The sequence below is a fragment of the Nocardioides mangrovi genome (assembly GCF_020073815.1).
Taxonomy (GTDB): Bacteria; Actinomycetota; Actinomycetes; order Propionibacteriales; family Nocardioidaceae; genus Nocardioides; species Nocardioides mangrovi.
This window is the reverse complement of sequence record NZ_JAIQZJ010000012.1, coordinates 1-56091: the sequence shown is the minus strand read 5'-3', so window position 1 is coordinate 56091 and position 56091 is coordinate 1. Positions and strand designations below refer to the sequence as shown.

The following is a 56091-nucleotide window of genomic DNA, read 5'->3' as shown; positions in this document are numbered from 1 at the left end:
CGCAGGTGAAGGCCTTGCGCTGCAGGTGGAGCGCGCGGGCGACGCGGACGGAGAAGCGCTGGTTCTTCGTGTCGGTGTCGACGCCGTTGAGCGGCTGGTGGAAGCTGATGATCCGATCGGGCCGGATCTTGCGCAGGAAGCGCATCATCGCCCGGGTCTCCGGCTCCGAGCCGGCGCGCGGACCGGACTCGTAGCCGCCGTCGAGGTCGGCCCAGTGGTAGGAGAAGTTGCGGTTGAGGTCGACGCCGTGGGCGTTCTTGCGGGTGTGGGCGGCGTAGCCGTCGGGGTTGTAGACCGGCACCACCCACAGGTTGATCCCGTGGATCTGCCGCCCGCTTCGCAGCGTCCGCAGGATCGTGCGCGGCGCGCCCTCGTTGCCGTGCATGGTCGCGATCAGCAGCACCTTGGGGCCACCGGTCTCACCCCGGTGCCAGGCCGTGATCGGCCGGCCCTGGACCGAGTGGCCGATGACGACCTTGTCCTTGAAGGCGCGTGGCTCCTTGCCCGCCGCGGCGGCGTACGACGGGGTCGCGACCAGCGAGCTCGTCGCCAGCGTCGCGGACAGGAGGGCGGTGGTCAGCAGGGTCCCGAGGCGCATGGCCTGTCACCCTGCCACATCCGCCGGCCGTCCTCGCGGGGGCGGGCCGCTCAGACGGCGGAGGTGAGGTAGGCCCAGGTGAAGACGATGACGCCGACCAGCATCCCGACGTGGCCGAGGAGCGAGAGGCCGGGGCCGTCGGACCAGGTGTCCTCCTGGCCGTCGGAGGCGTGCTTGCCGTGCGAGGGCAGCCAGCGCACCAGGATCAGCAGTCCGGCGACCACGGTGACCCACCAGAACGCCAGCGAGACGATCCCGAGCACGTTGCCGCCGAGCGTGCTGTCGTCGGGGGCGACGAGGAAGACCACCCACGTCACGAGCGCCACGACACCGGCGACCGTGTGCACGGTGACCAGGGACTTGGCGGTGCTGAGACGGCCCGCGCCGTCGGACGTCCCGCCCAGGCGGAGGCGGGTCAGCACCACCACCACGGCCGCGAGGCCCGTGAGGACGGAGACGATCACCGTGGTCGACACGGAGGGCAGTGTGCCCTACGTCGAGTGGTCGTCGCCACGCACCGGCTCACCCGGCGTCTCTGCGGCGGTCTCCTCCCGTTCACGCGCGAGTCGGTCGAGGAGCGCGTCGACCTCCGACATCCGGTAGCCGCGGAAGGCCAGCGAGAAGCGCACCGAGCGCAGGTCGGCGGCGCTCAGCGGACCGTCGGCGGGCACGGTCGCGTCGGGCCGGTCGTCGTACACCTCGGCCAGCGGGGTGCCCCGGCCGGCCGCCAGGACGGCGACGCCGCCGAGGATCAGCACGATGAGGACCGCGAAGAGCCACATCATCGGTGCGAGCCCTCCTCGCGTGCGGTGATCATCCGCGCGACGGCCTCCTCGACGTCGTCGGTGAGGATGAGCCGGTCGAGGTCGACCTCGCTGATCGTGCCCGCGGCGAGCTGGGTGCCGCGCATCCAGTCGAGCAGGCCCCGCCAGTACGATGCGCCGACCAGGACGATCGGGAAGTCGGTGATCTTCTCGGTCTGCACGAGTGTCAGCGCCTCGAAGAGCTCGTCGAGGGTGCCGACCCCGCCCGGGAAGACGACGAAGCCCTGGGCGTACTTCACGAACATGGTCTTGCGCGCGAAGAAGTAGCGGAAGTTGACGCCGACGTCGACCCACTCGTTGAGGCCGGACTCCCACGGCAGCTCGATGCCGAGGCCCACGCTGACGCCGCCGGCCTCGCTGGCGCCCTTGTTGGCGCTCTCCATGGCGCCGGGCCCACCACCGGTGATGACGGCGAAGCCCTCCTCGGCGAGGCGCCGGCCGACGGTCTCGGCCGCGGCGCGCCAGGGGTTGTCCGCCGCCAGGCGCGCGGACCCGAAGACCGCGATCGCGGGGCCGAGCTCCGCGAGCGCACCGAAGCCCTCGACCAGCTCGGCCTGCATCCGCAGGACCCGCCACGGGTCGGTGTGGACCCAGTTGCCCTCCCCCCGCGAGTCGAGCAGGCGCTGGTCCGTCGTACCGGGGTCGACCTGGTTGCGGCGCTGGAGGATGGGGCCCTTGAACTTCGACCTCATGCGGTGAGCCATGTCGTGAGGACCTGCTCGCAACGTTCGATGTCGACCACGGGCACGTGCTCCTCCTGCTTGTGGGCCAGCAGCGGATCGCCGGGCCCGAAGTTGACGGCGGGTACGCCGAGGGCGGTGAAGCGCGCGACGTCGGTCCACCCGAACTTGGGCGCGGCCGGGCCGCCGACGACGTCGAGGAAGGCCCGCGCGGCGGGACGGTCGAGGCCCGGCAGGGCGCCGGGCGCGGAGTCGGTGACGGTGACGTCGTACCCCGCGAAGAACTCCCGTGCGAAGGCCTCGGCCTCGGCCTCGGAGCGGTCCGGGGCGAAGCGGTAGTTGACCTCGACGACGCACTCGTCGGGGACGACGTTGCCGGCGACGCCGCCGCTGACGAAGACGGCGTTGAGGCCCTCGTGGTACTCCAGGCCGTCGATGACCGGCTTGCGCGGGACGTACTCGTCGAGGAGCCGGAGCACCGCGCCCGCCTTGTGGATGGCGTTGACGCCCTTCCAGGAGCGGGCGCTGTGGGCGCGCTCGCCGTGGGTGCGCACCTCGACGCGGAGGGTGCCCTGGCAGCCGGCCTCGACGCCGGCGTTGGAGGGCTCCATGAGGATCGCGAAGTCGGCCGCGAGCAGCTCCGGGTTGCTCTCGGCGAGCTTGCGGAGGCCGTTGTGGACCGCGGCGATCTCCTCGGCCTCGTAGAAGATGAAGGTGAGGTCGCGGTTGGGCTCGGGCACGGTCGCGGCGATCCGCAGCATCACCGCGTCGCCGCCCTTCATGTCGCACGTCCCGAGGCCGTGCAGCAGCCCACCCTCGCGCCGGGCCGGGAGGTTGTCGTTGAGCGGCACGGTGTCGAGGTGGCCGGCGATCACCACCCGCTCGGCGCGGGCGAGATCGGTGCGGGCGACGACGTTGTTGCCGATCCGGGTGACCTCGAGGTGACCCAGTGCGCGCAGCGCGTGCTCGACCGCGTCGGCGATCTCCAGCTCGGCCAGGCTGATCGACTCGATGTTGACCAGCTGCTCGGTCAGCGTCGCCGCGTCGGCCGTGAGGTCCAGCTGCTGTGCGGTCACGGCGCCTAGTCAATCAGTGGAGCCAACCAGCCGGGCCAGCTTGTCCAGCGCCATCCTCGTGCCGAGCTCGTTCTGGTCGGGCGGTACGGCGTCCGGCACGCCGTCCATCCGGATCTCGACCTCGGTGCCGCCGGGGACGTCGCGCAGCGTGGTCGTCATCGTGATCGTGCCACCGAGACCCGCGTCGTCGGCCTCGAAGGCCACCTCCTCGACCACCCGCTCCCCCGGCACCAGCGCGACGAGGACGCCGGCGTAGGTGTCGGTCGCGCCGCCCGTCTTGCCCGCCGCCGCGGGGTCGTCGTACGTCAGCGACATCCGGATCCGGCCGCCGACCCGGGCGTCGAGCTCGTGCACCTCCCCGGTCATCCCGTCGGGCACCCGCCACCGAGCGACCGCGGCCGGGTCGAGCAACGCGCCGTAGACGACCGCCCGGTCGGCGGCGACGGTGCGGCGGGCCGTGGTGGAGTACACACCCGAACTCTAGGCAGACACCTGTCCAGAAACTGCAACACGTTCTAGTCTGGCGCCCATGCGCAACGGACTCGTCCTCTTCACCTCCGACCGCGGCATCCGGCCGGCCACCCTCGGCGCGGCCGCGGAGGAGCGCGGCTTCGACACGTTCTACGTGCCCGAGCACACGCACATCCCGGTCAAGCGCACCGCCGCGCACCCCGGCACCGGCGACGAGACGCTGCCCGACGACCGCTACTTGCGCACCCTCGACCCGTGGGTCTCGCTCGCGACCGTCGCGCAGGCGACCTCGCGGATCAAGCTGTCGACCGCGGTCGCGCTGCCGGTCGAGTCCGACCCGATCACCCTGGCCAAGCAGATCGCCACCCTCGACCACCTCTCCGGCGGCCGGGTCGAGATCGGCGCCGGCTTCGGCTGGAACACCGACGAGCTCTCCGACCACCACGTCCCCGCCGCCAAGCGCCGCACCGTGCTCAAGGAGTACGTCGAGGCGATGCGCGCGCTGTGGACCCAGGAGGAGGCGTCGTACGACGGGGAGTTCGTCTCGTTCGGGCCGTCCTGGGCCTACCCGAAGCCGGCCGCGCACATCCCGCTGATCATCGGCGCCGGCGGCGGCCCGAAGACCTTCGCGTGGATCGCGGCCAACGCCGACGGCTGGATGACCACCCCGACCCAGCAGGACATCTCCGGCCAGATCGACGCGCTGAAGAAGGCGTGGGCCGACGCCGGCCGCTCGGGCGCGCCCGAGATCCGGATCCTCATCGCCTTCCGCCCGAACCCCGAGGACCTGATGGCCTGGGCCGAGCAGGGCGCCACCGAGCTGATCTGGGGCGTCCCGGACAAGTCCGAGGACGAGGTCCTCGGCTCGCTCGACCGCCTCGCCGGACGCCTGGGCCTCGGCGGCTGAGAACGCAACGGTGCCCCGGACGCAGTCGCGTCCGGGGCACCGATCAGCTGGTGTGCGTCAGATGGCGCGCACGGTCTCGGCCTGCGGGCCCTTCGGGCCCTGCGTGACCTCGAACTCGACCTTCTGGTTCTCGTCGAGCGACTTGTAGCCGTTGCCGGCGATGGCGGAGTAGTGCACGAAGACGTCCGGACCGCCGCCGTCCTGGGCGATGAAGCCGAAGCCCTTCTCCGCGTTGAACCACTTCACGGTTCCCTGTGCCATGTTCATTCCTTCGATCTCAACGGCGCGGGCACCGTGCCCGCCGCCAGCCGGAGCCATCCATGTGATGCCTGATGTCCAGCTGAACCGAAGACCAAGAACTGCAAGAGATGCGTCACCCGCGCGGGCGACCGGGAGCAGGGCTCCCTCCAACACCCCCAGCCTACCGCCTCAGGCCTTCGTCACGGTGATCGTCGGCTCACCGTCGGGTCCCTCGACCACGTCGTACGACGTCGCCAGCGTCTCCGCGGTGATCAGCTGCTCGTGGGTGCGGGCGGCCGCCTGCACGTCCGCGGAGCCGGCGATGCGCAGCGCGATCCGGTCGGAGACCTCGAGGCCGGCGTCCTTGCGAGCCTGCTGGACCGCGCGCACGAGGTCGCGGGCGACGCCCTCGGCGGCGAGCTCGGGCGTGACGTCGGTGTCGAGGACGACGAAGCCGCCGCTGCGCAGCACGCCGGTCGCCGTACCGCCGTCGGCGGAGCCGGCGACGGTCTCGAGGGTGTACTCCCCCTCGACCAGCGCGAGCCCGCCCGCGGTGACGGTGCCGTCCTCGGCCACGGACCAGTCGCCGGACTTCGAGCCCTTGATGGCGAGCTGGACGTCCTTGCCCAGGCGCGGGCCGGCCGCGCGGGCGTTGACGGTCAGCTTCTGCTCGACGCCGTACGACGCCGCCTCGTCGGACTCGACCGAGAGCAGCCGGACCTCCTTGACGTTGACCTCGTCGCGGACGATCGCCTCGAAGCCCTCGAGCGCCTTCGGGTCGGCGACGACCACGGTCAGCGAGCCGAGCGGCAGCCGGTTGCGCAGGTTGCGCGCCTTGCGCAGCGCGGACGCGGCCGAGCAGACCTCGCGGACGGTGTCCATCGCGGCGACCAGCGCGTCGTCGGCCGGCAGCTCGTCGACGAGCGGCCAGTCGGCCAGGTGCACCGACCGCTCGCCGGTGAGGCCCTTCCAGACCTCCTCGGTGGTGAGCGGCATCAGCGGCGCGGTCGCCCGGCAGACGGTCTCGAGCACCGTGTAGAGAGTGTCGAAGGCCGCCGGGTTGTCGCCCCAGAAGCGGTCGCGCGAGCGCCGGATGTACCAGTTGGTCAGCACGTCGAGGAAGGACCGGGTCGCGTCGCACGCGTCCGCCACGGCGTACGCGTCGAGCGCCTCGGTCATCTCACCCACGAAGTCGCGGCACTTGGCCAGCAGGTAGCGGTCCAGCGGGTCGCTCGACTCCGTCGACGCCTTCGCGTCGTACCCCTGCCCGCCCTTGGCGGCGTTGGCGTAGAGCTGGAAGAAGTACCAGCTGTTCCACAGCGGGATCAGCACCTGGCGCACCGAGTCGCGGATGCCCTGCTCGGTGACGATCAGGTTGCCGCCGCGCAGGATCGGCGACGACATGAGGAACCAGCGCATCGCGTCGGCGCCGTCGCGGTCGAAGACCTCGCGCACGTCGGGGTAGTTGCGCAGCGACTTCGACATCTTGTTGCCGTCGGAGCCGAGCACGATGCCGTGGCTGATGCAGTTCTCGAACGCCGGCTTGTCGAAGATGCCGGTGGCCAGGATGTGCAGCGTGTAGAACCAGCCGCGGGTCTGGCCGATGTACTCGACGATGAAGTCGGCCGGGAAGTGGTGCTCGAACCAGTCGGCGTTCTCGAAGGGCACGTGCACCTGGGCGAAGGACATCGAGCCCGAGTCGAACCACACGTCGAGGACGTCGGAGACGCGGCGCATCGTCGACTGACCGGTCGGGTCGTCGGGGTTCGGCCGGGTCAGCTCGTCGACGTACGGCCGGTGCAGGTCCGGGTTGCCGTCCTTGTCACGCGGCAGCGTGCCGAAGTCGCGCTCGAGCTCGGCGAAGGAGCCGTAGACGTCGAGACGCGGGTACGCCGGGTCGTCGCTCTTCCACACCGGCACCGGGCTGCCCCAGAAGCGGTTGCGGGTGATCGACCAGTCGCGCGCGTTGGCGAGCCACTTGCCGAACTGGCCGTCCTGGATGTGGTCGGGCACCCAGTTGATCTGCTGGTTGAGCTCGAGCATCCGCTGCTTGAAGGCGGTCACCTCGACGAACCACGACGAGACGCCCTTGTAGATGAGGGGCTCGCGGCAGCGCCAGCAGTGCGGGTAGCTGTGGTCGTAGGTCTCGCGGCGCAGCAGCACCGTGCCGGGCGTGACGGCGCCGGTGTGCGCCTTGAGGTCGTCGATGATGTGGGGGTTGGCGTCGAAGACCTGCATGCCTTCGTACTCCGCGACCGGGAACGTGAACCGGCCGTCCTTGCCGACCGGCATGACCGCCTCGATGCCCTCGCGGTCGGTGACGACCTTGTCGTCCTCACCGAAGGCGCCGGCGGTGTGCACGAGGCCCGTGCCGTCCGTGGTCGTCACGAACTCGGCGGGCACCACGCGGAAGGCCCGCTCGTGGCCGCGGTAGTAGGTGAACGGCGGGTCGTAGACGAGGCCGACGAGGTCGGCGCCCTTGCCCTTCCAGGTCACCTCCGGGTCGTCGCCCAGCTCGCGGGCGTACGACGCCAGCCGCGCCTCGGCGAGCAGGTAGCGGTGGCTCACGCCGCCGTCGTGCTCGACGTCGACGACGACGTAGTCGATGTCCTCGCCGACCATCACCGCGAGGTTGCTCGGCAGGGTCCACGGGGTGGTCGTCCAGACGAGCAGCTTGACGCCCTGGAACGGGCCATCCGTGGTGACGTCGTACCCGACCGTGACGGCGGGGTCCTGGCGGTTCTGGTAGACGTCGTCGTCCATCCGCAGCTCGTGGTTGGACAGCGGGGTCTCGTCGTTCCAGCAGTAGGGCAGGACGCGGAAGCCCTCGTAGATCAGCCCCTTGTCGTGGAGCTGCTTGAACGCCCAGATCACCGACTCCATGTAGTCGGGGTTCATGGTGCGGTAGTCGTTGTCGAAGTCGACCCAGCGCGCCTGGCGGGTGACGTACTCGCGCCACTCGCCGGTGTACTTCATCACCGACGCCCGGCAGGCCTCGTTGAACTTCTCGATGCCCAGCTCGAGGATCTCGTCGGTGGTCTTGATGCCGTTGAGGCGCATCGCCTCGAGCTCGGCCGGGAGGCCGTGGGTGTCCCAGCCGAAGCGGCGCTCGACGCGCTTGCCGCGCATCGTCTGGTAGCGCGGGATGAGGTCCTTGACGTAGCCGGTCAGCAGGTGGCCGTAGTGCGGCAGGCCGTTGGCGAAGGGCGGGCCGTCGTAGAAGACGAACTCGTTGCTGCCGTTCTCGCCCGGGTCGCGCTGGTCGACGCTCGCCTGGAAGGTGTCGTCCTGCTTCCAGAACTCCAGGATGCGCTCCTCGACCTCCGGGAAGCGGGGGCTCGAGGGCACGCTGCCCCGCGACCCACCAGCGGAGTCGTTCTTCGGGTAGCTCATCGTCGGCATCTCCTGTGGTGTCTCGGTCTTCTCACCACGAGGACGACATCTGCCGCGGTACCACCTCGCTTGCCCGCCGGACGACGGACCGCTCGTTCACGGCTGTGACGGGCCTACCCGTCCGGTTCTACTGAGACGAACCCCAAACCCGCTGATTAAGAGTCAGTCCGTTCTTCCGGAGGCTCACCGCTGATGACGGCTCAGACGCCTGTGCGGCAAGCGTACGGCGCCCGACGACCCGCCCGCCAATCGGTTCCGCTAGGACCGGCGCTCCTCCCTGAGCAGGGCCGCAGGCCGTCCCACCACTCACCTCCGCCCCACCGCTGGGGGGTGGTCGGCCAGAACCCGCCCGACGCGCCGGTCCGTCCCGGCGTGTCGGGCGGGTTTCCCCGGGCAGCCGGGGAAACCCGCCCGCTAGGACCGGCGAGCCAGAATTTCGGTGTGAGGGAGGAGTCCGGCCCGGGAGGGCGCCTCGACCCGGTGCTGATGGGTGCCGTCGCGCTCGGTGTGTACGCCGCGCACGGCTTCGACGGCCGGCTCAACCACGACCTCGGCGTCTTCACCTACGGCGGGATCCAGGTCGCCGACGGGGTGCCGCCGTACGCCGGGATCTTCAACTCGGTCGGGCCGCTCGGCGACCTGGTGCCGGGCGTCGCGATCTGGGCCGGGCGCCACATCGGCCTCGACCCGGTGCTGGCGGCGCGGCTGCTCCTGCTGGTGATCGCGGCCGCCTGCTGCGCGCTCGTCGTGGTGCTGGCCCGCACGGTGCTGACCTCGCGGGTCGCGGGGCTCGTGGCGGGCGCGGTCTTCCTGAGCTTCGAGGAGTTCCTCGCGCTCGCCTCGGACGGGCCACGCGAGAAGACGACCATGGTCCTCTTCCTGCTGCTGGCGCTGCTCGCCCTGCTGCGCCGCCGGTGGCTGCTGGCCGGCGCCGCGACGGCGCTCGCGACGCTCGCCTGGCAGCCGGTGCTGGCGGTCGCCGTCGTGGCGGCGGCGGTCGCGATCGCAACCGGGCCACGCCGCGCCCGCGCGGCCGCGGCGTACCTCCTCGGCGGCGTGATCCCGACCGCGGTGACGGCCGCGCTCTTCGCGGTGCGGGGCGACCTCGGCGACGCCGTCGACGGCTTCCTGGTCACCAACCTCGACACCAGCCAGCCGTCCGCGATCAGCGACCCCCACGGCACCTGGGCGTTCCTGTGGCGCGGCTACCACCTCTCCCTCTGGCTGGCCGCCGCCGGCCTCGTCGCGCTGCTCGTGCTCGCCGCCGTACGTCGCGACCGCGCGCTCGCCGTGCTCGGCGCAGGCGCCCTCGCCGGCACCGCGTGGACGGTGTACGCCGTCAACGGCCCGCCCGACCTCTTCGTGCTGCTGCCCTTCGCCGCCGTCGGCGCCGCCGGCGGGGTGACCGCGCTCGCGGACCGGCTGCGGCCCCGCTCCGCCCTGGCGGTGGTCGGGGCGGCCACGGCCGCGTGCGCGCTGCTCGCCGGCGCGGAGTCCGTGCACGGTCGCAACGACGGGCTCGACCCCGAGCGCGCCGACGTCGCCGACGTGCTCGCCGCGGTGCCCCCGGACGCGACGGTGCTCTCCCTGGACGCCCCCGAGGTGCTCGCCCTCGCCGACCGGCGCAACCCCTCGGCGTACCAGCTCTTCGACGCCGGCATGCGCGACTACCTCGACCACACGCTGCCCTCCGGGGTGACCGGCTACGCCGCCGACGTGGCCGCCGAGCGACCGACCCTGATCGCGGCACCCGCCACCGGGCTGCCGTCGTGGGCCCGGCCCGAGCTCGACCCGGACTACCGGTACGCCGGGCGCGGCCCCGACTGGAGCTGGTGGATCCTCCGGTCCGCCGGCCGCGCCGAGGCCCAGGCGGTCCGCGGGGCCAATCGAGTTGCACGGGACGCACCCGCCTGATCGGGTGCTCCCATGAGCGAAGCAGCCGTCCTGCAGGAGTACCTCGACCACTTCCGGGGCGTCTTCGAGCGCAAGTGCGCCGACCTGGACGCCGAGCAGATGGCGCAGCGGTCCGTGCCCCCGTCGTCGATGTCGCTGCTCGGCCTGGTCCGGCACCTGGCCGCGGTGGAGTACTCCTGGTGGCGCCGGGTGATGGAGCGCGACCTGACCCTGCCGAAGATGTGGGGCAAGGACGAGCACCGCGACGCCGACTTCGACGGCGCGGTCGCCGACGACGCGGTCGTGGCCGAGGCGTGGGCGGCCTGGCACGCCGAGGTCGAGCACGCGCGACGGTTCCAGGCCGACCACCCGATGGACCACCTCGGGCAGCACGACGACGGCGACCTCGAGATGCGCGAGGTCGTGGTCCACCTCATCGAGGAGTACGCGCGGCACTGCGGCCACGCCGACCTGCTGCGCGAGTGCATCGACGGGCGGACCGGGGACTGAGCACCCGCCCGAAGATCCCTAGACTGACCTCCCGTGACTGACATCCCGACGACTGCCCCCTCGACTGCCTGGGGCTTCGGCCTCGCCACCATCGACAGCGCCGGGACCGTCCTCGACGTGTGGTTCCCGGACCCGGCGCTGGGCGAGAAGCCGGCCGACGCCGTACCCGCTCCCGAGCTGAGCGCGCTGCAGGGCACCGACACCGACCGCCAGGTCACCCGCGACGTGCTGCTCGTCGAGGTCGCCGACCTCCAGGCCGCGCCCACCAGCACCGAGGACGTCTGGCTGCGCCTCCACCTCCTGTCCACGCGGCTGGTCGCCCCGCACTCGGTCAGCCTCGAGGGCATCTTCGGGCTGCTCACCAACGTCGTGTGGACCAGCGCCGGTCCCTGCGCGGTCGAGGGCTTCGAGCTGACCCGCGCGCGGCTGCGCGCCAACGGGCGGCACCTCACCGTCTTCGGCGTCGACAAGTTCCCGCGGATGGTCGACTACGTCATGCCCGCCGGCGTGCGGATCGCCGACGCCGACCGGGTCCGCCTCGGCGCCCACCTCGCCGCCGGCACCACGGTCATGCACGAGGGCTTCGTCAACTACAACGCCGGCACTCTCGGCAACAGCATGGTCGAGGGCCGGATCTCCGCCGGGGTCGTCGTCGGCGAGGGCTCGGACGTCGGCGGGGGCGCGTCGATCATGGGCACGCTCTCGGGTGGCGGCAAGCAGGTGATCTCGATCGGCGAGCGGTGCCTGCTCGGCGCCAACGCCGGTCTCGGCATCTCGCTCGGCGACGACTGCGTGGTCGAGGCGGGCTGCTACATCACCGCCGGCACCAAGGTCACCGTGACCGACCTGGACGGGAAGCCCACGGTGGTCAAGGCGCTCGAGCTCTCCGGCACCAGCAACGTGCTCTTCCGTCGCAACTCGGTCACGGGCGCGATCGAGGCCGTCCCGTGGAAGAGCGAGGGCGTCGAGCTCAACGCCGCGCTGCACGCCAACTGACGAGCCACTGACGGGCCGCCCGGCCCTCTCCTGTCAGCCCCCTGTGGATCTGCCCAGCAGATCCTCATGATCCGTCCGCCCCTCTCCCCCGGGACCTCCCGCGTTCCTACCGTGGTCGTGCGTCCGGCGTAACAGCACGCGCCGGTCGTGACATGTATGGGGTGGAGGACCGGCCGCCGCGGCCGGGCGTGGGGCACGAGGGGACAGCATGGAGGGGACGCAGTCGCGTCTGGAGCAGCTGACGGTCGAGGCGCGACCGTTGAGCCCCGACCCCTTGTTCGTCGCCCAGCTCGCCGCCCGCGCGGTGCGCGCGGAGCAGCGAGCCACGGCCCGACGCCGCGCCCGCCGGGTCGCGACGGTCGCCCTGACCGCCACCCTCTTCACCACCGGCGGTACGGCGATCGCGGCCGGCCTGGTGACGGGGCGGGTCCCGTCCCACCACCAGCCGGTCCGCCACGTCGACGTCATCGAGCCGACCTCGACGACATCGACGACCTCGACGACCTCGTCGACCCCGCGCGGCCACGCCGACGACTCCTCGTCCGAGCCGGCCGGCGACTCCGTCTCCGGCCGGCAGGAGTCCGGCCGGCAGGAGTCCGGCTCGATCACATCCGGCGGCCCCCGTCCCCCGACGAGGCCGTCGATGTCGTCCTCAGCCTCCGCCGGCTCGTCCGCCGGCTCGCCCGGCGCGGGAGCAGCCGACCAGGCCGACACCGCCTCCGGTGGGGGTGCGACCGGCGCGGCAGCACCGTCCGAGGGCGGGGCTCCCCCGAGCGCTCCCGACCAGCAGGACCCGGTCGACCACCCGGACCAGGCGCAGCCGGGGCGACCGGCGCCGCAGCGCGCGAGCGAACCGCGCACCGAGCCGCCGACCGAACCCCAGCCCGACGCCGGGGGCGACCATGGCTGACCGCACGGACGAGCTCCTCTCCCAGGCCCGCACGGGCGACGCTGCAGCATGGACGGCGCTCTACGAGATGCACGCCAGCCGGCTGCTGGTGTGGCTCGGCACCCGCCCCACGGGTGACGTCGCCGTCGCCGCCGAGGACATCGCCGCCGAGACGTGGCTGATCGCGGCCGACAAGCTGCCGTCGTTCCGCGGCGACAGCTCCGACTTCGGCGGCTGGCTCTTCGGCATCGCCCGCCGGATCGCCCTCAACCACGCACGCCGCGGCGACCGGCGCGCGACGGATCCCCGCGAGGACCTGGCGGCCGCCCTCGACCGGGTCGACGGGCCGGAGATCGACGTACCCGGCCTCGACTGGGTCCGCGGGATCCTCGAACTGCTCCCCCCTCGCGAGCGCCAGGTGGTCGGCTGCATCGACGTCGTCGGCCTGGACGTGGCCGCCACCGCTCGCGCGCTGGGGCTGACCCAGGTCGCCGTCCGCGTCGTGCGGCACCGCGGCCTCAAGCGGCTGCGCGAGCTCATGCCCGCGGGCGACGAGACAGAGGTCCGCAGCCTCGACGTCCTCGGCCTCGCCCTCCCCTCCTGATCCCGACACCCGCACCGACACCGACCGACACCGACCGACACCGACCGACACCGACCGACACCGACCGACACCGAAGGACGACCATGACGCACCCGACCCCCAGCGCGACCCGTCGCTCCGTGCTCCACGGAGGTGTCGCGCTCGGCCTCACCTCGATCGCGGTCGCCTCGGTGCGCGGCCTGGCGTCCGCGGCGTCCGCCGCGGTGCCCACCAGCTCGTCCAACGCCGCCTTGGCCGCGGCGAGCGGCTGCGCGACGCTGACCCTCGAGAAGACCGAGGGCCCCTACTGGGTCGACGAGAAGCTCAACCGCAGCGACGTCCGCGCCGACACCGGCACCGGCGCCGTCGAGGACGGCGTCCCGCTCACCTTCACCATGACGCTCATCGACGCCGGCGACGGCTGCACGCCGCAGGAGGGCGCCTACGTCGACATCTGGCAGTGCAACGCCCAGGGCGTCTACTCGGCGGTCTCCGCCACCGGGAACGGCGACCAGACGGCCTACGACTACCTCCGGGGCTACCAGGTCGCCGACGAGAACGGTCAGGTCACCTTCACCACCATCTGGCCCGGGTGGTACGTCGGGCGCACCGTCCACATCCACTTCCGGATCCGCAAGGCGCTCGACAGCAGCACCAGCGTCAACTTCACCTCGCAGCTGTTCTTCGAGGAGTCGCTCAACAACGCGGTGCTCGCGACCTCGGACTACACGAAGTCCGGCACCCGGACCACGAACGCCTCGGACAACATCTACGACGCCAGCCTGGTCATGCCGGTCACCGGCTCCGTCTCGGCCGGCTACACCGGCTCCTTCACGAGCTACCTCGACTTCGACGACCCGACGACCACCGCGACGCCGACGGCGACGGCGACCGCCACGGCCACAGCCACGGCGACGAGCACGCCGGACGACGTCGTCGACGCCCGCGTCGGCGCGGCCTCGGTGCGGCACCGCGGGCGTCGCCGGACGGTCTCGCTCCCGGTCGTCGCGGGCGAGCGGACGGTCGCGCGCGTCCAGGTGGTCCGTGACGACGACCTGCTCGCGCAGAAGAGGACCGGCTGGCTCGCGCCGGGCACCCACGCGGTGAAGGTGGCGGTCCCCCGACGGGTCGACGCGGGACACGCGACCGTCGTCGTGACGCTGGCCGACCGGGCCGGCAACACCAAGATCGTGCAGCGGAGGGTCTCCTTGCCGCGGGCCTGAGCTGCACCACCGCTACGCGCTCGCGCGGCGCTGCCCGTCCCCCGAGGCCGCGCGGGCGCGTAGTCATCTGCTCACCCGCCCGCTGCGGCACCCCTGGGACCGGCCCGGCACACTTGCTCGCATGAGGTTGCGCACGATCGCAGCGATCGTGTCGCTGGTGGGTGTCGGGGTCGTGGCGGTGGTCGGCTACCGCGGGGTGAGCTCGCTGCTCGACCACGTCAGCCCGCTCTTCGCGAAGGACGAGTGCACGGCCACGGTCAGCGGCCGGACCGTCACCCTGACCCCCGAGCAGGCCGAGAACGCCGCGCTCATCGCCGCGATCTCGGTCGACCGCGGGATGCCCGCTCGGGCCGCGACGATCGCGCTGGCCACGGCGTACCAGGAGTCGAAGCTCTACAACATCGACTACGGCGACCGCGACTCGCTCGGTCTCTTCCAGCAGCGGCCCTCCCAGGGCTGGGGCACCAAGGCCGAGGTGCAGAACCCGGTCTACGCCGCGAACGCGTTCTACGACGCCCTCGCCAAGGTCGACGGCTACGAGACGATGGAGGTCACCCAGGCCGCGCAGGAGGTGCAGCGCTCGGCGTACTCCGAGGCGTACGCCGACCACGAGGCCGACGCCCGGGTGCTCGCGTCCGCGCTGACCGGCAACTCACGCCACGCCTTCAGCTGCGTGGTGACCGACGAGCCGTCGGCGGCGCCGACCCGGCTGACCGACTCCGGGCTGACCCGGCGGGCCGACGTGGTGCGCCGGGAGGTCGACACGATGTTCGGCTCGCCCCCGCTGGGCGGCTTCGCCCCCGGTGGCGTCTCGACGGGGCACATGGCGGGCTCGGCGCACTACGAGGGCCGGGCGGTCGACATCTTCGTCCGGCCGGTCTCGGCCGAGAACAAGATCCGCGGCTGGGCGATCGCGCAGTACCTCGTCGCCCAGGCCGACCGGCTGGGCATCGCGCACGTCATCTTCGACGACCGGATCTGGAGCGCCGGCGACCTCTCCGACCAGGGCTGGCGCGACTACGACCCGCCCGAGAGCTCCGGCGACCGCGCCATCCTCGAGCACCGTGACCACGTGCACGTCGACGTGTATCCGTGACCCCGGATCACCACTCCTGTGGAGAAAGTCCGACGAGAGGCGTTGAACGGGCCCATCCTGGGAATCACCAGACCGAACAACCCGCCTGAACCACTCAGCCCCCACCGACCTCGTGCCGATGGAGTCTTCACCACGTATTCCATGGAGACCACGATGTGCACCCACTCACCGGCCTGCCCCGACAGCAGCTCTGACAACTGCTGCACCGCCCAGATCGTCGCCGACCACACCGAGCAGGGCTGGTGCCAGCTCTGCAACGGCGTCATCTGGTTCGACGACGGCCACTACCTGACCCCCGACGGTCACGACGAGACGATCCGCCTCTCCGCCTGACCGTCGAGTCGAGGTTTTTCGTCGGCCGAATCGCCACCTTCCGTCGACGTACGGCGCGAAAGACCTCGACTCAACCCGCTGAAACCCTCGACTCAACGGGCGAGGCGGACGACGGCGGCGTCGACCCGCTCGTCGGTGGCGGTGAAGGCCACCCGCACGTGCTGCTTGCCGGCAGCCCCGTAGAACGCGCCCGGCGCGACCAGGATGCCGCGGTCGGCCAGCCAGGACACGGTCTCCCAGCAGTCCTCATCTCGCGTCGACCAGAGATAGAGCGACGCCTCGGAGTGGTCGACCCGGAAGCCCGCCGTCTCCAGGGCCTCCCGCAGCTTGGCGCGGCGTGCGGCGTACCGGGCGTGCTGCTCCACGACGTGGGCGTCGTCCTCGAGCGCCGCCTGCATGGCGACCTGCTGCGGACCCGGCATCTGCAGCCCGAGGTTCTTGCGCACGGCGAGCAGCTCGCCGACCAGGCCGGCGTCGCCGGCGACGAACGCGCAGCGGTAGCCGGCGAGGTTGGAGCGCTTCGAGAGGGAGTGGACCGCGAGGATGCCGTCGTGCGAGCCGCCGGAGATGTCGGGGTGCAGCACCGACATCGGGGTGGCGTCCCAGGCGCACTCGAGGTAGCACTCGTCGGAGACGAGGATCGTGCCGCGCTCGCGGCACCAGTCGACGACCTTCTTCAGGTGCTCCGGCGGGAGCACCCGGCCGGTCGGGTTGGACGGCGAGTTGAGCCACAGCAGGGCCGGCGCCTCGGGTCCGAACGCCGTCAGCGAGTCCTGGGCGACCGGGGTGCAGCCCGCGAGCACCGCGCCGACCTCGTAGGTCGGGTAGGCGAGCTCGGGATAGGCGACGACGTCGCCCGCGCCGAGCCCGAGGTGGCCGGGCATCGACGCGATCAGCTCCTTGGAGCCGATCACCGGCAGCACCGCGCCGAGCGTGAGGCCGGTGACGCCGTGGCGCCGCTCGAGCCAGTCGATGCAGGCCTGGCGGGTCTCGGCGCGGCCGATCGTCAGGGGGTAGCCGGGCGAGTCGGCCGCGGCGCGCAGCGCCGCCTGCACGACCTCGGGCGTCGGGTCCACCGGCGTACCGATGGACAGGTCGACGATCCCGTCGGGGTGCGACCGGGCTCGCTCACCGTGCTCGAGCAGGTGGTCCCACGGGAAGTCGGGCAGTCGCGTGGAGACCCGACGATCGGCAGTGGCGATCAGTGGTCCTGGTTCTGCGGCGGGAGCGCGGCGATCATGGCGTGGTCGTGGTCGATCTCGCCCATCTTGGCGGCGCCACCCGGCGAGCCGAGGTCGTCGAAGAAGTGGACGTTGGCGTCGTAGTAGTCCTTGGACTCCTCCGGCACGTCGTCCTCGTAGAAGATCGCCTCGACCGGGCAGACCGGCTCACACGCACCACAGTCGACGCACTCGTCGGGGTGGATGTAGAGCATCCGCTTGCCCTCGTAGATGCAGTCGACGGGGCACTCGTCCACGCAGGCGCGGTCCTTGACGTCGACACACGGCTGGGAGATGACGTAGGTCACCGATTCCTCCTGGATCCTCGCGAGAGCAGGTGCTCGGGCACAGCCTAATATCCCCACCGTGTCATCCGGCGACCCCACCCACGATGTGACCAAGCACATGCTTGGTCCGCACGTCGTCGGGCAGCGCGTCGTCGTCCGCCGTCTGGTCCGCGGGGAGACCGGCCCGACCGGCGGTCCCGCGCTCACCGACCTGCTCGGCACCTGCCTCTCCTGGGCGGACGGCGCCTGCGTCGTGCAGCCCGAGGACGGCCCTGCGGTGAGCATCGCGCTGGCCGACATCGTCTCCGGCAAGCCGGTCCCGCCGCGCCCCTCACCGCGGCTCCGGGTCACGCCCGGCGAGGCGCAGCGCCGCGCGCTCGCACTCTTCCCCGACCTGGAGCCCGAGCCGCTCGGCGAGTGGCTGCTCCGACACTCCCCCGCCTCGACCGCGCGCCGCGCCAACTCCGTCCTGGCGTTCGGGCCGGCCGGGGTCGAGGACGCCTTCGACCGGGTCGTGGCGTGGTACGCCGCACGGACCGGCCGTCCGATCGCCGCGGTCCCGGCCGACTCCGACGAGGACGCCTACTTCCGCGGCCGCGGCTGGGTCGCGGAGAGCAACGACGCGGACACGCTCTTCCAGCTCGCCGGCGTCGCGCAGGCACGTCGGGGGCTTCGCGGAGTCGACGTGCCCGAGGACGCGGCGTACGACGAGGTCGACAGCCTCCTGACGGTGCGCCTGGGCGAGCGGGCCAGCGGGGTCGCAGCCTACGCCGACGACTGGGTCGGCTTCCGGGGCATCCACGTCGAGCCGGTCCACCGGCGCCAGGGCCTCGGGCTCGCCGTGATGGCCGCGCTGCTCGAGTGGGGCGCCGAGCGAGGCGCGACGACGGCGTACCTGCAGGTGCTCGGCGACAACGCACCGGCGATCGCGATGTACGAGCGGCTCGGGTTCGTCACCCACCACGCCTACCGGTACCTGGCCCCCGTCACGTCCGCCTGACGGCCGAAGATCCGCTCCGACCAGGCGGTGACACGGCTCCACCCGAGCCGCATCGTCACCAGCACGAGCGCGCCCGCGAGCACCATGCAGCCGATGTTGAGGCCGAGCTGGGTGGCCGAGCCGACGATCTCCCCGCGGTCCCAGACCGCGAGCCCGAGCGCGAGGTTGCCGGCCGCCGGCACCGTCGTCACGCTGATGAAGACGCCCACCATCGTCGCGGTCTTCGACAGGGCGAGCGCCAGCGCGCCAGCCGCCCCGGCGAGGAGCGCGACCAGCACGGACCACACGTCCGGGTGCCAGATGAAGCCGGTGTTGGGGCGGGACCGGGTCACGTCCTCGGTCGTGATCAGCCCCCCGACGTGTGCCGCGAGCGCGAGCACCGCGATCACGGCGACCGCGAAGGCGAACGAGTAGACGAGCAGCTGCAGGCCGCGACCGATCAGGCCGGCGCGGCCGAGCGCGATCCCGGCGCTCGCGGCCGCGACGGCACTGAACTCGGGCCCGACGACCATGGCGCCGACCACCAGCACGGCGGAGTCGGTGATGACGGCGATGGAGGCGAGCGCGACCGCGATGACCATGAAGAGCACGTAGGACACGGTCGGCACCGCACCCGCCTCGGCCTGCGCCTCGACCGCCTCCCAGATGACCGCGTCGTCCGGGTGGCCGGGCGCCGCGGCCTCGAGCTGCTTGGCTCGGCGGAAGGGCGCACCGGTCGGCGTGGTGATCACGACCCCGCCCTCGGCACAGACGCCGAGCTCCTCGAGGTCGTGCAGGAGCTCGCCGGCCTTCTCGCGCGCGACGTCGCACTCGACGAGGTCGCCGGGCGGGTCGATCACCGCGCCCTCCTGCAGCGTGATGTTGGTGATCCACTCGCGGTGCCGCAGCAGCCCCACGGTCGGCCCGGTCAGGTTCGCCGGCGACGTCAACCGGAAGTGCACGACCACGGGCGGCAGCGTACGCCGCGCCGTGGCCGCGCCTCAGCAGGCTGGTTGGAGGTCGGGGTCGGCGGGTCCCGGGTGCGCGAGGGCGTCGAGCACGAAGGCGATCGCGGTCCGGCTCATCGGGATGAGGACGTGCTCGGCGAGGTCGGCCGGGCAGTAGTCCTGCACGGTGACGTTGGTGGTCCGCGGCCCGTCGGCGAGGAAGGCGGAGGTGGAGGGCACGACGACCTCGTCGTACCGGGTGGAGACCTGCGTGTAGCTGACGGCGCCGGGCGTCTCGTCGCCCCTGTTGAGCTTCGTGAGGAAGGCCGACCCGGCCGCCTGCTGCCGGCACGCCGGGCAGACGCCGTCGAGGAGCGCGCCGGTGATCGGGTTGGACGGGTCGCCGACGATCGTGGTGCCGTGGTTGGACGGCGAGAGCCCGATCAGGTCGTCGACGTACGCCGCGCCACCGAGGAACTTGATGTAGTAGCGCGGCATCATGCCGCCCTGCGAGTGGCCGACCATCGACACCCGCGCCGCGCCGGTGGCGTCGAGGACCTTGCCGACGAAGGCCTTCAGCTGCTGGGCCGAGGTCGGGATGTCCCCGGTCCCGCGGTTGCCGTAGTCGAGCGAGAAGACGCAGTAGCCCGCGCCGACCATCGCCGAGGACAGGTCGTCGAGCAGGCTCTTCCGGTCCCCGAAGGTGCCGTGCACGATGATCACCGGCGTCGGGTGGGCCGCGCTCGGCGCGCACGACCAGTCGTTCGCCCCGGTCGGCTCGCTCCCAGGAAGTCCACTCAGGGGCGAGGTCGCCAGCGGCACCGACAGCGCCCGGGCCGGGGCAGCCAGGCCTGGCCCGGCCAGCAAGGTGAGCAGCACGGACGCGAGCAGGACACCGATGAGTCGACGCATGCCCGGCTCAACGAGCCCGGGTGACCGCCGTCACGCCCCCTTGGCACCCGATGGTGCCCGGACGTCATGCGGACGGTGCCATAGACGACACCCTCCGCATGACGTTGCTGGACGCTGGGTCGCTTCCTCCACAGGTGACGCGACCGCTCTGGCGCCGCTGAGCCCGATCGGCCACCGTCGAGCCATGCCTGCCGAGCCCTCCCTGCGGACCCGTCGCGTCCGCCGCGCGGTCGGCGCCGCCGCGCGCCAGGGCGGGGTGCTGTCACGCCGTCAGCTCTACGCGCTCGGGGTGACCCGCTGGGAGATCCGCGGGCACGTCCGCGCAGGGCGGTGGCAGCTCATCGGTGACCAGTCGGTGCATCTGGGCAACGGGGAGCTGCAGGAGCTCGGCGAGATGTGGGCCGCGGTCTTCCAGGGCGGCCCGAGTGCGTGCCTCGACGGCGCATCGGCCCTGATCGCCGCTGGGCTCGAACGCTTCGAGACAGCTCGCGTCCGGGTCTCGGTGCCTCGAGGCGCCCGGGTCCGCCGAAGCAGGAGGTTCGACATCCGCCAGACCCGGCGATGGGACCGGGGCGACATCGTCCGGTCGGGCATCCCCCGCACCCCCGTACCGACCGCCGCCGTGCGGGCCGCACTCTGGGCCCGGACCGACCGGGAGGCGACGTACGTGCTGACCCTGGTGGTCCAGCAAGGTCTGGCCCGTCCTGAGGACGTGGCATCGGCCCTGCTCCACGTGCGGCGGGACAAACGCCGTCTGCTGCTCCACGCGGTCGTGAACGACCTCCTCGACGGGGCCCGCTCCCTCGGCGAGCTCGACGTCGTCCAGGCCCTGCGACGACGTGGTCTCCCACCGCCGCAACGTCAGGTGCTCCGCAAGGACGGGAGGAACCGCTACTACCTCGACCTCTGCTGGCCGGATTTCGGCCTCGTCCTCGAGATCGACGGCATCCACCACACCTGGGCGGAGAACGTCATCGGCGACGCCTTGCGCCAGAACGCCCTCGCGCTCTCAGGGGACACCGTGCTGCGGCTGCCGCTGCTCGGCCTGCGGGTCGACCCCGACAGCTTCGTCGCGCAGGTCGAGGCCGCACTCCGAGCCGGGGGCTGGGTCCCGGCAGCCGCGTGACTCACGCCCCCTTGGGCTTCTTGCAGACCACCGTGTCGGAGGGCGTGTACGCCGTGTGGAACTTCTCCGTCCTCACGACCTCGTCGGACCCGGGCTCGTGGAAGTAGCGCCAGACGTCGACGTCGAAGCCGGAGTAGCCGGTGTTGGGGTAGCAGTCGGCGGTGGTGAGGGTGCGGGTCGCGGGCGCGCGGTAGTTGTAGCGGTCGGACGTCTTGGTCGTGATGTCCCAGGTCTTGGTGGAGTACATCGAGACCGTGACAACGCCCTGCGAGGAGGGGGTGCTCGGGGTGACGACGGCGTGGACGAGCACGCCGTGGTCGGTGTCGTTGCGGAAGCGCAGGTCGACCGACCCCCATGCGACGGTCGCCTCCCGGCCCACCGGGTAGCGGTCGATGTAGAAGGAGTGCGGCTTGTGCTCGATGTCCTCGAGGCCGGCGAAGAACATCGCGTTGAACGTCGTGGTCGCCATCTGCGAGACCCCGCCGCCGAGGTCCTCCTTGAAGATGCCGTCGCTGATGATGAAGCCCTCGGTGAAGCCGTTCTCGCGGGTGCGCTCGCCGACGATGTCGTTGAGCGAGAAGACGTCGCCGGGCTTGAGGACGGTGCCGTCGATGATCTCGGCGGCCCGGCCGATGTTGGTGTTGCGGTACTCCGCGTAGGGGTAGTACGTCGTGAACGACGAGACCTTCTCGGTGATGCCGAGCGCCTTGGCGTCGGCGGTGGTGAAGTCGGGCTCGGCCACGGTCGCCTCGACCTTCATCTCCCGCTCGCCCTCGGGACGGGTGACCAGGTCGAGGAAGGCGCTGCTGACGTCGTCGGGGTCGAACGTGACGCCGGGCTTGGCCGGCACCACCTTCGGCTTGCCGCCGACGAGCGCGACGGTGGCGTCGACGGGCGCGTCCTCCTCGCTGACGCCGGCGTCGACCAGGCGGATCAGGGCCGCGTCGTCGAGGTCGGGGACCAGCTCGCCGTCCTCGGCCCTCATGCCGAGCGCGCGGGCGAACTGGCGGGGCTGCAGCTGGACGGGCGAGTCACCGAAGACGAGCGTCACCGGTCCTGTCATGGCCGGGTTGGCGAACGAGTCGAGCGCCTCCTGCACGTCCGCCTCGTCGATCTCCGGCTCGACCGCGACGACCGGGAGCTCGATCTCGGGCTCCTGGTCCAGGTAGGCGTCCTGGAGGGCGTCGTACGCCGCCTCCGCGTCGAAGGTCTCGCCCGCGACGGGATCGACCACGACGATCTCGCCGCGCCGGAACCGAATGTCGCCGTCCGTGGCCGGGGTGCCGACCTGGTCGGCCAACGTGTCCAGCGCTCCGTCGGCGTTGATGACGGCGTCGACGTCGTCGCCGCCGGCCCAGTAGTCCCAGAGCGGTCCGGGGGCCCAGCCGCGGTCGCCGCCGCCGGCCTCCGCGACCGAGCCCGCGTAGTCCACCGAGAGGCCCACGTCCGAGGGCACGAGCTCGAACGACGAGCCGTCGTGGTCGACGGTGATCGGCCGGTCCTCGCGGTCGGCGAGGCCCTCCCGGAGCGCCTGCTCGGCGTCCGCGGGCGAGAGCCCGCCGATGTCGACGCCGGCGACGGTGGTGCCGCGCGGCACCTTGTCCCCCGCGATCGTGTGCGCCGCGGCGTACGCCGCCCCGGCGAGCAGCACCACGCCCGCGACCACCAGCAGGACGACGCCGCCGCCCGCACCCTCCCGCTTGCTCACGCGGGTCAGTCTAGGGAGTGCCGGTCCGCGGATCGCGCGGTCGCGGCCGGGGCAGCGTCCCGACCGCGACGATCGGCAGCAGCAGCGCGATGCCCAGCACGGAGTAGCCCTGCCAGTCCTGGCTGATCAGGTAGTCGCCCTCCGGCCGCGGGATCGTCAGCCAGCCGACCATGGCAACCCACCCGATCGCGAAGGCGAGCCGCGACCACCAGCCGGGCGGCAGCGCCAGGGTGGTGACGACCGTCGCCGCCGCGGCGAGCACGAAGCCCCAGACCCGGTCGTGGACGGCGACGGCGGCGATGCCGGTCACCGCGCCGACGACCAGCAGCCCCACCGCCGCGAGCAGCCTCACAGCCCCGCGAAGAGGTCGGTCTCGAGGCCGTTGTCGTCGAGGTCGCCCCGCTCGCCCTTCGCGATCCGGTAGAACTCCACGCCCCACGCCTGGCTGCCGACGTTGTTGGAGAGGGCGAAGAACGGGCCGTCGGTGGTGATCTGGGTGGCGTGGGCGCGCATGGCGTCCATCTTCTGGTCGACGAAGTCGGTGGCGTCCACGCCCGCGGCCAGGTCGGTGTCGGCGGTGACGAAGTGCGGCAGCGGCCCGTCGGGGTCCATGCCCTCGAAGGTCGTCGTGTCGCCCGCGTCGCGCAGCGCACGCAGGCCCTCGCGCATCCGGCTCTCGGACATCGCGCCCCAGTAGATCTTGGCGATCTCCCACGCCTCGCCGAGGTCGTGGCGGTAAGACGGGACCGCGGCCAGCTGCGCGGCGTACATCGCGACCCGGTGCGCCTGGATGTGGTCGGGGTGGCCGTAGCCGCCGAACTGGTCGTAGGTCACCAGCACCTGCGGCCGGACCTCGCGGATGATCGCGACGAGGTGGTCGGCCGCGTCGGTCAGGTCGGCGTTCCAGAAGGCGTTGGGGTGCTGGGCGAGCACCTCGGGGTCGCCGACCGCGTGGCCGTCCTCGTGCCAGGCCATGCCGGAGTCGCGGTAGGTGCCGAAGCCGCCGAGGAAGCGGTGGTCGGTGACGCCGAGCGTCTTCATCGCATCGGCCAGCTCGCCGCGGCGGTGCTCGCCGAGCCCGTCCTCGCGGTCGGCGGCGAGGTGCTCGAGCTCGGGCACGAGGATCTCGCCCATCTCCCCCGCCGTGCAGGTGACCAGCGTGACCCCGCGACCCTCCGCGACGTAGCGGGCCATGGTGGCGCCCTGGCCGATCGTCTCGTCGTCGGGATGGGCGTGCACGAGCAGGAGGCGCTGGTCGGCGGTCGCAGCGGTCATCAGGGGGCACCCTCGTTCGGTTTCTTGAGCCGGCGCGGCTGCGTCGGGAGCTCGATCGGGCTCGGTGGTACCCAACCAGGCGAGGGCTCCTCGTGTTCCAGCCAGCCGTCGAACTCGTCGACCAGCAGGTCGAGCACGAACTCCGGCGCGTCGGTCAGCACCGCCCAGGGGTGGTCCTCGTCGTCGTCCTCGCCGGAGAGGCGCTCGCGGACGACGCGCGCGTCGTACCCGCCGGAGACGAGGCGCGCGACCACCGCGGCCGCGTCGTCCTCGTCGAAGAAGATCCCTCGCACGCCGCTCATCCTCCCCGTCCGGTCAGGCTCGGCAGCAGGTGGGCCAGGAACGGCCGGTCCGGCTCGAGCCAGTCGACCTCGCCGAGCTGGTCGCCGGCCAGCCAGCGCACCGCGTCGTGCTCGCGGGGCTCGGGCTCGCCGGCCACCAGCTCGCACGTGCCGACCGCGAGGACGTGCCGGCCGCCGATGGCGACCTCGCCGGGCAGCCACCCGGTCACCGCGACGGTGCAGCCGAGCTCCTCGCGGATCTCGCGGACCAGCGCGACCTCCCGGGTCTCGCCCGGCTCGACCTTGCCGCCGGGGAGCTCCCAGCGTCCGGCGGCCTCCGGCGGCGCCGTACGCCGCGCCGCCAGCACCCGCCCGTCCCGGAGGATCGCTGCTCCGACGACGACGCTGACCGCTGGCACGTCGGGGAGGCTACCGTTCCGAGGGTGCAGCTCACGCGCGTCGACGACCTGGACGCCGAGGTCGACGCGCTCGCCGCCCGGCACGGCGGCCGGGCCGGCCTCACCGCCGTCCTCGGCGGGCTGGACCGCCGGCTGCGGCGCACCTGGGCGCCCTGCCTGACACCCCATCGCGCCTGGACGTGGGAGGCGGTCGACCGCGGCGACCGCCGGTGGTGGCCGCAGGGGGTCGCCGCAGCACCGGGCGGCCGCTACGTCGCGGTGTCGTGGTACTCGACGGACCACCGGTCCCGGATCTCCTTCGCCGATCTCCGGCGGCGGCGCTACCGCCACGTCGAGCTCGTGCTGCCCTCGGCCGACGGGCACGCCCCGCTGCCGGTGCACGCCGGTGGCATCGCCTGGTCCGGCTCGACCCTGCACGTCGCGGCGACCAGGGCCGGCCTCTGGGTGTGCGACACCCGCGACGTGGTCCGCACCGAGGCGGGCTACCTGCTGCCCGTGCGGCACCGCCTCGCGCCCTCCGACGACTTCCGCTTCTCGTTCCTCGGCTCCGTCGGCGACGGCCTGGTGGCCGGGGAGTACGGCGGCCGGACGCAGACGCACCGGGTGGCGCACATCGGGACCGACGCGTTCGCCGAGGTCACCGAGGTCGTCGACCTCGGGGTGGTCCGGGCGCAGGGTGTCGCGATCGCGGACGGCACCTACTACCTGACCGCCTCGCACGGCACCCGGACCCCGGGGTCGCTGTGGATGGGCCGCGCCGGCGCGCTCCGCGAGCGGAGGTACGCCGTACCGATGGGGCCGGAGGACCTGGCCCACGACCCCACGACCGACCGGCTCTGGACGGTCACCGAGCACCCGCACCGGCGCTGGATCGTGACGATCCGGCGCCGGTGGCTCTGACGCCGCTCCCGGTCAGAGCGGACCGGTCGGCGGCGGCGGCTGCGTCGGGTCGTTGGTCGGCGGGTCCGGGTTGGTCGGCGTGCTGCCGCCGCCGCTGTGGTGCGGCTTCGGGTTCGTGGTCAGCTTCATCGCCGGCGACCGGCCGCTGAGGTTGCCGCCGCCCGGCGGGTTCCAGACCCGCCAGAAGCTCTTGCCCACCCGGGTCGCCGCCGCCGACACGCGGTAGGTGCCGTCGCGGGCCGAGCGGAACTTCCGCACGGTCGTCCACTCGTGGTTGACGTACTTCTGCAGCCAGAGCGTCGTCGCCCGCCCCGGCCAGAACCGGCCGACGACGGAGAAGGAGCTGCCCTGGACCACGCTCGGGTCCGCGAAGCGGGCCCGCACGTTGGTGTGGACCAGCACCTTGATGGTCTTGGACGTCGACCCTGCGTACTTGCTGGTGCCGGGGTACGAGACGCGGTAGCTCGCCGAGTAGATCGGCTTGATCTTCACGCCCGCCTTGCCGGACTTCCCGATCTTGACCTTGCCGGCCCGGTCGTACTTCTTGTGGTGCACGGTCTTGCGCTGGAGCGCCACCCGGCCCGGCAGGGCCTGGCCGGTCATCGTGTGCAGCGACGCGGTCAGCTTCTTCGTCGCGCCGGCGATCAGGACGATCTTCTTGGTCTTGCCGCCACGGGTGAGCTTGGCGCGCGAGCCGAAGCCCTCGAAGTTGACCACGCGCGACTGGTCGCTGGTGGTGGCGACGAGGTTGTCGACGTCGAAGGCGCGACCCTCGCAGCCGAACATGAAGCCGACCCAGGCGCCACTGCCGTCACCGCCGTGCGCGGACACGAAGTCGCTGAGCACGGCGTTGGGCGCATCGGCGTCCGCGAGGCCCGACGAGTTGTAGTGGCGCCACTGGAACAGCACCGAGGAGACCTGCGCGGACACCGTGTGCCAGCCCTGGGCGGAGTCCGGCGAGAGCTGGTAGCGGCCGTTCCAGTAGCCGGTGTCGCCCGGAGGCGTGTAGAGCACGACGGCCTGGCCGGAGACCCCGGAGTCCTTGGGTCGGACGCTGATCGAGAGCTGGGAGAGGGAGTAGGGCGACGCGACGTGGGTCGTCGGGCCGATGCCGTAGGAGCTGTCGGCCGGGCTCCAGCCCACGGCGCCCTGGCCGAGGGGGGCGTCCTTGTCCCGGACGATCCGCAGCTTCGGCGCCGGGTCCGGCCGGGCATCCGGGTTGAGGCAGCCCTGGCTCACGATCTCGACCTTCGCGGCGCCGAAGTGGTTGCCGTCGACCCGCGTCGCCGCCGGCGCCGCGGACGGCAGCCCGGTCAGCACGACGGCGACGGCTGCGGCAGCAGCACCCAGCACGGTTGTACGCATCGGAGTCCCCCAAGACAAGACAGGCGAGGGAGGGTCGCGCCCTCCACGATTCATCGTAGGTGGCCGGGCGGAGTCCGGAGGAATTCCGGTGAACCTGCCCGAAATCACCGCGAGCGCCGTCGATGACGGCGCTCGTGGTGCCCATCGGGCGGGATCGGGATGCCCTAGGGTGACACAGGCGGTCCGGACCATTCTCGCGCAGCGGCAAACAGAGAATGGCCCGGACCGCGTCTGTGTGTCCCGACTTGGTACTTCAGTGGTGCACGGGGGTTGCGGGAGCGTGGCCCCCGGGGAGCCGGCTCCGGGACAGTCACTCATCTGCCCCGGAGCCAGCCCGTACGGACCTAGAAGGTCACTTGATCTTCTTGCTGGCCTTGTCGGCGGTGGTCTTGCCCGAGACGGCGGTGATCTTGACCGTGTACTTGGTCAGCTTCTTGCCGTTCTTGTCCTTGACCTTGAAGGTCGTGTCGCCCGACGCGTTGAGCGTCTTGGACGCAACCTTCTTGCCCTTGACCCAGAGGGTCGCCTTGGCGCCGGCGGCGGCGCTGACGGCGTTGGCCTTGACCTTGTCGGTCTTGCCACCCGAGCCCGAGACCTTCAGCTTCGGGTCGACGGTGCCCTGGAACTTGACGACGTCGGTCTGCTCACCCTGCGGGATGATCGTCGAGCCGTCGCTGAGCACAGCGGTGACCGTGGCCGTGCCGGCCTTGGCGCCCTGGAAGATGTAGAAGGCCTGGCCGGCGGCGTTGGTGGTGCCGCTGCCGTTGCCCTCACCGTTCTGCAGGTCGTCCGGACCGGTGCGGAAGAAGTCGACGTGCAGACCCTGGATCGGCTCGCCGTTCTGGTCGACCGCGGTGTAGGTCTCCGTCACGGTGGTGCCCACCGGCTGGGTGTCCGAACCGGTGTGGGTCAGCGTGAAGGTCGACGCCGAGTAGTCGATGTCGTACCAGCTGATGGTCTCGCTGTCACCGGTGATGTCGACCGGGTGGGTCGTGTCGATGCTGTCCGAGGCGTCGGTGTCGCCCTGGAAGCCCGCCGTCGTGGTGTCGGCGTCGAGCCACGTGGTGACCGGAGCGTTGTCCCAGGTGCCGGTGACGGTCTGGTCGGCAGCCTCGTCGGAGCTCGTGTAGAGGTTCGGCGAGTCGTCGGTGAAGTTCGACCAGGTGCCGCTGGTGGACAGGTCGGCGGCGGAGCCGGCGTCGTCCAGGTCGATGAACGCCGAGGTGAGGTTGCCGTACTGGTCGGTCGCCTGCACGTTCCACGCGAGCTGCTCGGTGGTCGGCGCCTTCGGGAGGGTGGCGTCGCTGACGGTCTGGGTGTCGTCGAGGGTGACGGTCACCTCGCCGCCGTTGAAGGGGTCCTCCGAGTAGAAGGTGACCGGCTCGGTGAAGGTCTTGCCGCCGACGGTGAAGGTGACGGTCGCGTCGACCTCGCCGTCGTCGTCGAAGCCGGAGTCCTTCTCGATCGCCACGACGGCCTCGGCGTAGCCGCTGTCGTCCGTGGTGGTGTCGTAGGTCGAACCGAGGTCCTCCCACTCGCCGTACTGAGCGCCGTCAGCGGCAGCCGGGTCGGCCTTGAGCTCGCTGAGCTGCGTCGCGTCCGGCGTGGTGAAGAAGCCGTGGTCGGTGCTGACCTTGACCGGGAGGTCGGTCAGCGGGGTGCCAGCGGCGTTCTCGACGGTGATGTCCACGTGGACCGGGCGGCCCGGGGTGGCGTCGCCGGCGAGGTCGTAGCTGTCGGTGTCCGACTCGGACGAGCTGACCACGGTGTCGGCCAGGAAGTCGACCTCGAGCGGGGAGCTGGCGTTGTCGTTGTTGGTGCCGTAGGCCGGGGTGTTGGCGTCGTTGGCCAGAACGGTGCCGCCCAGCTCCGCGGTCTGCGGGGTGGCGGTCGGGTCGACGATCGCGAGGCCGAACGAGCCGTCCGAGCCCGAGACCGCGGTGGCCGCGGTGTCGGAGACGCGGGTGGTGCCGGCCGGCTGCGCCGCCTGCGGGGCGATCGCGGCGTCACCGAGGACGTTCTTGGTCCAGGTGAGGGCCACGTTGCGGTTGGGCAGCGCGGTGTGGTCGTCGAGCTCGATGACACCCTTGACGGTGGCGGTGCTGCCGGCGGCGGCCTGGGCCACACCGCCGTCGTTCCACACCAGGTTGGCCTCACCGGTCTTGACCGTCAGCGCGGAGGCCGAGAGGTCGCCGGAACCCTGACCCGGGTTGCCGTCCTTCTCGATCCACACGTTGAGGGTGTAGGTGCCCTCGGCGGCGGAGGTGCCACCCGGCAGCGCGACCGTGTAGGTGCCGTCGCCGTTGTCGGCGGGAACCACGGTGGTCGGAGCCGCGGCGGTGCCACCGAACGGGGTGAAGGTCCACGAGCCGGAGAGGTTCTGGCCGGCGAGGGCCGCGCCGCTCTGGTCCTTGACGGTCACCGAGATGTCGCCCGCGGTGTACTCGTCGCGGTCGAACGCCGCACCGTCGTGCGAGGACGAGGTGATCGTCGTCGCGGTCGGGGAGTAGGACGTGACGGTGACGGTGCGACGGAAGTCGACCGCCGCGTCGTAGCCGTCGCTGTCGGTGGTGTTGACGTAGTAGGCGTACTGCGAGCCCTCGGCCGAGCCGGTGAGGCCGGTGAACTTGGCCTGGCCGCTCTCGTCGGTGTACTCGGCGTCGGCGATGCCGGACGCCGGGACGACCTGGGCACCCGAGACGGGCTTGCCGTTCTGGTCGAGCACGGTCACGGTGGCGGTGGAGGTGCCGGCACCCTGGACCGTCGCCGGGGACGCGGTAGCGGTCACCGAGGTGATGGTCTGCTTGTACAGCGAGACGGCCTCGGCGTCGTCGGAGCCGTTGGCGTCGGTCGACGCGGCGCCGACCACGGCCTCGTTGACGGCCGGGGTCGCGGCGCTCCACGAGTAGCCGGTGAAGTCGACCGAGCCCGTGAAGGTGCGGGTGCCGTTGGCCGGGGTGCCGAGGGTGGCGGTGTCGGTGCCGGTCGCGGTGCCGGTGGTGAGGTTGGAGACCTCGACGCCGGCGGCGCCCGCGTTGGCGGTGCCGGAGACGACACCGAGCGAGTCGGTCGCGGTCTCACCGGCGTAGGGCTGCACGAAGACACCGATGGCGGAGCCGGCCGCGTTGCCGACGTTGACCGACGGGCTGGCGACGTTGATGTGCACGGTGGCGCCATCGGCGGTACCAGCGGACGGGTTGCCGGTCGAGAGCAGGCCCACGGCCTGGATGTCGACGTCGGTGTTGTAGAGCGCCGCCGGGACGGTCCACTCGGTCGAGAAGGCGCCGTTGGACTTGGAGACCGTGGCGATCGGGGTCCAGGTGCCGCCGTTGTCGTACTCGAAGCGGACCTGCTGGATGTTGGCGCCGCCACCCGCGAGCAGGTGGACGGTGGTGTCGACGCCGTCGTTGGCGATCGACGCGTCACCGGTGTACTGCGTGTACAGCACGGTGTCGCCGGCGCCGGCGATCGTCGAAGTGATGGAGTCGGCCGAGGCCGAGGAGGCGAGGAGCGGGACGCCCGCGATCGCCAGCGCGGAGACGGCGGAAGCCGCCAGTCCCCGCTTGATGCCGCTGCTGATCATGCTGATTCCTTCCGGAGTGAGTGAACAGGGAAAGGAGATCCCTGCTCCTTACATGAGGCCCGAGAGCCTCGTGTGTATGCAGCACATGAGAGAACCCTGAGTGCCGACCGGCAGCCTAGGGACGCGACCTGGGTCACCGTCCGGTTGTTGCACTCGACTGTCAAACCTGCAATAAATGGGTGTCGGGAGCTCGGGAGGACCTACAGGACTGCCGGCGATATCGGGGGATAGATGACCGTCGCACGTACGACGCCCGACGGCGCGCGCCGTCGGGGCCGTCCGCAGCGCCTGCCCGAGGACCCGCACCCGCTCCCGTCCGGGGTGGTCGGCTGCGACCAGCGGATCGCCTGGCTGATCACCGTCTCCCGCGTGCTCGGGCCGGACCCCACGCTCGCCCGGCGCGACGGCTTCATCGGCGCGCTCAAGGACCGGGGCATCCCCGTGGACGCCTCGCGGGTCTCCCGCTGGGAGTCCGGGCTCCAGCCGCTCCCCCACCGGGTCACCGCGACGTACGAGACCGTGCTCGGCCTGCCGGAGGGCACCCTCGTCGCGGTCGCCAGCGGCCTGCGCCGCGCCTTCGGGACGGGTCCGACCCCGCGCGAGAACACCGTGCGGGAGACCGAGCTGACCGACAACCAGCTCGACCTGGTGCTCGACCTGACCGACGCGGGCAAGGCCACCGGCGCCGACTGGCTCGCGCTCGCCGACCACTTCAGCCGCTTCGACCGGATCTTCCTGCGCGAGGCGGACTGGACCCGGCTGTGCCAGCAGCTCGTCGGCGAGCTCAGCGCCGCCGTCGGACCGGGCTACGTCCGCCGCTACGAGGCCGCCGCGGCGTTCATCCGCCACCCCAAACGCGCGCCGGCACCTGATCCTGGCGATCGGCCACTTCGTCACCAACCCGGACACCCAGGTCGTGGCGCCGGTGCTCAACCTCCTCTCCGAGGTGCCGGACCCCGCCGCCGCCGCGCTCACGCTGCGGATGCTGTCGGCCGACAGCGAGAACAAGTACCTCCGCCGGGCCGCGTCGTCGGTGGCCGCGACCAAGCTCGCCCGCGGCCACTTCGACGAGGCCGCGCTGCCGCGGCTGGAGACCCACGTCGTCGGCGCGCTGCGCCGCGGCGAGTCGCTCGACGGCCGCCTCGACTCCTTCGACCTGGCCGTGCAGCTGCCGGAGCGCTCGTGGGCCCAGGTCTCCGGCGCGCTGCGCACCCGCCGCGCCCACGCGCTGGTCGAGCAGGCCCGCACCGGCAGCGAGCTGGTGAGCGCCACCCGCGCCGCGTCCGTCGTCGCCGACCTCGCCCCCTCGATCCAGGCGGACACCCCGACGCACCAGGCGCAGGAACCCGACCTGATGCTGCGCCGGCTGCTGCGTGAGGCGCTGCTGCACGCCCACAAGCCGCGCCGGCACCACGCGGCGCTGCTGATCGCGGCCTCGCCGTACGCCCCGGCGACGGCACGCCGCCTGCTGTCGGTGGCCGAGGACGACAACGACCTGCTCGCGGCCCGGGCCTGGACGGTGCTGATGCGGCTCGACACCGCACCGCACCGCGACGAGGTGGTCCGGCAGGCGATCACCGAGCCCCGCCCGTCGATCCGGTCGCGGGCCCTGGTGACCGCCGGCCTCGGCGGCGAGCTCGACGTCGCCCAGGGCGGCGAGATCGTCGCGCGGCTCGACAGCGCCCGGTCGCTGGAGCGGCACGCCACCCTCTTCGCCCTCGGCATGGCCGGCTCACCCGAGCTCGGCACGCTCACCAGCTCCGAGGACGTCGACACCCAGCGCGGCGCCCAGTGGTGGCTCACGCGGGGTGGCGCGATCCGCGACGCCGACGTGCTCTGATCTCAGCTGGTCCGGGGCTGCATCGCGAGCTGCCGGCTCTGCGCCACGAGCCGGCCGGCCGAGTCCCACACCTCGCAGTCCTCCTCGAACATGCCGCCCGCCATGTTGCGGGTCCGGTGGCGCACCTTGAGCCACCCCGGCGCCGGCCGAGCGCGCACGTGCGCGGTGAGCTCGAGCGTCGGCGCCCAGCCCATCATCCCGAGGTCGAAGGTCACCGGCGGCAGCGCGTCGAGCACCATCAGCAGCGACACCGGGTCGGGCTCACGCCCGTCGACGAGGCGGAACCACGCGGCGAGCTCACCGCGGCCGCTCGGCTGCCCGACCGCCCAGCCGACGTGGTCGGGGTGGAAGCGCATGTCGAAGCGACCCATCATCGGGGCCAGGTCGAGGATCTCCTGCGGCGCGAGCGTGTTGGCGACGCACTCGTCCGGCGGCGGGAGCACGGGCTCGGTCGCGGTGGTGCGTACGTCGTCGCCGAAGCGGGCCAGGTCGCCGTACGTCGCGAGCGCGGCGATCCGCGTCTCGCCCTCCTGCACCAGCTCGACCGACGCCGTGGCGACGCGGCCGCCCTCGCGGCGGACGTCGACGGCGACCGTGGCCGGGCCGGGTCGCGCCGCAGAGAGGTAGTAGGCCGAGACCGCGACCGGGTCGGGCTTCGCCGGGAACGTCGCGCGCAGGGCGGTGCCGATCACCGCGAGCAGGTAGCCGCCGTTGACGCCGCCACCCACGACCCAGCCTTCCGCGAGCTCGGCGGCGTACCGTCCGTCGCCCTCGGGCCGGACTGCGGTCTGGGCGTCGAACTCGTGGGGCACGCACTGACCCTAGAGTGAGGGCCATGACGGACCGGCACCCGCGGTGGGTCTACGACGAGGGCGAGGAGCCGGACCCGCGCTACACGCTGGCGAACGAGCGCACATTCCTGGCCTGGGTGCGGACGGCGCTGGCGATGCTGGCCGGCGGCGTGGCGCTGCACGCGCTCGGGCTGCCGGACACCGGCTGGGTGCGGACCACCCTCGCCGTGCTGCTCGTCCTGCTCGGCGCCGCGGTCACCCTCTTCGCCATGGTGCGCTGGGCGCGCATCGAGCGGGCGATGCGGACCGCGCAGCCGCTGCCGGGCTTCAACCTCGGCTACCTGGTCACGCTCGCGATCGTGGTCGGTGCCGCGCTGCTCGTCCTGGCCTTCCTCTGAGGACCGTCAGCCCTTCGACGTCCCCTTGCCGCCCTTGCCCGCCTTGCCGCAGGTGAAGGTCGCCGTGACCTGGGGGCCGTCGCCGGAGACGCCGGACGTCGGGGCGTCCACGGTCGCTCCGCTGCCGTCCTTCGCGACCTCGAGGCCCACCTCGGGGTCGGTCGTGGTGAAGGTGGCCCCACCGACCGTCAGGTTGGCGTTGGTCTGGATGTCGTCGTTGCCGGCGTAGACGATGAGCTGGTCCTTGCCGTCGGCCGACTGGTAAGCGGTGACGCCGGAGGCGTTGGAGACCGTGGCCTTGCCGCTCCACGAGGCCTCGGCGGCGCCGGTCACCTCGACCTCCACGCTGCACTGCTTCGTGAAGGTGCCCTCGTCGCCGCCGGCCGAGCTCGAGGCGGCGGGCGTCGACGAGTCGTCCTTGTCGTCCGAGCCGCCGCTGCAGGCCGTCACGGAGGTCAGCAGGGCGAGGGCGGTCACGGTCAGGGCGAGTCGGCTCGAACGCATGCGCCCGAGTGAAGCATGTCGGCCAACCCGTCTGGACCAGGGGGCTCGCTGGTGCTCGGACCATGAGGACGGGGTACGAGCCCTCGCCCCGAGCGCGCACCGGTCTAGATAGGTGGTCGGGACGGACCGGCTTTTCCGCAGGTTCGGCGCGCGGCGACCGAGGAGACAGGTGTGGCGGCGACCCGCTGCACCAGCAGCACTCCCCAAGAAAGCCGGGCGATCCGATGACGACCCAGGGCGCAGATGACCGCGAGCCCGACGAGCGCGCGGCACACCACCTCCCGCTCGCGGGCAGCCTGGTGCGCGAGGTGCTCCGGCGTACGCCGGCCCAGCTGGTCGAGGACGACCTGTACGCCGCGGCGCTGACCGCGCTCGTCGACGCCGACGCCGACTTCGACCCCGTGCACGACGCGCCGTACGACCGCTACGTCACAGCACGGATCCGCGCGGGCATGTTCGAGGAGCTCCGCTCCGTCGACTGGGAGGCCCACGACCTGCCGTCCGTGACCGCACGCACGACGGCCGCCCGGGACCGGCTGCACACCGTCCTCGACCGGTTCGGGGACCGCGCGCAGGCCCTCGCCGCGCTGGACGGCGAGATCCCGGGCGAGCCGGAGGCCACCTCCGTCGCCGACACCACCGACCTGCCCTACCTGCGGGCCGCGCTCGCGGAGCTGCCGCCGCACCCCGACCTGGCCGCCGTCGACGTGCACCTCCTGCGCGCCGAGAGCCTCGCCGCGCTGCGGGCCTCGCTGATGACCCGGCACGAGGACGAGACCCGCGCGCTCGCCGGCCTCGACGCGGTCGCCGCGGCGGTCCGGGCGTCCCGGGTGTCCTTCGCCAGCGGCCGGGTCGAGCTCGACGTGGTCGAGCACGCGGAGCCGGACGGCGTGAGCGCGTCGACCAACCTGACCGCCTGACCGCCCCCGCGGCGTACACATCCCCGAAACAACCGTTGCCTAGCGTGCGGCGGCATGACGACCGTCGCGCGTGAGCACGTGCTCCAGCCCGGTGCGGGGCCCGTGCGCGGCGCGGCGTACCTGCCCTCGACGCCGGACCACGTGCTCTGGGGTCGGCTGCCCTGCGCCACCGATGCTCCGGTGCTCTCCGTCGCGCCGGGGACCGAGGTCACCTTCGACACGATCAGCCACGAGGGGATCCTCGAGGACCAGGGTCGGGACCCGAAGGCGTTCTTCGGCGCGTACGACGTTCCGGGGGTGCTCGACGACGCCGTCGCCCTCGCGGCCAGCGACGACCCGCACACCTTCGGCGTCGATGGGCCGCACGTGGTCAGCCGGCCGGTGCGCGTCGAGGGCGCGCGGCCCGGCGACCTGCTGGCGATGACGGTGGTCGAGACGCTTCCCCGGGTGCCGTACGGCGTCATCTCGAACCGCCACGGCAAGGGCGCGCTGCCGGGCGAGTACCCGCTCGCGGGCGACGTCTTCAGCGCCTTCGCGAGCGTCGACGCGGCCGGCACCCACGGGCAGCTGCCGCTGGTCGAGGGCGGTGAGCGGGTGGTGGAGTTCCCGCTCGCGCCCTTCCTCGGGATCATGGGCGTCGCCGTCGCCGGGGACCAGCGCCCGCACTCGGTGCCGCCCGGGCCCCACGGCGGCAACATCGACATCAACCTCCTCACCGTCGGCGCCACGCTCTACCTCCCGGTGCAGGTCGAGGGCGCGCTCGCCTACGTCGGCGACCCGCACTTCGCGCAGGGCGACGGCGAGGTGTCGCTGACCGCGATGGAGGCGTCCCTGCGCGCGACCGTCCGGCTCGACGTGGTGCCGCACGAGGACGCCGTACGCCGCTTCGGCGAGCTGGCCGGGCCGCTGGCCGAGACCACCGACTTCCTGGTCCCGACCGGGATGGACGAGGACCTCGACGTCGCGGTCCAGAACTGCGTGCGCGCCGCGATCGCGCTGCTCGGCGCCCGCTACGGGATGGACCCGCGGCTGGCCTACGCCTACCTCTCGGCGGCGACCGACTTCGACATCTCGCAGGTCGTCGACGTGGTCAAGGGCGTGCACGCCCGCATCCGCACGTCAGACTTCCCTGCATGAGCCAGCAGCCGGTCCCGGTCCCCGACGGCCTCGTCGACGCGTTCTGGGAGTACGAGCGCGCCCTGATGGCCGACGACCTGCCGACCCTCGACCGGCTCTTCGCGCCGGGCGCCTCGACCCTGCGCGGCGACGCCAACGGGCTGCTCGTCGGGCACGACCAGATCAGCGCCTTCCGGGGCGGACGCGGCGGGGCGCCGAAGCGCCGGATCGTGCAGACGCACGTGCAGACCATCGACCGCGACCACGCCCTCGTCGTCGCGATCACCGAGCTCGAGCGCGGCGGCCGCGGTCAGCAGACCCAGCTGTGGGCGCGCACCCGCGACGGCTGGAAGGTCACCGCGGCCCACGTCGCGACCGCCGCCCCGGCCCTCGACACGCGCGTCTGGCGGCTGGTCGGCGACCCGCTCGTCGAGCCCCTCGGCCACGGCGACCTCGACGGCGAGACGGTCGCCGTCAAGGACCTGTACGCCGTGCGGGGCCAGCGGATCGGTGCCGGCAACCCGGCCTGGCTCGACGAGGCACGCGTCGAGCCCGTCCATGCCCGGGCCGTCGAGCTGCTGCTCGAGGCCGGCGCGGCGGTGCGCGGCATCGCCCGCACCGACGAGTTCGCCTACAGCCTGGCCGGCGCCAACACCCACACCGGCACCCCGCCGAACCCGAAGGCGCCGCACCGGATCTCCGGCGGCTCGACCTCCGGCTCCGCGAGCGCGGTCTCCCTGGGCCACGCGACCATCGGGCTGGGCACCGACACCGGCGGCTCGATCCGCGTGCCCGCGGCGTACCAAGGGCTCTTCGGCATCCGGACCACCCACGGCGCGGCCTCGACGTACGCCCTGCTGCCGCTCGCGCCGTCCTTCGACGCGGTCGGCTGGCTGACCCGGGACGCCGGACTGCTGCGCCGGGTCGGCGAGGTGCTGCTCCCGCCGGCACCGCGCAACCCGCGGCACGACCTCGTCGCCGTACCGGGACTCATCCGGATGGCGGAGGACGACGTCGCCGCCGTGGTCGACGGCTTCGCGGCCGACCACGGCGCGATGCGCGAGTCCTGGGACCTGGCGGACCTCTCCCTGTGGCTGCAGGCCTTCCAGACCGTGCAGGCGTGGGAGGCGTGGCGCGAGCGCGGGGGCTGGCTGACCGGCCGGCTCGACACGCTGGGCGCCGACGTCCGGGGGCGCTTCGAGGCCGCCTCGCTCATCGACGACGACCGCGCCGACGCCGCCCGCGGGGTGCTCGCCGGCGCCCGCGAGCGGATCCTCGACCTGCTCGGCGACCGGGTGCTGGTGCTCCCCTCCGCGTCCTCGGTCGCGCCGCTCCTCGGCCAGGGCCTCCAGGCCGTGCGCGACGCGACCATGGGGCTGACCTGTCTCGCGGGGATCGCCGGGCTGCCGGCCGTCTCGCTCCCCCGCAGCACGCGGCAGGGGCTGCCGACCGGCGTGTGCCTGGTGGCCGCGCCGGGTCGCGACCGCGACCTCCTCGACCTGGCCGCGGACCTGGGGTAGTCGGAGATGCCCGCGTCGCGCCGTCGGTCGATCTTCACCGCCCGCCTGGTCAACACGGCGGGCAGCGGCGGGCAGCCGCAGGTGGTCGACGACATGCGGCGCGCGATCCTCTCCGGGGACGAGCCGCCGGGGACGCTGATCCCGATCGAGGCGGTCGCGCAGTTCTTCGGGGTCAGCCAGATCCCGGTCCGCGAGGCGCTGAAGGTGCTGCTCGGCGAAGGCCTGGTCGAGCACGTGCCGCACGTGGGCTACAGCGTCGCGAAGCTGTCGTTCGTCGAGTTCCGCGAGCTCTACGACGTCCGCCAGGCGCTCGAGTCGGCGGCGCTGCGGGCCGCGGTGGTGCACGCGGCTCCCGCGGACGACGAGCTGGTCCGGGAGACCCACGAGGAGATGGCCGCGGCGATCGCAGCCGGCGACGAGCGGGCCTACCACGCCGCGTCCCGGCGCTTCCACATGGCGCTGATCGGGCCGGCGCGGATGCAGCGGCTGGTGCACATGTACGAGGGCGCGTGGAACATGACCGAGCCCGCCCGGCCGATGGCCCGCGTGGACGAGAGCGGGCGCCGTACCTTCCACGACGACCACGACCGGATGCTCGCGGCCTTCATCGCCCGCGACGCCGACGCCCTGGTGGCCGAGTCCACCCGGCACTTCGACCACCTCAAGGACGGGATCGCGGCCTTCGCCGACGACCCGGACGTCTTCCGAGCCTGAGCGGGGCGTCGTATACCGCTATATCTTTCCCGTGACCTCGGGTTCACGGCGCGGCGCGGACGGTGAAACAACCGGTTCCTAGCGTCCTCGGCGACGCGGCTGCCGCAGGCGGCCGGACCGACCGAGGAGACGGCCATGACCGACACGACCAGCAGCCACCGTCCGGAGCCGGACCTCGTCGAGGCCGCCGGCTACCCGCCGGGCCGGGGTGTCGCGAAGCGCGACTACCACCCGCGACTGACCAACGAGGACCTCGCGCCGCTCAAGGAGCAGACCTGGGGCACCTACAACATCTTCGCGTTCTGGATGTCGGACGTGCACAGCGTCGGCGGCTACCTCACCGCGGGCAGCCTCTTCGCCCTCGGCCTGACCAGCTGGCAGGTCTTCATCTGCCTCATCGTCGGCATCTGCATCGTGCAGTTCTTCTGCAACCTGGTCGCCAAGCCCAGCCAGCTCGCGGGTGTGCCCTACCCGGTGATCAGCCGCGCGTCGTTCGGCGTCCTCGGCGCCAACATCCCGGCGATCATCCGCGGCCTCATCGCCGTCGCCTGGTACGGCGTCCAGACCTTCCTCGCGGCCGAGTCGCTCAACATCGTCTTCCTCAAGATCTGGCCCGGCCTGGCGCCCTGGGCCGACGTCGACCAGCACGGCTTCCTCGGTCTGTCGGTCCTCGGCTACGTCAGCTACGCGATCCTCTGGGTCCTCCAGGGCCTGCTCTTCTGGCGCGGCATGGACACCATCCGGAAGTTCATCGACTTCGCGGGCCCCGCCGTGTACGTCGCGATGATGGCGCTCTGCATCTACCTGCTGGTGAAGGCCGACTTCGACATCGACCTCAACCTCTCCGACCACGCGCTGCACGGCTCGGCGCTGATCAGCACGATGCTCGCCTCCATCGCCGTGGTCGTGTCCTACTTCTCCGGCCCGATGCTCAACTTCGGCGACTTCTCGCGCTACAGCAGGTCCTTCGACTCGGTGAAGAAGGGCAACTTCTGGGGCCTGCCGATCAACTTCGTGGTCTTCTCGCTGCTCACCGTGCTGACCGCCGCCGCGACCGTGCCGGTGTACGGCGAGCTCATCACCGACCCGATCCAGACGGTCAACAAGATCGACAACACCTTCGCGATCATCCTCGGCGGCCTCACCTTCGTGACCGCGACCGTCGGCATCAACATCGTCGCCAACTTCATCTCGCCGGCGTTCGACTTCTCCCACGTCAACCCGCAGAAGATCAGCTGGCGCGCGGGCGGCATGATCGCCGCGGTCGGCTCGGTGCTGCTCACGCCCTGGAACTGGTACGACAACCCGGACGCGATCTTCTGGACCCTCGGCCTCCTCGGCGCCCTCATCGGCCCGCTCTTCGGCATCCTGATCGCCGACTTCTACCTGGTCCGCCACCAGAAGGTGGTCGTCGACGACCTCTTCACCATGGACGAGGACGGCACCTACTACTACCGCAAGGGCTACAACATGGCGGCGGTGCAGGCGGTCGTGGTCACCGGCGTCATCGCGCTGGCGTCGGTCATCGTGCCGAAGGAGGCCGGGATCCTCGACTGGCTGCCGAAGTACAGCTGGTTCGTCGGGTGCGGCCTCGGCTTCGGCGTCTACCTCGTGCTCGCCCGCTGGGCCGGTCTCGGCGAGCCGGCCGAGGCGGTCGCGGGCCCGGTCACCGCCGGCGACAAGGAGAGCGTCTGCTCCGAGGCCGCGATCAACCTGGTGCCGGCCGGCGTCCGCGAGGAGGCCACCGGCGGGGTCGGCGGCGCGGCCGAGCACGGCTGAGCAGGGCTGATCACCACGATGCGGATCCTGGTCGTCAACCCGAACACCACGGCGTCGATGACCGCACTGATCGGCGAGTGCGCCCGGGCCGTCGCCGGCCCGGGCGTCACCGTCGACGCGGTCCAGCCGGGCTCCGGACCCGAGTCGATCGAGAGCCACTACGACGAGGCGATGGCCGTTCCGGGGGTCCTCGACGAGATCGCGGCCGGTGAGCTCGCGGCGTACGACGGCTACGTCATCGCCTGCTTCGGCGACCCCGGCCTGCTCGCGGCCCGAGAGCTCGCCGCCGGCCCGGTGGTCGGGATCGCCGAGGCGGCGATGCGCACCGCGGCCTACCTCGGCCGCGGCTTCAGCGTCGTCACCACGCTCTCCCGCACCATCGGGCACACCTGGGACATCGCGCGGCAGTACGGCGTCGCCGACCTGTGCGCGGGTGTCCACGCCTGCGAGATCCCGGTGGTCGAGCTCGAGACCGACCCCGAGGCCTACGCCACCGTCCTCGGCGCCTGCCGCGGCGCGCTCGAGCGGGACGCCTCCGACAGCATCGTGCTGGGCTGCGCCGGCATGGCCGACCTGTGCGCGCGGCTGTCCCACGAGCTCGGCGTCCCGGTCGTCGACGGCGTCGTCGCGGCCACCCTCGAGGTCGAGAAGCTGGTCCGGCTCGGCCTGCGCACCGGCAAGCGCGGCGAGCTCGCTCCCCCACCGGCCAAGTCCTTCGCGTAGCGCGGCTCCTCCCACGGCGCCGGATTCCGACGTAACGTCGCTGAAACTGTTGTTTCGGCTTCGCTTTACATCGGATCCCTAGTGTCACGGCCCTGAGGAGGGTTGCGTTGCAGCTGGAGGAGTTCAACACCATGGCGGCCGAGGACGCCCGGAGGTTGGTGCGACCGTGCGTCGACATCGACTCCTGGGTCGACGCGGTCGTCGAGGGCCGGCCGTACGCCGACCCGGCGGCTCTCCTGGGTCGCGCGGACGAGCAGGCCCGGACGTGGACGGCGGCGGAGGTCGAGGGGGCCCTCGCCGACCATCCGCGGATCGGGGAGCGGCACGCCGGCAGCGGCACGAGCGCAGCGATGTCGGGGCGCGAGCAGGCCGGCGTCGACCCCCACGACGCCGAGGTGCAGCGCCGGCTGGCTGCCGGCAACGCGGCGTACGAGGAGCGCTTCGACCGGATCTACCTGGTCCGGGCCGCCGGCCGCAGCGCCGAGGAGATCCTCGCGCTGCTGGAGGAGCGCCTCGGCAACGACCCCGAGACCGAGATCGCCGTGACCGCGGGCCAGCTCCGCGAGATCGCGCTGCTCCGCCTGGAAGGACTCCTCGCGTGACCACCCTCTCCACCCACGTCCTCGACGCCGCCACCGGCGACCCCGCCCCGGGCCTGATGGTGGTGCTCCACGACGGCGACGGCGAGGCGATCACCGGGCGCACCGACGAGGACGGCCGGATCCGCTTCGACGTCGAGGTCGGCGCCGGCACCTACCAGCTGGTCTTCGACACGGGCTCGTGGTTCGCCGCCCACGACCGCCCCACCTTCTACCCCGAGGTCGTCGTGACCTTCGAGGTCGAGCCCGGCCGCGAACACCTCCACGTGCCGCTGCTGCTCAGCCCGTTCGCCTACACCACCTACCGGGGGTCCTGATGACGTACACACTCACCGACCTCCAGCACGGCAAGGCGGAGGTGCGGATCGTCAAGGTGGACAGGGGTTCTGACGATCACGTGCTGCACGACCTGAACGTCACGACCCAGCTGCGCGGCGACTTCGAGACCGCCTACACCGAGGGCGACAACGCCCACGTGCACGCGACCGACACCCAGAAGAACACCGTCTACGCGCTCGCCCGCGAGCACGGCGTCACCTCCCCCGAGGACTTCCTGCTCACCCTCGCCGCGCACTGGCGCACCCAGCCGTGGGTGAGCGGCACCTCGCTGAGCGCCGAGCAGTTCTCGTGGCTGCGACTGCCCACCAACGGTCACTCCTTCGTGCGCAGCGGGCAGGAGACCCGCACCGCGCTCGTCGAGACCGACGGCGACGCGACCACCGTCAGCGCCGGGCTCACCGACCTGGTCGTGCTCAAGTCCACGGGCAGCGAGTTCCACGGCTTCCCCCGCGACCGTTACACGACGCTGGCCGAGACCGACGACCGGATCCTGGCGACCAGCGTCACCGCCACGTGGCAGTACGCCGGCACACCCTCCTCGAGCGGCGGGGGGTACGACGCGGCGTACGACGCCGCCCGGGCGGCGATGCTCGATGCCTTCGCCGGGACCCACAGCCTCGCGCTCCAGCAGACCATCCACGCCATGGGCTCGGCCGCGCTCGACGCGGTCCCGGAGATCGCCCGGATCCACATCCAGTGCCCCAACAAGCACCACTTCCTCGTCGACCTCGCGCCCTTCGGGCTCGACAACCCCGGCGAGGTCTTCTTCGCCGCCGACCGGCCCTACGGCCTCATCCAGGCGACGGTCGCGCGGGAGGCCGGCTGATGCGTCTCGACGCCGTCCAGGCCGCCCGGGTCCTCGTCGACGGGACCTTCCGGCCCGCCACGCTCACCCTCCGGCACGGCCTGATCGAGGCCGTCGAGCCGCTGGAGCACGACGTCGACGGCGTGGTGCTGCGCGTGCCGGACACGGCGTACGTCGTGCCCGGGATCGTGGACACCCACGTGCACATCAACGAGCCCGGTCGCACCGAGTGGGAGGGCTTCGTCTCGGCGACCGAGGCGGCCGCGCTGGGCGGCGCGACGACGCTGGTCGACATGCCGCTCAACTCCATCCCGCCGACCACCACGCTCGCCGGCCTCGCCGCCAAGCAGGAGGCCGCCCGGGGCGAGCTCATGGTCGACGTCGGCTTCTGGGGCGGCGCCGTGCCCGGCAACGTCGCCGACCTGCGGCCGCTGTGGGAGGCCGGCGTCTTCGGCTTCAAGTGCTTCCTGTCCCCGAGCGGCGTCGACGAGTTCCCGCCGCTCGACCCCGACGGGTTCCTGACCGCCCTGAAGGAGATCGCGTCCTTCGACGGTCTGATGATCGTGCACGCCGAGGACGCCCGGATCCTCGAGGACTCCCCCGCGCCCCCGAGCCGCGCGTACGCCGACTTCCTCCTCTCGCGCCCCGACGAGGCCGAGACCGCCGCGATCCGCCAGGTGCTGGACGGCGCCCGCGAGACCGGCGCCCGGGTGCACGTGCTCCACCTGTCCAGCGCGCGCGGCCTCGACCTCCTCGCCGAGGCCAAGGAGGAGGGCCTGCGCGTCACGGTCGAGACCTGCCCCCACTACCTGTGCTTCGCGGCGGAGTCGATCCCGGACGCCGCGTCGCAGTTCAAGTGCTGCCCGCCGATCCGCGACGCCGGCAACCGCGAGGAGCTCTGGCAGGCCCTGCGCGCCGGGGTCATCGACATGGTCGTGAGCGACCACTCCCCCGCCACCGCGGAGGAGAAGGGCCGCGGCGACGGCGACCTCCAGCAGGCGTGGGGCGGCGTGTCCGGCCTCCAGGTCGGCTTCAGCGCCGTCGCCTTCGAGGCGCGCCGACGCAACATCGGGCTCGAGCACGTCTCGCGGTGGATGTCGCGCAACACCGCCGACCTGGTCGACCTCACGGCCAAGGGCCGGATCGTCCCCGGCGCCGACGCCGACCTCGCCGTCTACGACACCGGCGTCGACTTCCGGATCGAGGCGACCCGCCTCGCCCACCGCAACCCGATCTCGGCGTACGACGGCCTGCGCTACGGCGGTCGCGTCACCCGATCCGTCGTCCGCGGCAACGCGATCGACGTCGACCACCCCGACCACCGTTGGGGACGACAGCTGAGGAGGCCGGCATGAGCGGCTCCGTCCCGGGTCAGGTCAACCCCCCGTCGCGGCTGCTGATGGGGCCCGGCCCGATCACCGCCGACCCGCGGGTGCTGCGGGCGATGTCGGCGCCGCTGGTCGGCCAGTTCGACCCCTGGATGACCGCCACCATGACCGAGGTGATGGGCCTCTACCGCGAGGTCTTCAAGACCGCCAACGAGCAGACCTTCCTGGTCGACGGCACCTCACGCGCGGGCATCGAGGCCGCGCTGGTGTCGCTGATCGAGCCGGGCGACCGGGTGCTGGTCCCGGTCTTCGGGCGCTTCGGCCACCTGCTGGTCGAGATCGCCGAGCGGTGCGGTGCCGAGGTGCACACCGTCGAGGCACCGTGGGGCGAGGTCGTCGAGCCCGAGGTCGTCGAGCACGCCGTACGCCGGGTGCGGCCGAAGGTCCTCGCCGTCGTCCAGGGCGACACCTCGACGACGATGTGCCAGCCGCTCGCCGACCTCGGTGAGATCTGCCGCGCCCACGACGTCCTCTTCTACTGCGACGCGACCGCCTCGCTCGGCGGCAACGTCTTCGAGACCGACCTGTGGGGCCTCGACGTCGCGACCGCCGGACTGCAGAAGTGCCTGGCCGGCCCGTCCGGCAGCTCCCCGATCACCATCTCCGACAAGGCGGCCGCGGTGATCAACGCGCGCAAGCACGTCGAGGCCGGCATCCGAGCCGACGACGACATCGACCACGGCGCGAGGATCGCCAGCAACTACCTCGACCTCGCGCAGGTCATGGACTACTGGGGCCCGCGCCGCCTCAACCACCACACCGAGGCGACCACCATGCTCTATGGCGCCCGCGAGTGCGCCCGGCTGCTGGTCGAGGAGGGCATGGACGGCGCGGTCGCCCGCCACGAGCTGCACGGACGCGCGATGCTCGAGGGCGTCCGCGGCCTCGGGCTCGGCGTCTTCGGCGACGTCGCTCACAAGATGCACAACGTGGTCGCCGTCGAGATCCCCGAGAGCCTCGGCGCCGAGGGTGGCGACAAGGCCCGGGCCGCGATGCTCGACGACTTCGGCATCGAGATCGGCACGTCGTTCGGCCCGCTCCACGGGAAGGTCTGGCGGATCGGGACGATGGGCTTCAACGCCCGCAAGGACACCGTGCTGGTCACCCTGGCCGCGCTCGAGCAGGTGCTGCGCGGCTGCGGCGTACCCCTCACCGCCGGAGGCGGCGTCGGCGCCGCCCGGGAGGTGTACGCCTCATGACGACCGCCCGTGAGGTCCTCGACCGCTGCGCCGAGCTCGATCGCTTCACCGCCGACCCGCCGCGCCTCGAGCGCTTCTACCTGACCCCCGAGCACGCCTCGGCCAACGCCGTCACCGGTCGCTGGCTCGAGCGGGCCGGGCTCCGCACCTGGCAGGACGCGGCCGGCAACCAGTGCGGCCGGCGCGAGGGGGTCACCGACGGGCTGCCCGCCCTGCTGCTGGGCTCCCACATCGACACCGTCCCCGATGCCGGCTCCTTCGACGGGATGCTCGGCGTGGTGATGGCGATCGCCGTCGCCGAGCGGCTGCGGGACGCCGAGCTGCCCTTCGCGCTCGAGGTGATCGCCTTCAGCGACGAGGAGGGCAGCCGCTTCGGCACGGCCCTGCTCGGCAGCCAGGCCGCCGCCGGGATCTGGGACGAGGCGTGGTGGGACCTCCGCGACCGCGACGGGGTCACGCTGCACCAGGCCTTCGGCCGCTTCGGGCTCGACCCGCGCCGGGTCGGCGAGGCCGCGCGCCGGCCCGAGGAGCTGGTCGGCTACCTCGAGGCGCACATCGAGCAGGGACCGATGCTCGAGGCGCTCGGCAAGTCGCTGGGCTACGTCACCACGATCGCCGGCGCGCGCCGCTTCCGGCTCAGCGTCATCGGCGAGGCCCGGCACGCAGGCGGCACTCCCTACTCACGCCGCCGGGACGCGCTGGTCGGTGCGAGCGAGGCGATCACCGCCATCGAGCGGCTCGCGCGGGCCACCGGCGAGCAGGGCCCGATCGCGACCGTCGGCCGGATCGAGGTGCAGCCGGGCGCGGTCAACGTGATCCCCGGTCGCGCCGACTTCAGCCTCGACCTGCGTGCCGCGACCGACGCCGAGCGCGACGCGATGTGGGAGCTGATGCGCGCGGAGATCGAGACGCTCTGCGCCGCGCGGCAGCTGCGCTTCGAGGTGACCGAGGCGCACAACGCCCCCGCCGTTCCGTGCGCGACCTGGCTGCAGGAGGCGGTGCAGGCGGGCATCCGGGCGACCGGGGACGACGCCCCGACCGGGCTGTGGAGCCGGGCCGGCCACGACGCGATGGCGATCGGGCGCACCACCGACATCGGGATGCTCTTCCTGCGCTGCGACGACGGGATCAGCCACCACCCCGACGAGGGCGTCACCGAGCTCGACGTCGCCCAGGGCCTCGACGCCCTGGAGGCGGCGGTCCTCGAGGTCGCCGCGGCAGTGGGCGCGTCGCGATGAGCCAGCGGATCGACGAGCGGATCACGGAGCGGTACGCCGCGCTCTCGCCCCAGGAGCGCCGGGCCGCCGAGACGCTGCTCGAGCACCTCGACGACCTCGCGACCTACCGCTCCGCCGAGCTCGCCGACCTCGCGGGGGTCTCCAAGGCGACGATGAGCCGGCTCTTCCGCAGCCTTGGCTTCACGGACTTCGACGAGGTCCGCGACCACCTGCGCGGGCTGCGCAGCGCCGGCGAGCCGCGGCGGGTCGACGGCGCGCCGTCGCTGGTCGCCCACGAGAAGCACGAGGCCGAGTCGATCCGCCAGGCCGTCGAGTCGCCCGCGGTCGCCGAGGTCGTCCGGCTGCTCGCCGCGGCTCGGCGGGTGCTGGTCGTCGGCTGGCGCAACAGCCACCCCGTGGCGCTGCACCTGCGCCAGCAGCTCAGCCACGCGCGGGGCGACGTACGCCTCGCGCCGCTGCCGGGCCAGGTGCTCGGCGAGGAGCTCGCCGACCTCGGGACCGGCGACGTGATCGTGGTCGTCGGCTTCCGGCGACGGCCGTCCGGCTTCGCGGCGTTCCTGACCGGTGCGACGGCGACCGGAGCGACGGTCGTGCTGGTCGCCGACCCGACCGCACGGCAGCACGCGACGTACGCCGACCACTGGCTCGAGTGCCCGGTCGCGAGCACCCTCGCCTTCGACAGCTACGCGGCCGCGATGAGCCTGGTGAGCGTGCTCGCCGACGGCGTGCTCTGCGCGCTCGGCCGGCCCGCGCGCGACCGGATCTCCGAGATCACCCGCACCTACGCCCGGCTGGCCGAGGTGGAGTGATGGACCTGTCGTCGGTGACCTCGCTGCGAGCGGCGAGGTCCCGCGCCGACCTGACCCTCGGACCCGGCGAGACCGTGCTGGCCGGCGGCACCTGGCTCTTCTCCGAGCCGCAGCCGACGGTCACCGGCCTCGTCGACCTGACCGCCCTGGGCTGGCCGGCCTGGGAGGAGCTGCCGGACGCCCTGCGGATCGGCGCGACCTGCACCATCGAGCAGGTGCAGCAGGCACCGTGGGGCCCGCTCACCGGACTGGTCCGCGAGGCCGCCGACTCCTTCCTCATGTCGTGGAAGGTGCAGCACGTCGCCACCGTCGGCGGCAACCTCTGCCTGGGCCTGCCGGCCGGCGCGATGATCTCGCTGACCGCCGCCCTGGGCGCGTCGGTGGAGATCTGGACCCCGGCCGGCGAGGTCCGCCACGAGCCGGTCGCGGGCTTCGTGACCGGCGACGGCCGCACCACGCTCCGTCCCGGGGAGGTGCTCCGCGCCGTCGATGTGCCGCGCGCGGCGCTGGCCGCACCCGCGGCGTTCCGGCGTACGTCGCTCGCCCGGCTCGGCCGCGCCGGCGCGGTCGTCATCGGGTCCGGCTCGACGGTCACCGTCACCGCCTCCACCAGCCGTCCGGTCGCGCTGTCCGTCGACGACCTCGAGGCCGGGCTGGCCGCCATCGACTGCTGGTTCGACGACCCCCACGGCGCCCCCGACTGGCGCGCCCACGTCACCGGTCTGCTCGCCCGCGAGGTCGCCGCGGAGCTGGTCGCATGAGGGTCAACGGCGCGGACGTCGAGGCCACCCCCGAGCCGGGGCAGTGCCTGCGGACCTTCCTGCGCGGCACCGGCCACCTCGACGTCAAGAAGGGCTGCGACAGCGGCGACTGCGGCGCCTGCACGGTGCTCGTCGACGGCGCGCCGGTGCACTCCTGCCTCTATCCCGCGGCCCGGGGCACCGGCCGCGAGGTGACGACCGTCGCCGGTCTCGGCACGCCCGACGACCTCCACCCGGTGCAGGAGGCCTTCGTCGACGCGGCCGGCTTCCAGTGCGGGTTCTGCACCGCCGGGTACGTCGTGACCGCGGCCGCCGCGGCCGGCACCGAGATCGCTGCCGATCCCGAGCGCTGCTTCAAGGGCAACCTGTGCCGCTGCACCGGCTACCGCTCGATCAAGGACGCCCTCGCGGGCCACGGCAACACCAAAGCGGAGGGCGGCATCGGCGAGCCGGTCCGCGCACCCGCCGCGCTGCGTGTCGTCACCGGCCGGGAGCCCTACACGCTCGACCAGCCCGACATCGGCGTGCTGCACATGAAGCTCGTGCGCAGTCCCCACGCACACGCGCGGATCACCGCCATCGACGCCTCCCGCGCCCTGGCGCTGCCGGGGGTCCGGGCCGTGCTCACCCACCACGACGTGCCCGACGTCCTCTACTCCACCGCACGCCACGACGACCGCCGCGACGACCCCGACGACACGCGGATGCTCGACGACGTGGTGCGCCACCGCGGCCAGCGCGTCGCCGCGGTCGTCGCCGAGACGCTCGCGATCGCCGAACGGGCCGCGGCCCTGGTCGACGTCACCTACGACGTGCTCCCGGCGGTCTTCGACCCCGAGGCCGCCCGCGCCGCCGGCGCGCCGCTGCTGCACGGCGACAAGTCCCCCGAGGTCTCGCGGATCGGCGAGCCCGGCCGCAACGTCGTCGCCGCGTCCCACCGTGAGGTCGGCGACGTCGCCGCGGGGCTCGCCGCCGCGGCCGCGACGTACGCCGGCACCTGGACGACGGCCCGGGTCACCCACGCCGCCCTGGAGACCCATGGCGCGCGCGGCTGGCTCGACGAGGCCGGTCGGCTGGTGCTGCGGACGAGCACCCAGGTGCCCTTCCTCGTGCGCGACGAGCTCGCCCACGTGCTCGGCCTCGAGCCCGACCGGGTGCGGGTGCTCGCGGCCCGGGTCGGCGGTGGCTTCGGTGGCAAGCAGGAGATGCTGGTCGAGGACGTCGTCGCGCTCGCGGTGCTGCGCCTCGGCGAGCCGGTCCAGCTCGAGCTGACCCGCGAGGAGCAGCTGAGCGCCACGCCCTGCCGCCACCCGATGCGGGTCTCGGTCGAGGTCGGCGCGGATGCCGACGGGGTCCTGACCGCGCTCGCGGTCGACGTGCTCAGCGACACCGGCGCCTACGGCAACCACGCGGTCGGCGTCCTCTTCCATGGCTGCAGCGAGTCGGTCGCGCTCTACCGCTGCGCCAGCAAGCGCGTCGACGCGGAGGTCGTCTACACCAACAACGTGCCCTCCGGCGCGTTCCGCGGCTACGGCCTGGGCCAGGTGATCTTCGCGATCGAGTCCGCCCTCGACGAGCTCGCCCGGCGTCTCGGGATCCCGCCCGTCGAGCTGCGCCGCCGCAACGTCGTCCGCCCCGGCGACGACCTCGTCGTCGACGGCCCGCCCCACACGGATCTCGCGCTGAGCGGCTACGGCCTCGACCAGTGCCTCGACCTGGTCGAGTCGGCGCTCGCGCGCGGCGACCGTACGCCGCCCCCGGGACCCGGATGGTCCGTCGGTGAGGGCGTCGCGGCCTCGATGATCGCGACGATCCCGCCGCGGGGCCACCACGCCGAGGCCAGCGTGACGCTCGAGCCCGACGGGACCGCCACGATCGGGGTCGGCAGCGCGGAGTTCGGCAACGGGTCCGCGACGGTCCACGTGCAGCTGGTCGCGGAGGCGCTCGGGATCGCGCCGAGCGCCGTGCGGCTGCGCAGCTCCGACACCGACGCCACCGGCTACGACACCGGCGCCTACGGCTCGACCGGGTCGGTGGTCGCCGGCGGCGCGGTGGCCGAGGCCGCGGCGGCGGTCGCGGCCGCCCGCGCAGCCGGCGAGCCGCTGCCGATCACCCGCGCCGGCCGGCGCGACGGGTCGCAGCGGTCGCTGGCCTTCAACGTGCACGGCGTCCGGGTGGCCGTCGACCGCGACACGGGCGAGCTGCGGGTGCTCCAGTCCGTCCAGGCCGCCGACGCGGGCCGGGTGCTCAACCCCGAGCAGCTGCGCGGCCAGGTCGAGGGCGGGGTCGCGCAGGGCTACGGCAGCGCGCTCCTCGAGGAGCTCGTCGTCCGCGAGGGCGAGGTGCTCACGCGCACCTTCCGGCACTACCGGGTGCCGCAGATGGCGGACGTCCCGGAGACCGAGGTGCTCTTCGCCGACACCCACTGCGAGCTCGGACCGCACGGCGCGAAGTCGATGAGCGAGGCGCCGTACAACCCGGTCGCCCCGGCGCTCGCCAACGCCGTCCGGGACGCGCTCGGCGTCCGGCCGCACGCCCTCCCCATGACCCGCGACCGCCTGTGGCGTCTCGCAACGACGGTTTCGGCGCCGCCGGCGACCGCCCACGACGCGCACCCCACCGAGGAGACGAGATGACCGACGACGCCCACTGGCTCGCCCGGGCGGTGGACCTCGCCGTCGCCAACGTCCGCGACGGCGGCGGCCCCTTCGGTGCGGTCATCGTCCGCGAGGGCCGGCTGGTCGCGACCGGCCAGAACCGTGTGACCCGCGACCTCGACCCGACCGCCCACGCGGAGGTGCAGGCGATCCGGTCGGCGTGTGCCGAGCTCGGCGACTTCTCGCTCGCGGGCTGCGAGCTCTTCACCTCCTGCGAGCCCTGCCCGCTGTGCGTGTCCGCGTCCCTGTGGGCCCGTCTGGACCGGGTGGTCTATGCCGCCGACCGCGACGACGCGGCCCGGGGAGGCTTCGACGACCGCGAGTTCTACGAGCTCTTCGCCCGCGACCGGGCGACCTGGCCGACCGCCGTCGCGGCCGGGGTGCACCCGCGGGCCTTCGACCCCTTCGAGGCCTGGCTCGGCAAGGACGACCGGACGCCGTACTGAACGGGCCTGCGGACGCCGGCCGAGACCGGATCGTGACCTGAAACGAGCGTTTTAACGGCGCCGTTACGTGGCCCGCGAAATCGCGCAACGTGGCGCTCTTAGTTTTCAGGCCGTCTCGGACCCGCATCCCTGTACCTAGGAGACCTCTATGACCCTGTCGTTCCGACGGACCGCCACGATGCGCGTGGGCGCCATCCTGACGATCGCTGCCCTCGCCCTGACTGCCTGCGGCTCCGACTCGGACGGCTCCGAGGGCTCCGACTCTCCGTCCACGAGCTCCTCCGGCGGCGCGGCCGCCGGCGGCGACTACGGCGACATCAAGGTCCAGCTCTCCTGGATCAAGAACTCCGAGTTCGCCGGTGAGTTCATCGCCGACAGCAAGGGCTACTACGAGGACGCCGGCTTCTCGAGCGTCAACCTGCTCGCCGGCCCCGTCGCCCAGGAGGAGATCGTGGCGACCGGCAAGGCCGAGTTCGGCCTGAGCAACGCGGTCTCGACCGCGGCCGCCGTCGCCAACTCCGGCTTCCCGCTGAAGATCGTCGGCGCGACGTACCAGAAGAACCCGTTCAGCATCCTGTCGCTCGCGGACGGCGGCAACATCGCCACCCCGCAGGACCTCTGCGGCAAGAAGATCGGCGTCCAGGACCCGAACCTCAGCCTCTTCAACGCGTTCCTCAAGGTCAACGACATCGACCCCGACTGCCTGACGATCGTGCCGAACTCCTTCGACATCTCGCCGCTGGAGGACGGGCAGATCGACGGCCTGGTCGCCTACCTGACCAACGAGTCGCTGCTGGTGAAGGGCGACGGCTACGACACCGTCGACCTGCCGTTCGCGGACAACAACCTGCCGTTCGTGGCCGAGACCGTGATCACGACCGACGACATGATCGCCGACCACCCCGACGAGGTGAAGGCCTTCCTCAAGGCCGAGATCCAGGGCTGGACCGACGCCTGCAACGGCGACGCCGGCTACAAGGAGGGCTCGGAGCTCGCCGTGAACACCTACGGCAAGGACATCGACCCGCCGCTCGAGCTCGACAAGGAGATCGAGCAGTCGAAGCAGCAGTGCGAGGCGCTGGTGAAGAGCGATGAGACCGACGCCAACGGCCTCTTCACGATGAGCGACCAGATGATCGCCGACAACATCGCCTCCATCAAGGCGGCCGGCATCGACATCTCCGCCGAGGACCTCTTCGACAGCTCGCTCGTCAACGAGGTGTACGAGGAGAACCCGGACCTCAAGGGCTGAAGGCTCCCGCCGTTATCGTTCCGTGACCTTTCTGAGACTCACTCGTGACTGACGAATCGACGGCGACCGGAGGCAAGCACGTCCTGACGGGCGGGCTTGCCTCCGGTACCGGCATCCACATCCAGGACCTGACCAAGACCTTCGCCACCGGGCGGCGCAAGGTCACCGCGCTCCAGGACGCCACGCTGCACACCGATCGCGGCAGCTTCCTGTCGCTGCTCGGCCCTTCGGGATGCGGCAAGTCCACGATCCTGCGCATCCTCGCCGGGCTCGAGACCGCGACCAGCGGCCGCGCCCTGGTCGACGGCAAGACCCCCGCCGAGCTGCGCCGCGACCACGAGCTCGGCATCGCCTTCCAGGACTCGGCCCTGCTCCCCTGGCGCAGCGTCGAGTCCAACATCCGGCTGCCCTTCCAGGTGTCAGGCGAGAAGGCCGACGACACGCTGGTCAAGGAGCTGATCAAGCTCGTCGGGCTCGAGGGCTTCGAGAAGGCCCGGCCGGCGCAGCTCTCAGGCGGCATGCGGCAGCGGGTGTCGATCGCCCGGGCCCTCGTCGTGAAGCCCAGCGTGCTGCTGCTCGACGAGCCGTTCGGCGCCCTCGACGACATGACCCGCCAGCGCCTCAACCTCGAGCTGCTGCGGATCTGGACGGAGAAGCCGGCGACCACGCTGATGGTGACCCACGGCATCGCCGAGGCGATCTTCCTCTCCGACAAGGTGGCCGTGATGAGCCCTCGACCCGGCCGGGTCAAGGAGGTCATCGAGGTGGACCTGCCGCGGCCGCGGACCCCGGAGATGATGCGTACCCCGGAGTTCCACGCGCTGCACGACCACGCCTCCGAGCTGCTCTTCGGGGCCGGCGGCGCCGCGATGGACGAGTGATGACCGCCCGGCTCCGCCGCCTGGTCCCGGGCACCCTCGGGATCCTCGTGGTGATCGCGCTCTGGTGGGTCATCGCCGAGCTCTTCTTCACGCCCAAGCAGGTCCCACCGCCGCCGGACGTGCTCTCCGTCTTCCGCGACCGCGGCTTCGACTACTACCGCGAGATCTTCTCCGTGACGCTCAAGGAGGCCTCGATCGGCTACCTGTGGGGTGTCGGGATCGCGCTGGTGCTGGCGGTCCTGGTGCTGCTGCTGCCGTTCCTGGAGCCGGTCGTCATGCAGTTCGCGGTGATCACCTACTGCCTGCCGATCGTGGTGCTCGCGCCGATCCTGATCGTCGCCCACGAGATCCCGGTCAAGGGCGGCACCTCGGCCACGGCCATCGACCTGGCGGCGATCTCGGTGATCTTCACGACCGTCGTCGGCGCGGTCCTCGGCTTCCGCAACGTCGACCAGGCGAGCCTGGACGTCGTCGAGGTGTACGGCGGCGGTCGCGTGCAGCAGTTCCTCCGGGTGCGGCTGGTCTCGGCGCTGCCGGCGCTCTTCGCGACGCTGCAGATCGCGGCGCCCGCGGCGTACCTCGGCGCTCTGCTGGGCGAGTGGTTCGACAAGCACCTCGAGATCGGCGTCGGCCCGTCGCTCTACCTGGCGCAGAACAACCGCGAGACCGCGCTGGCCTGGTCGCTCGGGCTCGGCTGCGCGCTCGTGTCCGGTGTCGCCTACTTCGCGATCGGGTGGATCGGCAAGACGATCACGCCGTGGGCGAAGGGCACCGCGTCGTGAGCGGCCTCAAGGCGGTCGCGCGGCCGGTCTTCAACCTGGTCTTCGTGCTCGTCTGCCTGGTGATCGCCTGGCAGGTGCTGCTCAACGTGGGCGGCGTCAACGAGCTCGTCGCCCGCACGCCGGAGCAGGTCGTGGACTGGCTGTTCAGCGACGACTCGGCCGGCGCCAACCGGTCGTCGGTGCTGCACCCGCTGTGGCAGACCCTCATCGACGCCGGCATCGGCTTCGGGGCCGGGCTGCTGGCCGCGACGGCGGTTGCCACCGCGACGTACCTCTGGAAGGGCGTCGAGGCGGCCACGATGCCGGTCGCGATGATCGTGCGGACCGTGCCCCTGGTGGCGCTCGCGCCGATCATCACGCTCGTGGTCGGCAACGGCTTCTGGACCGTCGCGGCGATGAGCGGGATCGTCGTCTTCTTCCCGGCCCTGGTCACGATCTCCTTCGGCCTGCGGTCGGTGACCGAGCAGATGGTCGACGTGGTGCAGGTGTACGGCGGCTCCGAGTCCGACGTGCTGCGGCGGGTGGCCTTCCCGCACGCGCTGCCGAGCTTCTTCGCCGCGATCCGGATCTCGGTGCCGGGCGCGGTGACCGGTGCGCTGATCGCGGAGTTCTACACGACCCCCGACAGCGTCGGGAAGGCCGTCAACCAGGCCCTCGCGCTCTACCAGTACGACCTGGTGTGGGCGCTGCTGGTCGTCACGACCCTGGCCTCGATCCTGCTCTACATGGTCGCGCAGCTGCTGGAGCGGCTGGTGCTCACTCGCTACGGACACGTGACGGGCTGAGCCGCGCCGCGCGGTCGTGGGCGCCACCGACGAAGGTGGCGCCCACGATCACCAGGCCCGCGAGGAGCAGGCCCGCGCCCAGGTGCCACCGCAGCAGCAGGGCGCCGACCGCGGCCCCTGCCAGGATCAGGACGACGGCCGAGGCGCGGCGGACGCTGTGTCCGCCGCTCCCGGCGCCGCTGCCGAAGCGCGAGTCCGCCGCCAGGCCGGTGATCGTCGAGGTGACCACGACCGTGGTCACGTCCTTGACCGCGATGAAGCGCGCGGTCGCCGCCTGGGTCCCCATCGCGGCGCCCAGCAGCGTGGTGACGGTGACGCCGACGCCGCGCGGCGGGTCCTCGCCGACCACGAGGAGCACCACCGCGAGCACCAGGGTCACCGCCCCGACGGCACCGAAGAGCCAGGTGGTCAGCGGCGTCCACGCGCCACCGGCCCGCTTGAGCACCCGGCCGCCCAGCGCGGCGCCGGCCATGAACCCGATCAGCGCGAGCGCCGGGCCGAGGATCGGCAGGTCGTCGGCGCCGACCAGCGCCATACCGAGGATCACCACGTTGCCGGTCATGTTCCCGGTGAAGACCTTGTCCAGCCCGAGGTAGCCGACCGCGTCGACGATCCCGGTGGTGAAGGTCAGGGCGAGCATCAGCCACAGGTGGAGACGCTCGGCGGGCACGGCAGCAAGGCGGTCGGTCACGGGCGTCATTCTGCTGGGGCGTTGTTTCGTGGGAACACCGCGTCCCGGTGGTCGAGCCACGCCGGCGGCGAGCTGAGCTTCGGCCTGCGCGAGGCACGGACGACTCGCCGACAAGCAGCGAAGGCGAGTACGGCGCGCTTCGGGTCGGCGCCGCCTCCCGGGTTTCCGGCGGTCTCGGCACGGTGGTTGAGGTGCGAGGAGCGCCGGCGACGAGCCTCGAAACCACCACCCGAAGCGGGACCGAAAATCGGTCGGAAGGAATCTTTGAGAGTTGTCCACATCCCGGTCAAAACAACGGTTCTGAGCATCTCACTGAAGCTCCTATGGGTGTCAAGCGGCGCGGATCCAGGCGCGGTAGCGGTCGACGAGGGCGGTGTCGATGAACAGTCCTCGCTCCGTGCGGCTGATGGTGATCTGGTGAACGGCCAGGGCTTCGGCTG

Annotated in this window: 56 protein-coding genes (1 of these 56 only partly in view); 34 read left to right on the top strand and 22 right to left on the bottom strand. The window is 72.3% G+C overall.

The window, feature by feature from the left end; genetic code table 11:
* The 6 genes in view from K8U61_RS18165 to K8U61_RS18140 are tightly spaced (at most 50 nt apart) and all read right to left on the bottom strand, a layout consistent with a single transcriptional unit that may run on beyond the window.
* Window positions 1-598: the 5' portion of a M14 family zinc carboxypeptidase gene (locus tag K8U61_RS18165; protein WP_224124467.1), read on the bottom strand. Its footprint begins 161 nt before the window's first position; 598 of the gene's 759 nt are visible here — the first part of the coding sequence; the start codon lies at window positions 596-598; its stop codon lies beyond the left edge, outside the window.
* 50 nt (window positions 599-648) lie between these two features.
* The gene (locus K8U61_RS18160) at window positions 649-1074 is read right to left on the bottom strand and encodes a hypothetical protein (protein ID WP_224124466.1); all 426 of its coding nucleotides are present in this window, start codon (window positions 1072-1074) and stop codon (window positions 649-651) included.
* A 15-nt stretch (window positions 1075-1089) separates the two neighbouring features.
* Window positions 1090-1383 carry a DivIVA domain-containing protein gene (locus K8U61_RS18155; RefSeq protein WP_224124465.1) on the bottom strand — a complete coding sequence of 98 codons (294 nt, stop codon included), beginning with the start codon at window positions 1381-1383 and terminating at the stop codon, window positions 1090-1092.
* The gene (locus tag K8U61_RS18150; RefSeq protein WP_224124464.1) at window positions 1380-2114 is read right to left on the bottom strand and encodes an LOG family protein; all 735 of its coding nucleotides are present in this window, start codon (window positions 2112-2114) and stop codon (window positions 1380-1382) included. Before K8U61_RS18150 ends, K8U61_RS18155 begins: the two co-directional genes overlap by 4 nt.
* Window positions 2111-3178, bottom strand: coding sequence for a succinyl-diaminopimelate desuccinylase (gene dapE, locus K8U61_RS18145; protein WP_224124463.1), 1068 nt, complete (start codon window positions 3176-3178; stop codon window positions 2111-2113). The genes K8U61_RS18150 and dapE overlap by 4 nt, the downstream gene beginning before the upstream one ends.
* A 9-nt stretch (window positions 3179-3187) precedes the next feature.
* Window positions 3188-3649: an SRPBCC domain-containing protein gene (locus K8U61_RS18140; protein WP_224124462.1), complete on the bottom strand. Its 462-nt coding sequence runs from the start codon at window positions 3647-3649 to the stop codon at window positions 3188-3190.
* A 58-nt stretch (window positions 3650-3707) separates the two neighbouring features.
* Here K8U61_RS18140 and K8U61_RS18135 point away from each other — a divergent pair, with 58 nt between their 5' ends.
* Window positions 3708-4556, top strand: a complete 849-nt coding sequence (locus K8U61_RS18135) for an LLM class F420-dependent oxidoreductase (protein WP_224124461.1) — start codon at window positions 3708-3710, stop codon at window positions 4554-4556.
* A 57-nt stretch (window positions 4557-4613) separates the two neighbouring features.
* On the opposite strand, the gene K8U61_RS18130 is transcribed toward K8U61_RS18135, so the two are convergent.
* Entirely contained in the window at window positions 4614-4817 is a 204-nt protein-coding gene (locus tag K8U61_RS18130) for a cold-shock protein (protein WP_224124460.1), read from the bottom strand.
* A 168-nt stretch (window positions 4818-4985) separates the two neighbouring features.
* Window positions 4986-8189, bottom strand: a complete 3204-nt coding sequence (ileS, locus tag K8U61_RS18125; RefSeq protein WP_224124459.1) for an isoleucine--tRNA ligase — start codon at window positions 8187-8189, stop codon at window positions 4986-4988.
* 441 nt (window positions 8190-8630) lie between these two features.
* Between ileS and K8U61_RS18120 the strand changes: the two genes are divergently transcribed.
* The 8 genes from K8U61_RS18120 (at window position 8631) to K8U61_RS18085 (ending at window position 15712) form a co-directional block, all read left to right on the top strand.
* A complete protein-coding gene (locus K8U61_RS18120; RefSeq protein WP_224124458.1) occupies window positions 8631-10103 on the top strand; it encodes a DolP-mannose mannosyltransferase in 1473 nt (490 codons plus the stop codon).
* 12 nt (window positions 10104-10115) lie between these two features.
* The gene (locus K8U61_RS18115; protein ID WP_224124457.1) at window positions 10116-10592 is read left to right on the top strand and encodes a DinB family protein; all 477 of its coding nucleotides are present in this window, start codon (window positions 10116-10118) and stop codon (window positions 10590-10592) included.
* 33 nt (window positions 10593-10625) lie between these two features.
* Window positions 10626-11588, top strand: coding sequence for a 2,3,4,5-tetrahydropyridine-2,6-dicarboxylate N-succinyltransferase (dapD, locus tag K8U61_RS18110; protein WP_224124456.1), 963 nt, complete (start codon window positions 10626-10628; stop codon window positions 11586-11588).
* A gap of 208 nt (window positions 11589-11796) precedes the next feature.
* Complete coding sequence (locus tag K8U61_RS18105; protein ID WP_224124455.1) at window positions 11797-12498, top strand: hypothetical protein; 702 nt, start codon at window positions 11797-11799, stop codon at window positions 12496-12498.
* Window positions 12491-13081: an RNA polymerase sigma factor gene (locus K8U61_RS18100; protein ID WP_224124454.1), complete on the top strand. Its 591-nt coding sequence runs from the start codon at window positions 12491-12493 to the stop codon at window positions 13079-13081. The genes K8U61_RS18105 and K8U61_RS18100 overlap by 8 nt, the downstream gene beginning before the upstream one ends.
* 83 nt (window positions 13082-13164) lie before the next feature.
* Entirely contained in the window at window positions 13165-14283 is a 1119-nt protein-coding gene (locus K8U61_RS18095) for an intradiol ring-cleavage dioxygenase (RefSeq protein ID WP_224124453.1), read from the top strand.
* A gap of 121 nt (window positions 14284-14404) precedes the next feature.
* Complete coding sequence (locus K8U61_RS18090) at window positions 14405-15379, top strand: VldE C-terminal domain-containing protein (protein WP_224124452.1); 975 nt, start codon at window positions 14405-14407, stop codon at window positions 15377-15379.
* A gap of 141 nt (window positions 15380-15520) precedes the next feature.
* Window positions 15521-15712 carry a DUF5999 family protein gene (locus K8U61_RS18085; protein ID WP_224124451.1) on the top strand — a complete coding sequence of 64 codons (192 nt, stop codon included), beginning with the start codon at window positions 15521-15523 and terminating at the stop codon, window positions 15710-15712.
* A gap of 92 nt (window positions 15713-15804) precedes the next feature.
* Here the strand turns inward: K8U61_RS18085 and dapC are convergent, their stop codons facing one another.
* Together dapC and fdxA are read right to left on the bottom strand one after the other, a co-directional pair.
* Window positions 15805-16914: a succinyldiaminopimelate transaminase gene (gene dapC, locus K8U61_RS18080; RefSeq protein WP_224124589.1), complete on the bottom strand. Its 1110-nt coding sequence runs from the start codon at window positions 16912-16914 to the stop codon at window positions 15805-15807.
* Window positions 16914-17240, bottom strand: coding sequence for a ferredoxin (fdxA, locus tag K8U61_RS18075; RefSeq protein WP_224124450.1), 327 nt, complete (start codon window positions 17238-17240; stop codon window positions 16914-16916). The genes dapC and fdxA overlap by 1 nt, the downstream gene beginning before the upstream one ends.
* Before the next feature lie 97 nt (window positions 17241-17337).
* Here fdxA and K8U61_RS18070 point away from each other — a divergent pair, with 97 nt between their 5' ends.
* On the top strand, window positions 17338-18219 hold the full coding sequence (locus K8U61_RS18070; protein ID WP_224124449.1) for a GNAT family N-acetyltransferase: 882 nt from the start codon (window positions 17338-17340) through the stop codon (window positions 18217-18219).
* Here the strand turns inward: K8U61_RS18070 and K8U61_RS18065 are convergent.
* Together K8U61_RS18065 and K8U61_RS18060 are read right to left on the bottom strand one after the other, a co-directional pair.
* Window positions 18186-19166, bottom strand: coding sequence for a DUF389 domain-containing protein (locus K8U61_RS18065; RefSeq protein ID WP_224124448.1), 981 nt, complete (start codon window positions 19164-19166; stop codon window positions 18186-18188). The two genes, K8U61_RS18070 and K8U61_RS18065, sit on opposite strands and share 34 nt — an antisense overlap.
* Window positions 19167-19199: 33 nt before the next feature.
* The gene (locus tag K8U61_RS18060; protein ID WP_224124447.1) at window positions 19200-20057 is read right to left on the bottom strand and encodes an esterase/lipase family protein; all 858 of its coding nucleotides are present in this window, start codon (window positions 20055-20057) and stop codon (window positions 19200-19202) included.
* 184 nt (window positions 20058-20241) lie between these two features.
* On the opposite strand from K8U61_RS18060, the gene K8U61_RS18055 reads away from it, so the two are divergent.
* Complete coding sequence (locus K8U61_RS18055) at window positions 20242-21183, top strand: endonuclease domain-containing protein (RefSeq protein WP_224124446.1); 942 nt, start codon at window positions 20242-20244, stop codon at window positions 21181-21183.
* 1 nt (window position 21184) lies between these two features.
* Here the strand turns inward: K8U61_RS18055 and K8U61_RS25570 are convergent, their stop codons facing one another.
* The 5 genes from K8U61_RS25570 to K8U61_RS25265 are packed head-to-tail and all read right to left on the bottom strand — an operon-like array spanning window position 21185 to window position 24866.
* Complete coding sequence (locus tag K8U61_RS25570) at window positions 21185-22891, bottom strand: VanW family protein (protein ID WP_224124445.1); 1707 nt, start codon at window positions 22889-22891, stop codon at window positions 21185-21187.
* Window positions 22892-22901: 10 nt separating this feature from the next.
* Window positions 22902-23243 carry a DUF6113 family protein gene (locus tag K8U61_RS18045; protein WP_224124444.1) on the bottom strand — a complete coding sequence of 114 codons (342 nt, stop codon included), beginning with the start codon at window positions 23241-23243 and terminating at the stop codon, window positions 22902-22904.
* The gene (gene mshB / locus K8U61_RS18040) at window positions 23240-24166 is read right to left on the bottom strand and encodes an N-acetyl-1-D-myo-inositol-2-amino-2-deoxy-alpha-D-glucopyranoside deacetylase (RefSeq protein ID WP_224124443.1); all 927 of its coding nucleotides are present in this window, start codon (window positions 24164-24166) and stop codon (window positions 23240-23242) included. The genes K8U61_RS18045 and mshB overlap by 4 nt, the downstream gene beginning before the upstream one ends.
* The gene (locus K8U61_RS18035) at window positions 24166-24459 is read right to left on the bottom strand and encodes a hypothetical protein (RefSeq protein WP_224124442.1); all 294 of its coding nucleotides are present in this window, start codon (window positions 24457-24459) and stop codon (window positions 24166-24168) included. Before K8U61_RS18035 ends, mshB begins: the two co-directional genes overlap by 1 nt.
* Window positions 24460-24464: 5 nt before the next feature.
* Window positions 24465-24866, bottom strand: a complete 402-nt coding sequence (locus tag K8U61_RS25265) for a (deoxy)nucleoside triphosphate pyrophosphohydrolase (protein ID WP_224124441.1) — start codon at window positions 24864-24866, stop codon at window positions 24465-24467.
* 24 nt (window positions 24867-24890) lie between these two features.
* Here K8U61_RS25265 and K8U61_RS18025 point away from each other — a divergent pair, with 24 nt between their 5' ends.
* The gene (locus tag K8U61_RS18025; RefSeq protein ID WP_224124440.1) at window positions 24891-25766 is read left to right on the top strand and encodes a hypothetical protein; all 876 of its coding nucleotides are present in this window, start codon (window positions 24891-24893) and stop codon (window positions 25764-25766) included.
* Window positions 25767-25778: 12 nt separating this feature from the next.
* Here the strand turns inward: K8U61_RS18025 and K8U61_RS18020 are convergent, their stop codons facing one another.
* Both K8U61_RS18020 and K8U61_RS18015 read right to left on the bottom strand, forming a co-directional pair.
* On the bottom strand, window positions 25779-27131 hold the full coding sequence (locus K8U61_RS18020) for a hypothetical protein (RefSeq protein ID WP_224124439.1): 1353 nt from the start codon (window positions 27129-27131) through the stop codon (window positions 25779-25781).
* Between the two features lie 352 nt (window positions 27132-27483).
* On the bottom strand, window positions 27484-30714 hold the full coding sequence (locus tag K8U61_RS18015) for a beta strand repeat-containing protein (RefSeq protein ID WP_224124438.1): 3231 nt from the start codon (window positions 30712-30714) through the stop codon (window positions 27484-27486).
* A gap of 916 nt (window positions 30715-31630) precedes the next feature.
* Here K8U61_RS18015 and K8U61_RS18010 point away from each other — a divergent pair.
* The gene (locus K8U61_RS18010) at window positions 31631-32554 is read left to right on the top strand and encodes a hypothetical protein (protein ID WP_224124593.1); all 924 of its coding nucleotides are present in this window, start codon (window positions 31631-31633) and stop codon (window positions 32552-32554) included.
* A gap of 2 nt (window positions 32555-32556) precedes the next feature.
* On the opposite strand, the gene K8U61_RS18005 is transcribed toward K8U61_RS18010, so the two are convergent.
* A complete protein-coding gene (locus tag K8U61_RS18005) occupies window positions 32557-33366 on the bottom strand; it encodes a thioesterase family protein (protein WP_224124437.1) in 810 nt (269 codons plus the stop codon).
* Between the two features lie 23 nt (window positions 33367-33389).
* Between K8U61_RS18005 and K8U61_RS18000 the strand changes: the two genes are divergently transcribed.
* Window positions 33390-33743: a YidH family protein gene (locus K8U61_RS18000; RefSeq protein ID WP_224124436.1), complete on the top strand. Its 354-nt coding sequence runs from the start codon at window positions 33390-33392 to the stop codon at window positions 33741-33743.
* Between the two features lie 6 nt (window positions 33744-33749).
* On the opposite strand, the gene K8U61_RS17995 is transcribed toward K8U61_RS18000, so the two are convergent.
* Window positions 33750-34247 (bottom strand): hypothetical protein, encoded by a 498-nt coding sequence (locus tag K8U61_RS17995; RefSeq protein ID WP_224124435.1) that lies wholly within the window; start codon window positions 34245-34247, stop codon window positions 33750-33752.
* Window positions 34248-34471: 224 nt separating this feature from the next.
* Here K8U61_RS17995 and K8U61_RS17990 point away from each other — a divergent pair, with 224 nt between their 5' ends.
* The 20 genes from K8U61_RS17990 (at window position 34472) to K8U61_RS17895 (ending at window position 54960) form a co-directional block, all read left to right on the top strand.
* On the top strand, window positions 34472-35167 hold the full coding sequence (locus K8U61_RS17990) for a sigma-70 family RNA polymerase sigma factor (protein WP_224124434.1): 696 nt from the start codon (window positions 34472-34474) through the stop codon (window positions 35165-35167).
* Window positions 35168-35221: 54 nt separating this feature from the next.
* Entirely contained in the window at window positions 35222-36304 is a 1083-nt protein-coding gene (locus K8U61_RS17985) for an acetamidase/formamidase family protein (protein ID WP_224124433.1), read from the top strand.
* Window positions 36301-37803 carry an AtzH-like domain-containing protein gene (locus tag K8U61_RS17980; RefSeq protein ID WP_224124432.1) on the top strand — a complete coding sequence of 501 codons (1503 nt, stop codon included), beginning with the start codon at window positions 36301-36303 and terminating at the stop codon, window positions 37801-37803. The genes K8U61_RS17985 and K8U61_RS17980 overlap by 4 nt, the downstream gene beginning before the upstream one ends.
* A 6-nt stretch (window positions 37804-37809) precedes the next feature.
* Window positions 37810-38517, top strand: a complete 708-nt coding sequence (locus K8U61_RS17975) for a GntR family transcriptional regulator (RefSeq protein ID WP_224124431.1) — start codon at window positions 37810-37812, stop codon at window positions 38515-38517.
* 135 nt (window positions 38518-38652) lie between these two features.
* Complete coding sequence (locus tag K8U61_RS17970) at window positions 38653-40296, top strand: NCS1 family nucleobase:cation symporter-1 (RefSeq protein ID WP_224124430.1); 1644 nt, start codon at window positions 38653-38655, stop codon at window positions 40294-40296.
* Between the two features lie 18 nt (window positions 40297-40314).
* A complete protein-coding gene (locus K8U61_RS17965; protein WP_224124429.1) occupies window positions 40315-41019 on the top strand; it encodes an aspartate/glutamate racemase family protein in 705 nt (234 codons plus the stop codon).
* 107 nt (window positions 41020-41126) lie between these two features.
* Window positions 41127-41621 (top strand): 2-oxo-4-hydroxy-4-carboxy-5-ureidoimidazoline decarboxylase, encoded by a 495-nt coding sequence (gene uraD / locus K8U61_RS17960; protein ID WP_224124428.1) that lies wholly within the window; start codon window positions 41127-41129, stop codon window positions 41619-41621.
* Entirely contained in the window at window positions 41618-41935 is a 318-nt protein-coding gene (gene uraH / locus K8U61_RS17955) for a hydroxyisourate hydrolase (RefSeq protein WP_224124427.1), read from the top strand. Before uraD ends, uraH begins: the two co-directional genes overlap by 4 nt.
* Complete coding sequence (gene pucL / locus K8U61_RS17950; RefSeq protein WP_224124426.1) at window positions 41935-42783, top strand: factor-independent urate hydroxylase; 849 nt, start codon at window positions 41935-41937, stop codon at window positions 42781-42783. The genes uraH and pucL overlap by 1 nt, the downstream gene beginning before the upstream one ends.
* Complete coding sequence (gene allB, locus K8U61_RS17945; RefSeq protein ID WP_224124425.1) at window positions 42783-44117, top strand: allantoinase AllB; 1335 nt, start codon at window positions 42783-42785, stop codon at window positions 44115-44117. Before pucL ends, allB begins: the two co-directional genes overlap by 1 nt.
* Window positions 44114-45349 (top strand): pyridoxal-phosphate-dependent aminotransferase family protein, encoded by a 1236-nt coding sequence (locus K8U61_RS17940; RefSeq protein WP_224124424.1) that lies wholly within the window; start codon window positions 44114-44116, stop codon window positions 45347-45349. Before allB ends, K8U61_RS17940 begins: the two co-directional genes overlap by 4 nt.
* Window positions 45346-46587 (top strand): allantoate amidohydrolase, encoded by a 1242-nt coding sequence (locus K8U61_RS17935; RefSeq protein ID WP_224124423.1) that lies wholly within the window; start codon window positions 45346-45348, stop codon window positions 46585-46587. The genes K8U61_RS17940 and K8U61_RS17935 overlap by 4 nt, the downstream gene beginning before the upstream one ends.
* Window positions 46584-47396: a MurR/RpiR family transcriptional regulator gene (locus tag K8U61_RS17930; protein WP_224124422.1), complete on the top strand. Its 813-nt coding sequence runs from the start codon at window positions 46584-46586 to the stop codon at window positions 47394-47396. Before K8U61_RS17935 ends, K8U61_RS17930 begins: the two co-directional genes overlap by 4 nt.
* Window positions 47396-48157, top strand: a complete 762-nt coding sequence (locus K8U61_RS17925) for an FAD binding domain-containing protein (protein ID WP_224124421.1) — start codon at window positions 47396-47398, stop codon at window positions 48155-48157. Before K8U61_RS17930 ends, K8U61_RS17925 begins: the two co-directional genes overlap by 1 nt.
* On the top strand, window positions 48154-50793 hold the full coding sequence (locus tag K8U61_RS17920; RefSeq protein ID WP_224124420.1) for a molybdopterin-dependent oxidoreductase: 2640 nt from the start codon (window positions 48154-48156) through the stop codon (window positions 50791-50793). The genes K8U61_RS17925 and K8U61_RS17920 overlap by 4 nt, the downstream gene beginning before the upstream one ends.
* Entirely contained in the window at window positions 50790-51260 is a 471-nt protein-coding gene (locus tag K8U61_RS17915) for a nucleoside deaminase (RefSeq protein ID WP_224124419.1), read from the top strand. The genes K8U61_RS17920 and K8U61_RS17915 overlap by 4 nt, the downstream gene beginning before the upstream one ends.
* Window positions 51261-51408: 148 nt before the next feature.
* Complete coding sequence (locus tag K8U61_RS17910; protein WP_224124418.1) at window positions 51409-52512, top strand: ABC transporter substrate-binding protein; 1104 nt, start codon at window positions 51409-51411, stop codon at window positions 52510-52512.
* A 44-nt stretch (window positions 52513-52556) separates the two neighbouring features.
* A complete protein-coding gene (locus K8U61_RS17905; protein WP_224124417.1) occupies window positions 52557-53393 on the top strand; it encodes an ABC transporter ATP-binding protein in 837 nt (278 codons plus the stop codon).
* Window positions 53393-54175 (top strand): ABC transporter permease, encoded by a 783-nt coding sequence (locus K8U61_RS17900; RefSeq protein ID WP_224124416.1) that lies wholly within the window; start codon window positions 53393-53395, stop codon window positions 54173-54175. The genes K8U61_RS17905 and K8U61_RS17900 overlap by 1 nt, the downstream gene beginning before the upstream one ends.
* On the top strand, window positions 54151-54960 hold the full coding sequence (locus K8U61_RS17895; protein WP_224124415.1) for an ABC transporter permease: 810 nt from the start codon (window positions 54151-54153) through the stop codon (window positions 54958-54960). Before K8U61_RS17900 ends, K8U61_RS17895 begins: the two co-directional genes overlap by 25 nt.
* On the opposite strand, the gene K8U61_RS17890 is transcribed toward K8U61_RS17895, so the two are convergent.
* Complete coding sequence (locus K8U61_RS17890) at window positions 54932-55651, bottom strand: YoaK family protein (RefSeq protein ID WP_224124414.1); 720 nt, start codon at window positions 55649-55651, stop codon at window positions 54932-54934. The genes K8U61_RS17895 and K8U61_RS17890 overlap by 29 nt on opposite strands.
* Window positions 55652-56091: the final 440 nt, after the last annotated feature.

What these genes read in the sequence shown, in the direction of transcription:
- K8U61_RS18130 (WP_224124460.1), bottom strand. Translation starts at nt 4,817, where the DNA reads ATGGCACAGGGAACCGTGAAGTGGTTCAACGCGGAGAAGGGCTTCGGC.
- K8U61_RS18150 (WP_224124464.1), bottom strand. Translation starts at nt 2,114, where the DNA reads ATGAGGTCGAAGTTCAAGGGCCCCATCCTCCAGCGCCGCAACCAGGTC.
- allB (WP_224124425.1), top strand. Translation starts at nt 42,783, where the DNA reads ATGCGTCTCGACGCCGTCCAGGCCGCCCGGGTCCTCGTCGACGGGACC.
- K8U61_RS17930 (WP_224124422.1), top strand. Translation starts at nt 46,584, where the DNA reads ATGAGCCAGCGGATCGACGAGCGGATCACGGAGCGGTACGCCGCGCTC.
- K8U61_RS17900 (WP_224124416.1), top strand. Translation starts at nt 53,393, where the DNA reads ATGACCGCCCGGCTCCGCCGCCTGGTCCCGGGCACCCTCGGGATCCTC.
- K8U61_RS18105 (WP_224124455.1), top strand. Translation starts at nt 11,797, where the DNA reads ATGGAGGGGACGCAGTCGCGTCTGGAGCAGCTGACGGTCGAGGCGCGA.
- K8U61_RS17920 (WP_224124420.1), top strand. Translation starts at nt 48,154, where the DNA reads ATGAGGGTCAACGGCGCGGACGTCGAGGCCACCCCCGAGCCGGGGCAG.
- K8U61_RS18135 (WP_224124461.1), top strand. Translation starts at nt 3,708, where the DNA reads ATGCGCAACGGACTCGTCCTCTTCACCTCCGACCGCGGCATCCGGCCG.
- K8U61_RS17915 (WP_224124419.1), top strand. Translation starts at nt 50,790, where the DNA reads ATGACCGACGACGCCCACTGGCTCGCCCGGGCGGTGGACCTCGCCGTC.
- K8U61_RS17970 (WP_224124430.1), top strand. Translation starts at nt 38,653, where the DNA reads ATGACCGACACGACCAGCAGCCACCGTCCGGAGCCGGACCTCGTCGAG.
- K8U61_RS18020 (WP_224124439.1), bottom strand. Translation starts at nt 27,131, where the DNA reads ATGCGTACAACCGTGCTGGGTGCTGCTGCCGCAGCCGTCGCCGTCGTG.
- K8U61_RS17935 (WP_224124423.1), top strand. Translation starts at nt 45,346, where the DNA reads ATGACGACCGCCCGTGAGGTCCTCGACCGCTGCGCCGAGCTCGATCGC.
- K8U61_RS18090 (WP_224124452.1), top strand. Translation starts at nt 14,405, where the DNA reads ATGAGGTTGCGCACGATCGCAGCGATCGTGTCGCTGGTGGGTGTCGGG.
- K8U61_RS18115 (WP_224124457.1), top strand. Translation starts at nt 10,116, where the DNA reads ATGAGCGAAGCAGCCGTCCTGCAGGAGTACCTCGACCACTTCCGGGGC.
- pucL (WP_224124426.1), top strand. Translation starts at nt 41,935, where the DNA reads ATGACGTACACACTCACCGACCTCCAGCACGGCAAGGCGGAGGTGCGG.
- K8U61_RS17975 (WP_224124431.1), top strand. Translation starts at nt 37,810, where the DNA reads ATGCCCGCGTCGCGCCGTCGGTCGATCTTCACCGCCCGCCTGGTCAAC.
- K8U61_RS18015 (WP_224124438.1), bottom strand. Translation starts at nt 30,714, where the DNA reads ATGATCAGCAGCGGCATCAAGCGGGGACTGGCGGCTTCCGCCGTCTCC.
- K8U61_RS17925 (WP_224124421.1), top strand. Translation starts at nt 47,396, where the DNA reads ATGGACCTGTCGTCGGTGACCTCGCTGCGAGCGGCGAGGTCCCGCGCC.
- K8U61_RS18055 (WP_224124446.1), top strand. Translation starts at nt 20,242, where the DNA reads ATGCCTGCCGAGCCCTCCCTGCGGACCCGTCGCGTCCGCCGCGCGGTC.
- K8U61_RS18155 (WP_224124465.1), bottom strand. Translation starts at nt 1,383, where the DNA reads ATGATGTGGCTCTTCGCGGTCCTCATCGTGCTGATCCTCGGCGGCGTC.
- K8U61_RS17940 (WP_224124424.1), top strand. Translation starts at nt 44,114, where the DNA reads ATGAGCGGCTCCGTCCCGGGTCAGGTCAACCCCCCGTCGCGGCTGCTG.
- K8U61_RS17910 (WP_224124418.1), top strand. Translation starts at nt 51,409, where the DNA reads ATGACCCTGTCGTTCCGACGGACCGCCACGATGCGCGTGGGCGCCATC.
- ileS (WP_224124459.1), bottom strand. Translation starts at nt 8,189, where the DNA reads ATGAGCTACCCGAAGAACGACTCCGCTGGTGGGTCGCGGGGCAGCGTG.
- K8U61_RS17995 (WP_224124435.1), bottom strand. Translation starts at nt 34,247, where the DNA reads ATGCGTTCGAGCCGACTCGCCCTGACCGTGACCGCCCTCGCCCTGCTG.
- K8U61_RS18085 (WP_224124451.1), top strand. Translation starts at nt 15,521, where the DNA reads ATGGAGACCACGATGTGCACCCACTCACCGGCCTGCCCCGACAGCAGC.
- K8U61_RS17965 (WP_224124429.1), top strand. Translation starts at nt 40,315, where the DNA reads ATGCGGATCCTGGTCGTCAACCCGAACACCACGGCGTCGATGACCGCA.
- mshB (WP_224124443.1), bottom strand. Translation starts at nt 24,166, where the DNA reads ATGACCGCTGCGACCGCCGACCAGCGCCTCCTGCTCGTGCACGCCCAT.
- K8U61_RS17985 (WP_224124433.1), top strand. Translation starts at nt 35,222, where the DNA reads ATGACGACCGTCGCGCGTGAGCACGTGCTCCAGCCCGGTGCGGGGCCC.
- K8U61_RS18100 (WP_224124454.1), top strand. Translation starts at nt 12,491, where the DNA reads ATGGCTGACCGCACGGACGAGCTCCTCTCCCAGGCCCGCACGGGCGAC.
- K8U61_RS17990 (WP_224124434.1), top strand. Translation starts at nt 34,472, where the DNA reads ATGACGACCCAGGGCGCAGATGACCGCGAGCCCGACGAGCGCGCGGCA.
- K8U61_RS18000 (WP_224124436.1), top strand. Translation starts at nt 33,390, where the DNA reads ATGACGGACCGGCACCCGCGGTGGGTCTACGACGAGGGCGAGGAGCCG.
- K8U61_RS18060 (WP_224124447.1), bottom strand. Translation starts at nt 20,057, where the DNA reads ATGCGTCGACTCATCGGTGTCCTGCTCGCGTCCGTGCTGCTCACCTTG.
- K8U61_RS18070 (WP_224124449.1), top strand. Translation starts at nt 17,338, where the DNA reads ATGCTTGGTCCGCACGTCGTCGGGCAGCGCGTCGTCGTCCGCCGTCTG.
- K8U61_RS18095 (WP_224124453.1), top strand. Translation starts at nt 13,165, where the DNA reads ATGACGCACCCGACCCCCAGCGCGACCCGTCGCTCCGTGCTCCACGGA.
- K8U61_RS17980 (WP_224124432.1), top strand. Translation starts at nt 36,301, where the DNA reads ATGAGCCAGCAGCCGGTCCCGGTCCCCGACGGCCTCGTCGACGCGTTC.